The organism is Ornithinibacillus gellani (genome assembly GCF_003730295.1).
GTDB classification, from domain to species: domain Bacteria; phylum Bacillota; class Bacilli; order Bacillales; family Amphibacillaceae; genus Ornithinibacillus_A; species Ornithinibacillus_A gellani.
Window position 1 is genome coordinate 1 of sequence record NZ_QTSZ01000015.1, and the last position, 57,671, is coordinate 57,671.

At 40.5% G+C, this 57,671-nt stretch carries 30 protein-coding genes (1 of these 30 running past the window's edge); 8 read left to right on the top strand and 22 right to left on the bottom strand.

Annotated features, from left to right (window positions below; genetic code table 11):
* Positions 1-155: 155 nt before the first annotated feature.
* From DX933_RS03715 to DX933_RS03725, 3 genes are all read right to left on the bottom strand, one after another.
* Entirely contained in the window at positions 156-2,282 is a 2,127-nt protein-coding gene (locus tag DX933_RS03715) for a bifunctional glycosyltransferase/CDP-glycerol:glycerophosphate glycerophosphotransferase (RefSeq protein ID WP_223805863.1), read from the bottom strand.
* A gap of 267 nt (positions 2,283-2,549) precedes the next feature.
* Positions 2,550-3,353 carry a teichoic acids export ABC transporter ATP-binding subunit TagH gene (gene tagH, locus DX933_RS03720; RefSeq protein ID WP_123315143.1) on the bottom strand — a complete coding sequence of 268 codons (804 nt, stop codon included), beginning with the start codon at positions 3,351-3,353 and terminating at the stop codon, positions 2,550-2,552.
* Positions 3,354-3,370: 17 nt separating this feature from the next.
* Positions 3,371-4,192 (bottom strand): ABC transporter permease, encoded by an 822-nt coding sequence (locus tag DX933_RS03725; protein WP_123315169.1) that lies wholly within the window; start codon positions 4,190-4,192, stop codon positions 3,371-3,373.
* 464 nt (positions 4,193-4,656) lie between these two features.
* Between DX933_RS03725 and DX933_RS03730 the strand changes: the two genes are divergently transcribed.
* The 6 genes from DX933_RS03730 to DX933_RS03755 all read left to right on the top strand — a co-directional run bounded on the left by DX933_RS03730 (position 4,657) and on the right by DX933_RS03755 (position 15,182).
* Complete coding sequence (locus DX933_RS03730; protein ID WP_190279398.1) at positions 4,657-7,650, top strand: N-acetylglucosaminidase; 2,994 nt, start codon at positions 4,657-4,659, stop codon at positions 7,648-7,650.
* A 118-nt stretch (positions 7,651-7,768) separates the two neighbouring features.
* Positions 7,769-8,224, top strand: coding sequence for a PadR family transcriptional regulator (locus tag DX933_RS03735; protein WP_190279399.1), 456 nt, complete (start codon positions 7,769-7,771; stop codon positions 8,222-8,224).
* Between the two features lie 11 nt (positions 8,225-8,235).
* A complete protein-coding gene (locus DX933_RS03740) occupies positions 8,236-9,978 on the top strand; it encodes an ABC transporter ATP-binding protein (protein WP_123315146.1) in 1,743 nt (580 codons plus the stop codon).
* Entirely contained in the window at positions 9,971-11,809 is a 1,839-nt protein-coding gene (locus tag DX933_RS03745) for an ABC transporter ATP-binding protein (RefSeq protein ID WP_397315810.1), read from the top strand. The genes DX933_RS03740 and DX933_RS03745 overlap by 8 nt, the downstream gene beginning before the upstream one ends.
* 241 nt (positions 11,810-12,050) lie before the next feature.
* The gene (locus DX933_RS03750) at positions 12,051-13,037 is read left to right on the top strand and encodes an LCP family protein (RefSeq protein WP_123315147.1); all 987 of its coding nucleotides are present in this window, start codon (positions 12,051-12,053) and stop codon (positions 13,035-13,037) included.
* 153 nt (positions 13,038-13,190) lie between these two features.
* Complete coding sequence (locus DX933_RS03755) at positions 13,191-15,182, top strand: acyltransferase family protein (protein ID WP_123315148.1); 1,992 nt, start codon at positions 13,191-13,193, stop codon at positions 15,180-15,182.
* A 55-nt stretch (positions 15,183-15,237) separates the two neighbouring features.
* Here DX933_RS03755 and DX933_RS03760 read toward each other — a convergent pair whose 3' ends face one another.
* The 5 genes from DX933_RS03760 to DX933_RS03780 all read right to left on the bottom strand — a co-directional run bounded on the left by DX933_RS03760 (position 15,238) and on the right by DX933_RS03780 (position 32,291).
* A complete protein-coding gene (locus tag DX933_RS03760; RefSeq protein WP_190279400.1) occupies positions 15,238-16,962 on the bottom strand; it encodes a cell wall-binding repeat-containing protein in 1,725 nt (574 codons plus the stop codon).
* Positions 16,963-17,156: 194 nt separating this feature from the next.
* Positions 17,157-21,764: a cell wall-binding repeat-containing protein gene (locus tag DX933_RS03765; protein ID WP_123315171.1), complete on the bottom strand. Its 4,608-nt coding sequence runs from the start codon at positions 21,762-21,764 to the stop codon at positions 17,157-17,159.
* A 437-nt stretch (positions 21,765-22,201) separates the two neighbouring features.
* Positions 22,202-22,738 (bottom strand): BsuPI-related putative proteinase inhibitor, encoded by a 537-nt coding sequence (locus DX933_RS03770; protein ID WP_123315150.1) that lies wholly within the window; start codon positions 22,736-22,738, stop codon positions 22,202-22,204.
* A 166-nt stretch (positions 22,739-22,904) separates the two neighbouring features.
* Positions 22,905-28,052: a S8 family serine peptidase gene (locus DX933_RS03775; protein WP_190279401.1), complete on the bottom strand. Its 5,148-nt coding sequence runs from the start codon at positions 28,050-28,052 to the stop codon at positions 22,905-22,907.
* 270 nt (positions 28,053-28,322) lie between these two features.
* Positions 28,323-32,291: a cell wall-binding repeat-containing protein gene (locus DX933_RS03780; RefSeq protein WP_123315152.1), complete on the bottom strand. Its 3,969-nt coding sequence runs from the start codon at positions 32,289-32,291 to the stop codon at positions 28,323-28,325.
* A gap of 201 nt (positions 32,292-32,492) precedes the next feature.
* On the opposite strand from DX933_RS03780, the gene DX933_RS03785 reads away from it, so the two are divergent.
* Together DX933_RS03785 and DX933_RS03790 are read left to right on the top strand one after the other, a co-directional pair.
* The gene (locus DX933_RS03785; protein WP_123315153.1) at positions 32,493-32,699 is read left to right on the top strand and encodes a hypothetical protein; all 207 of its coding nucleotides are present in this window, start codon (positions 32,493-32,495) and stop codon (positions 32,697-32,699) included.
* A 21-nt stretch (positions 32,700-32,720) separates the two neighbouring features.
* A complete protein-coding gene (locus tag DX933_RS03790; protein ID WP_123315154.1) occupies positions 32,721-33,470 on the top strand; it encodes a phosphotransferase in 750 nt (249 codons plus the stop codon).
* A gap of 259 nt (positions 33,471-33,729) precedes the next feature.
* Here the strand turns inward: DX933_RS03790 and DX933_RS03795 are convergent, their stop codons facing one another.
* The 14 genes from DX933_RS03795 to DX933_RS03860 all read right to left on the bottom strand — a co-directional run.
* The gene (locus DX933_RS03795; RefSeq protein ID WP_190279402.1) at positions 33,730-36,129 is read right to left on the bottom strand and encodes a S8 family serine peptidase; all 2,400 of its coding nucleotides are present in this window, start codon (positions 36,127-36,129) and stop codon (positions 33,730-33,732) included.
* Between the two features lie 181 nt (positions 36,130-36,310).
* On the bottom strand, positions 36,311-38,758 hold the full coding sequence (locus DX933_RS03800; protein ID WP_123315156.1) for a cell wall-binding repeat-containing protein: 2,448 nt from the start codon (positions 38,756-38,758) through the stop codon (positions 36,311-36,313).
* Between the two features lie 491 nt (positions 38,759-39,249).
* Complete coding sequence (locus tag DX933_RS03805; protein WP_123315157.1) at positions 39,250-41,643, bottom strand: cell wall-binding repeat-containing protein; 2,394 nt, start codon at positions 41,641-41,643, stop codon at positions 39,250-39,252.
* Between the two features lie 80 nt (positions 41,644-41,723).
* Positions 41,724-42,929, bottom strand: a complete 1,206-nt coding sequence (locus tag DX933_RS03810) for a DHHW family protein (protein WP_123315158.1) — start codon at positions 42,927-42,929, stop codon at positions 41,724-41,726.
* Between the two features lie 12 nt (positions 42,930-42,941).
* The gene (locus DX933_RS03815; protein WP_123315159.1) at positions 42,942-44,366 is read right to left on the bottom strand and encodes an MBOAT family O-acyltransferase; all 1,425 of its coding nucleotides are present in this window, start codon (positions 44,364-44,366) and stop codon (positions 42,942-42,944) included.
* 53 nt (positions 44,367-44,419) lie between these two features.
* Entirely contained in the window at positions 44,420-46,201 is a 1,782-nt protein-coding gene (locus DX933_RS03820; RefSeq protein ID WP_190279403.1) for a heparinase II/III domain-containing protein, read from the bottom strand.
* Between the two features lie 93 nt (positions 46,202-46,294).
* Complete coding sequence (locus tag DX933_RS03825) at positions 46,295-48,955, bottom strand: glycosyltransferase (RefSeq protein ID WP_123315161.1); 2,661 nt, start codon at positions 48,953-48,955, stop codon at positions 46,295-46,297.
* Positions 48,955-49,908, bottom strand: coding sequence for a class I SAM-dependent methyltransferase (locus tag DX933_RS03830; RefSeq protein WP_123315162.1), 954 nt, complete (start codon positions 49,906-49,908; stop codon positions 48,955-48,957). Before DX933_RS03830 ends, DX933_RS03825 begins: the two co-directional genes overlap by 1 nt.
* 13 nt (positions 49,909-49,921) lie before the next feature.
* Positions 49,922-50,830 (bottom strand): ABC transporter ATP-binding protein, encoded by a 909-nt coding sequence (locus DX933_RS03835; RefSeq protein WP_123315163.1) that lies wholly within the window; start codon positions 50,828-50,830, stop codon positions 49,922-49,924.
* A gap of 10 nt (positions 50,831-50,840) precedes the next feature.
* Positions 50,841-51,656 carry an ABC transporter permease gene (locus tag DX933_RS03840; protein WP_123315164.1) on the bottom strand — a complete coding sequence of 272 codons (816 nt, stop codon included), beginning with the start codon at positions 51,654-51,656 and terminating at the stop codon, positions 50,841-50,843.
* Positions 51,657-51,682: 26 nt separating this feature from the next.
* Entirely contained in the window at positions 51,683-52,939 is a 1,257-nt protein-coding gene (locus tag DX933_RS03845; RefSeq protein WP_123315165.1) for a nucleotide sugar dehydrogenase, read from the bottom strand.
* Positions 52,940-52,969: 30 nt separating this feature from the next.
* On the bottom strand, positions 52,970-54,256 hold the full coding sequence (locus tag DX933_RS03850) for a glycosyltransferase (protein ID WP_223805864.1): 1,287 nt from the start codon (positions 54,254-54,256) through the stop codon (positions 52,970-52,972).
* Between the two features lie 18 nt (positions 54,257-54,274).
* Positions 54,275-55,468, bottom strand: a complete 1,194-nt coding sequence (locus DX933_RS03855; RefSeq protein WP_123315166.1) for a glycosyltransferase family 4 protein — start codon at positions 55,466-55,468, stop codon at positions 54,275-54,277.
* A 253-nt stretch (positions 55,469-55,721) separates the two neighbouring features.
* On the bottom strand, positions 55,722-57,671 hold the 3' portion of the coding sequence (locus DX933_RS03860; protein WP_190279404.1) for a glycosyltransferase family 4 protein. The gene runs 75 nt beyond the window's last position; the window shows 1,950 of its 2,025 coding nt (coding positions 76-2,025); its start codon lies off the right edge, out of view; it ends in the stop codon at positions 55,722-55,724.

Here is a 57,671-nt window from a genome sequence, read left to right on the forward strand (position 1 = left end):
TTTGCCGCTGACTTCCTTCAGATTCCATCTCACGATGGACACCCTTGTCTTGAGCTAACCGTTACTACTGCCTTCACGGCTCAGGACTTTAACCTTATAGAATATGTGCATGCCTCGCACACAAAAAAACCACTAGTGAGTACTAGTGGTTCAGCTTATTTCGGCTCCCCAAATACATGTTCCACTGTCCGTTTCGTTGCCTGACCGTTATCCCAGTGACAGAAACGGTTGTAAAATGCGCTGTAATTTGCTGCATAGCTGCTTGTCATGGTCTCGATGTTTTCAATTGCCTGCACAACTTCTTCAGAGGTCATGAGCAGCGGACCTGGGCCTTCTTTTTCCAGATACATATAAAACCCACGTAATGTGTCACGATATTTATCCAAATCATAGGTGAAAAATAATATGGGTCGTTTCAGATTGGCATAGTCGAAAAAGACAGAGGAATAATCCGTCATTAATATATCGGACACCAAATACAGCTCAGCGATGTCATCATAGGTGGAAAAATCGTATACAAAGCCCTCAAATCCGGATATATCCAATTGATTGGCGATAAAATAATGCATGCGCAACACAATAATATATTCTTTGCCAAGCCGCTCCTGTAATAATTCTAAATCAAGCTGAAGATTAAACTTGTATTTCCCGCGCGAAAAGAACTCATCATCACGCCAGGTCGGTGCATATAGCACGATTTTTTTATCCAATGGCAAATTCATTTTTGTTTTAAAGGCTTGAATGTCTGTTGGGTTATTTTGTTGATATAAAATATCATTCCGTGGATAGCCATATTCAAGCATTTCCTTTTCAAATTGGAAAGCCCGTCGAAAGATATCACTGGAATATTGATTCGGTGAACTTAAATAGTCCCAGCGACGAGATTGTTCATAAAAGCTTTTCTTATAATTGGGGTCTGCTGAATGAATATCTTCCATGTCAAAAACGAGTGTTTTCAATGGGGTGCCATGCCAGTTTTGGACATAGATGTTCCCCTCACGCTTTGTTAAATATTTTGGGAGTCTTGAATTACTAATCCAATATTTTGCCCGTGCCAGATAATAGAAGTAGCGCAGGCTAAATCGCTTCACTTGCTTGGCGTTGCCGGGAATATTTCTTTTTTCCGTGAAGCTCCAGACGTAACGATAATTTGGATAATGCTCCTGCATATACGCATACATATATTTTGGGCTGCAGGAATAATTCTTTCCTAAAAAACTTTCCAGGAAAATAACATTCTCTTTGATGGAGAGTTTAGAGAATACATGCTGATAAAGAAAAATATATAATTTCCGTCTCGATTTCATGCCATTACGCATATCACGTAATAAATGATGCTGTTTGCTTACCTTTTTATAGGCTGTTACGTGTCGCTGGATCGCTTTCATTTCCCGCTTAAAAAACCAGCCTTGTACTTCATCAGGATGGACGCGCTTCAATGCAACTCGCAATGGTTCATACACTCCGTCAATATGGTCATTCACCTTAAAATACATCACCATCTCTTTACGGTAATAATTCAACAGTTGGGTATCCAAATAATGCTGTGTTTCCTCATCTGGAAATTGATCCTTCAAGGCATGGTATACAGAAAGAAAATCCGTTATTTTTTCTGCCTCATCTGCTTGGGACAAGGATGGCTCTGTAATGGGGTCATTTCGCTTACGTTTAAAGTAAACGGCCTCTTTTACATATGGCACAGATATCGTTTCAGCTAATGCCGGTACTAAGAAAGCGAGGTCTGATTCATGCTGTACATCCTCCCGGAAGGATAATCCATGCGTTCTAATATATTCCGTCCGAAACAAAGTATTCAATACGGACCTATTTTTAAATAAGTGATACCTTTTTTCCGTGTGCTGCTTTACCTTAAATAGTCCATCCAGCACGATGGCCATCCCGCTTCCAAATCCTGTTGACTTCACTCGCCCATGAATCATTGGCTGGCCTTTCACATGCTCGATTAAAATGGCCAAGGTTCTTTCCGGTAAGTAATCATCACTGTCGATAAAATAAATATAATCCCCTGTTGCATGCTTTAGCCCGAGGTTTCGCGCTGCCCCAACCGTTTTACCCTTTTCCAAATCATGGACAGTAATCCGTTCATCCTCCCTTTTCAACGATTGGATGATTTCTGTGCAAGCTTCACTGGAGTGATCATCGATTAGAATAAGTTCAAGTATTTCATGTGTTTGATGCATGATGGATTGTACCGCCTGCTTCACATATCTCTCTGTTTGGTGAACAGGCATGATCACACTAATTTTCCCCTTTGTACCCAATGTGACATCCCCTTTTTCCATATCTTTATCAATTGTGATAACGATTTCATTATAGCATATAGATAGGCCATTCCTATCACAATTTCTTCTTGCGGTTTCTCGTTTGACTTGAAGCTAAAACCCAAAAACAAAAAGACAAGTTGCGGATGACAACAAAACTCGAAAAGAAGCTGAAGTTAATCCATATAAGCAAAAGACACCACTGCTTTCCACCTTTAGGAAAAACGAGTCGTGTCTTTTTGGAAAATCATAATCACCAATCAAAGCCTATTTCTTTAACAATATTTCTTTTTGTTTTGCGGTTACTTGTTCGCGATAGGCGTCTTTTTCTTCTTTTGTCTTCTTCTTCCATTCCTTAATAAATGCTTCGTAATTTGGAATCACTTCTTTTACTGTACCGAATTCACGTACCATACCAAATTCAAGCCAAAGAATTTTATCGCAAAAATCCTTCATTTGTCGAATGGAGTGACTGACAAAAATCATCGTTTTGCCTTGTGCTTTAAATTCACGCATTTTGTCCAAGCATTTTTCAGCAAAAGCTTTGTCACCGACAGACAATGCCTCATCAATAATGAGGATATCCGGGTTAACCGTAATGGAAATGGCAAAACCCAGGCGGGACTTCATACCACTGGAATATGATTTTACCGGCTGGTCAATAAATTTCCCCAGCTCCGAGAAGGAAATGATATCGTCTTCCATCGCAATGATTTCCTTTTTGGAAAAGCCAAGCATTAAGCATTTAAGCTCAATATTCTCCCTGCCAGTTAAATCATTTTTTAACCCTGCAGCAACCGCAATCAATGCCGTATCACCTTTCACATTCACTTCACCAGTTGTTTGCGGCACAACGCCTGCGATAATGTTGGATAGTGTCGACTTTCCGGAACCATTTGTCCCAATGAATCCGACAATATCCCCTTTTTCTACTGTTAAGCTCACATCATGCAATGCATAGAAGTCCTCACCATATTCCTTCGGTGTGATTAAATCAAGCAGGCGTTCCTTCGCATTATGATATAAGCGATATCTTTTACTTACATGTTCTACTTTTATTGCTTTTTCCACTTCATGCACATCCCTTATTATAGGAAATCAATAAAATGTCTTCTGAATTTCACATGCAGTGTCGAGCCAATCACAAACAGGACGATAATCAATGCCCAAAAGTATAGGCTATATTGCCAATGCGTAATGAAGTACCAGTCCACTCCAAAAAAGGCGGATCGATATCCTTCAACTAGGTAGAGCACTGGATTCAGCTTTAGGATAGTGACCAATTTCGGATGGTCACTCAGCAGGGTTAATGGCCAGAGCACCCCTGATACATATAGCATCATACGCAAAATGGAATTCAATAACATATGAATATCACGAATGATTGTAGACAGTGTCGACGTGATTAATGACAAGGAAAACATCAGACAATATGCAGCAAAAATAAAGTAAATGAGCTGCAAATAATACATATTAATCGGATACCCCATCAGCTGGAAAGCAATGACTGTAAATCCAAGCATGAATAGGTGAATATAAAACTGAGAGAAAATGATATAACTCGGAATCACACTCATTGGAAAATTCATCTTCGACAACATTCTCAGCTTGGTGTAAATGGATTTCGAACCAAGAATAGTAGACTGAAAAAAGAATGTCCATAAAAAGAATGCTGCTAACAACCAACTAAAGAATGGAATTTCCACACCAGCAACCTCTACCGGTGCTCTTCCTCGCAAGGTACCAAATACAAACCAATAGATTAAAATTTGGATGGCTGGATTTAAGAATTCCCACAGGATGCCAAGGTAATTATTTTTATTTTTACTTTTTAATTCATAAATCGATAGTCTACGAATGAGATAAAAATGTTCAATTTGTTCCTTTAATATAATCCATGCAGATTTCATATAAATACCCTTTCGGATGGTATTGGCCATACATCGGCTGTCACCATCAATACTTAACATGCCCATAAATTATACTAGGTCTATCTTAAAAAAACAACACGGAGGAAGTTCCATCGAATTCGATACGATTCCTTCCATATAATCTTTCTATCTGTTCGTGCTTTGCTAAACGGTTTCACTTTTTATAAGGAAACATCTTAGCAAAAACAACTATGGAAGCACAAGCCAAACAAAAAAAATTGTCATAATTTGTACATGAAGTTTTTCACTGATAGCTTTTCCTTCTACCATCATGTTTATCAAAATCAAAACGCATGATACGAAACAATTTCCAGACATTTCCCAACATAATTCCCAAAAAATAGTTTAACTTTTCACCTGTTACAGGCGATAATAGATTCATAGATGAAGAAAGGAGGATTATGTATAAATATTCATTATTATGGAGAGGAGTAACAAGCAATTTGAAAAAGAGCATACAATTTAATAGTGCTGCACTTATCTTTCTAGCTGCCATTCTATTAAGCGTGATTGTCCCTCCTGTTCAATCATCGGTACTTGCCGCTGATGCTCAATATGGCATCGCCCTAAAAAATCCAACCAATATATATAGTAAAAAATCTAGAGGTGCGTCAGTAATCCGTACATACGAAAAAGGGACGATATTAAAATATCGCCAAGGCTCAGGAGATTGGCATCAGGCAGTTGTCTATGTCAATGGAAAATGGCAGGATGGTTTCATTTACAAGCATGATGTAGAAACCAGTACAGCTAGTCCAGTAACGAAAAAAGGGGTCGCACTCCAGTCAGCCACAAAGGTCTTTTCGAGTGCTTCAACCAGCGCTTCAAGCTGGAAATCCTACCCTGCTGGTTCGATTTTGAAATATCGAACATTTACTGCCAACTGGTATGAGGCAACCGTTTATGTCAAGGGTAAGAAAAAGACGGGGTACATTTACAGAACCCATGTGGAAAATGCTGTGGAAAAGCCGGATACGCATACAGGGGTTGCATTGAAAAATCCAACAGCTGTCTATTCGAATGCTTCTACAACAGGTAAGTCACTGAAAACCTATGCGAAGGGATCGATATTAAAATATCGGACTTTTACATCCAACTGGTATGAAGCAACAGTATATGTAAAAGGGAAAAAGCATACGGGCTATATTCGTTCAACAGATGTTGATAATGCCGTAAGTGATCAGACTCGATTAGAAGGAATCGGACTGCAGAATCCAACAACCGTTTATGCTGCAGCATCCACCAGCTCCAAGAAATTAAAATCCTATGCTGCTGGAACTGTCCTTATCTATCAAACCTTTGCTAGTGATTGGTATCAAGCTAAGGTTTACGTTAGTGGAAAGGCAACGACTGGGTATATTCATGCAAGTCATGTAGAAGGAATTTATGAAACCCAGAAACGCCTAAATGGACGGGCTTTAAAGAAGCCAACCAATGTATATGCGAATGCTTCTCGACAAGCGAAAGTGCTGAAGAGCTATGCCCAGCATAGCAATCTCATTTTCAAAACCTTGTCACCAACTTGGTTTGAGGCAACGGTTTATATTAAAGGTGTTGCTACAAAGGGATATATTCATGTGAATGATGTGACAACTGGTGATGTCGTTCATACTAATAAATATTCCTATGATTTAAAGCATATGGTAGATTCACAGATGAAGGTATCACCACAAACTGATTTGACAGGTGGCAAAGGCTGGCAGCATGCTTCACGGAATCAGGTTGAATATTATACGAATCCAACCAACTTTAAAAAAGGAAGCCGGGAATATTTTCAATTTCTCGTACTCTCGCATTTAGCTGGTTTGGATGCAAAAGAAACGAATCAGAAATTCCTATCCAATAAAGGTGTGCTAACCAATAAAGCATCTGTTTTCATAGACGGGGCTAAAAAGCATAATGTCAATGAAGTTTATCTGATTGCTCATTCCCTTTTAGAAACTGGTAATGGTACATCTGCATTGGCAAAAGGAATTAGTTCCTGGACCAAGCGTGATGCAAGAGGAAATATTGTGAAGGATAAAAATGGCAAGCCAATCACCATGAATATTGCACCACAAAAGGTGTATAACGTATATGGTATCGGTGCCTTTGATAAATGCGCACGCGATTGTGGTGCACAGCGTGCCTATGATAATGGCTGGTTCTCCGTAGATACAGCCATTCGTGAAGGTGCAGCATTTGTATCTACTGGCTATTTGGATCGTGGTCAGGATACGATTTATAAAATGCGCTGGAACCCAGACCATTTGCGCAACGCAAGCACTGGTTACCATCAATATGCAACTGATGTTGGCTGGGCTGTAAAACAGACCAAGACCATTTACAATATGTACCAATCCTTAAGCGGTAATTATACACTTGTTTTTGATGTTCCACAGTATGTGAACCAAAATAACGCTCCTAAAGGCAGCAAGGATTGGCAAGGTGTTGCTCCTGCTATCTTCATTCCTGGTCTCCTGCAAGATATGGAAGACGAACAACAGGATGAGATGCTGGAAGAGAGCAAGGATACAAACCATGTGGACGATGATATGCAAAACGATGCAAAAGAAGAAAACAATACACCATCAGATGTGACCGAAGACGATTCAGCAACTGAAACAGATCAAGAAACAGAGGAAGATGCAGATCAAGATGAAGTAGATTCTGATGTAGATCAAGAGACAGAAGCTGATACGGATGAGGATCAAGCAGACGAAGAAGACGCTGAGGCGGATACCGAGCAAGAAGCAGATGATGAATTGGACACGGATGAAGAAGCAGACGTGGACGATGAACAAGATGTGAATGATGAAGTAGATACCGATGACGAGCAAAATGCAGATGAGGAAGCAGACACGGAGAATGATCAGAACGTAGACGGCGAGACAGACAAAGAGGGCGATCAGGATGCGGAGGAAGAAGCAAATTCTGATACACCAGATGAAGACGTCGACGTAGATGAAGAGGATGTGTCTTCCCCGGATACAACAGAAGAGATCATGTATCCAGATTATGTTTCTGGAATCGTTCACGGTGAAGAAGCGATCACGATGGTTGATTCAGCGGATATCGATACTGCAAAAAGACTGACAGAAATTCCAAGTGAAGCAGTGCTCGATATTATCGGCGAAATTCGAAACACGGAGGATGAACCGGAAACATTACGGTATCTCGTATCCTTTGAGGATAAAACAGGATATGTTGATCGTAAAGACATCCAGGTTACCAATCTATTAGAATTCGAAACAGAACAATTGCTCATATATGCAGAGCCAGACCGTAACGCTGATGTCGTCGTTCACTTACAAACGGAAGAAAAAACACAGTTTGTTGCAGCTGTAGCCGATGAGGAAAATCAATGGATTACCTCAGATGATTGGATTCAAGTGTATATCGATGAAGATCACACAGGCTGGGTTAATCGCAACGATCATTTAATAGAAATAGAATAATACCAATGGTTTCAAGCATTTGCTTGAAACCATTTTTTTATGCACCCCTTTTATGTCGGTTGATAATAACCGATATATCGTTTAGTATTATCGATATAGTGAAGAAGGAGGTTTTATGTTGAGAAAACGAAGAGGGTTTATTCGTTTTGCCATTTTGCATTTATTGAATGAAGAACCAATGCATGGCTATCAAATCATGAAGGAATTAGAAGCACGCTCCAATCATACCTATTCCGCAAGTGCTGGCACCATTTATCCAGCATTACAAGAATTACTAGATCAACAACTCATTACATTAGACACATCTACCGATAAAAAAATATATACCATCGACACGAACGGAAAAAAACAGCTACAATCCAGCAAACACGCAAATGCAGACTTTTGGACAGAATGGCAGGAAAGAATGACCTGGAGAACCTCCAAGGAAGCGACACAGCTGCGAGACGCACTAGACCATTGGGAGATAGCACTTCGAAAAGCAATGAAACAAACGCGAGGTAATCGCGCACGGTCAAAGGAACTCATTGCACTTATTGAAGAAATGACCAATCGGCTGAAGAATAATCATTAAGGGGACAAATCATGCACGCAATCAAGAAATTATTTCAATATATGAAGCCATATACTTTATTTATCCTGTTAGGTCCACTTTTCATGTGTGTGGAAGTAATCATGGATCTATTACAGCCAACATTCATGCAAAAAATGATTGATGTCGGGATTGCTAACCATGACAATGGCTATGTAATCAAGCTAGGACTCATTATGTTACTTAGTGCAGTCATCGGATTAATTGGGGGAATGGGAAGCTCTGTCTATGCGGCAAAAGCAGCGGCACATATTTCAACAGACGTGCGACGGGATGTATTCCGAAAAACAGAGAGATTTTCCAATCAAAATGTGGATTCCTTTGGGACAGGAAAATTAATTACCATTTTAACGAATGATATTACCACGCTACAGCAAGCTGTCATCATGACCTTACGCATATTCGTCCGTGGGCCACTCTTATTTATTGGATCCATCGTTATTGTTTGGCTAACAGCCCGACAACTGTTTCCCATTTTACTTATTTCGATTCCTATTTTAGCTGCATTCATCTATTTCTTCTCCGTAAAATCTGGAAAGTTATTTGGCAAAGTGCAGCAAGCAATGGACCAAGTAAATACGAAGCTACAAGAAATGCTTGCTGGCATTCGCGTCATCAAAGCCTTTAATCGTCATGATTATGAAAAAAAGCGCTTTAAGACGGTAAATGATCTATTAACGAAGCGCAACATGACTGCCGAGCAGCTCATTCTAACCTTAATGCCCGTCATGATGTTCGTCGTCAATTTAGGAATAATCGCTGGATTATGGCTTGGGGTCATTAAAATAAATGAAGGTACACTGCAGGTTGGGGTCATTTTAGCATTTATCAATTATTTAAACATTATGATGAACGGCCTAATCAGCAGCAGCCATGTATTAATGCAAATTGCTCGTGCCTTTCCTTCTGCAAATCGTATTGTTCACGTATTGGAAACAAATATCGCGATTACAGACCCAGTTCAGCCTCGTACCCATCACACTATTCATGGGGAAGTCACCTTTAATCAGGTTAACTTCAGCTACAGTAAAAATGGGGAGCATGTACTAAAGGATATCACTTTCCATGCTAAAGCCGGGGATGTCATTGGTATTATCGGCTCGACAGGCAGTGGGAAATCAACGTTATTAAAGCTGATCCCGCGCCTGTATGATCCAGATTCCGGGGAAGTACTACTAGACGGTGTTAACATGAAAGCTTTATCAATGGAGCAAATTCGTTCTGCAATTGGATTTGTCCCTCAGAAGGCAACCCTATTTTCCGGAACGATTCAAGATAATCTTCGCTTTGGGAAGGATTTGGCAACGATTGAAGAGATGGACGTGGCTGCACAAGCTGCGGCTGCCAGTGAATTTATCGATCGCTTCGAACAACGCTATGAACATCAGCTCACGCAAGGTGCCACCAATCTATCTGGCGGACAAAAACAGCGGCTTTCCATTGCCCGTGCCTTTGTGAAGCAGCCAAGTATCTTAATATTGGATGACTCCACTTCTGCGATTGATGCACTGTCCGAATTAGCAGTACAGCGGGCTTTAAAAAAAGATTTTACCGATACAACCGTATTTATTGTTTCTTCCAAGATTTCATCCATTATTCATGCCGATCAAATACTTGTCATGGAGGATGGTCAGCTTGAGGCGAAAGGTACACATGAGGAATTATTGCGACATAGTAAGGCATACCAGAAAATCTATCATTCACAAGCTGGAAAGGAGGTAGAAGCATATGGGTAAAACTACTCCACAACCAGCTCCTAACATCATGAGGCGTGGGCGCGGTCCGGGAAGATTTGGTCCCGTCGTGAAGGCGAAGGATCCAATGGGTACAATCAAACGAATCTGGCGTTATATGGAAAAACAAAAAATAGCTTTGATTGCAACAATTGTTTTTGTAGTCATTACAACCGCACTCGGACTTCTTGCCCCTTATATGATTGGTGTGATCGTCGATGATTATATTATTCCAATTGATATTCCAGGTACGATTCGGTATGCTGGCTTGCTTGCAGCCGTATATATTGCAACTACTGTGTTTACGTGGTTGCAAAACTTTACGATGATTCAGGTTTCCCTCCAGACCATTCGGAAATTACGGCAAGAATTATTTAATAAATTTCAAACCTTGTCCCTCCGATTTTTTGATAAGCGAACAACAGGGGATTTGATGAGTCGCGTAACCAATGATATCGATAATTTAAATCAAGCACTTGGGCAAAGTGTCGTACAAATCTTCTCCTCTGTTTTAATGGTATTTGGTGTTGGTATTGCCATGTTTTCTTTAAACTGGGTGCTAGCGATTGTAACCCTGCTTGTCATCCCAATCATGATGTATACAACCAAGAAGTTAATCAAATATAGCAGCAGTTTTTTCATTCAACGGCAAAGAGATCTAGGTGAATTAAACGGATTTATTGAGGAATCTATTTCAGGAAATGAAGTCATTACGTTATTTGGCAAGGAAGAACAAATTGACGAGCAATTTTCTTCAATTAATGAGCGCTTGCGTCATTCTGCCATGTCAGCAGATACCGTGTCAGGCTTTCTTGGGCCAGTGAACAACTTTATTAATAATATGGGGTTAGGCTTTGTGATTGCAATTGGTGCAGTACTTACGGTCAATGATTTAGCAACGGTTGGGATTATTGCTGCTTTCGTAACGTACTCCAGACAATTCTTCCGTCCCATCAATCAGCTATCCAATTTATTAAATACCTTTCAATCTGCCATCGCTGGTGCGGAGCGGGTTTTTGAAATTATGGATGAAACACCTGATTTAGCAGATAAGTCGAATCCTATTCAGGTAGATTCATTCCAGGGTGAAGTGGAGTTCTCGCATGTTAACTTTTCCTATGAGGCTGGGCAATCCACCTTAAAGGACATACATTTTCACGTACAAGCAGGAGAAAAGATTGCATTGGTTGGTCCTACCGGGTCAGGGAAAACAACGATGATTAACTTGCTCATGCGCTTTTATGATGTTAATGAAGGTCAATTGAAAATTGATGGACATGATATCCGCGATTATCAATTAAGTCAGCTGCGCAAAAAAATTGGCGTTGTTTTACAGGATACCTTCCTCTTTTCCGGAACGATTATGGAGAATATCCGCTACGGACAATTGGAAGCAACCGATGAAGCAGTAATCTCCGCTGCAAAAATGGCGTCTGCCCATCATTTCATCAAACATTTACCAGCAGGCTATCATACAGAAATCACGTCAGGCGGCTCCAATTTAAGTCAAGGACAACGGCAATTATTAGCTATTGCACGAGCCATTTTAGCAGATTCAGATATATTAATTTTGGATGAAGCAACGTCTAGTATTGATACGAATACAGAAATGGAAATTCAAGAAGGTATCAACCGATTAACGGAAGGACGAACCAGTTTCGTTATCGCCCACCGTTTAAAAACGATTGAAAATGCAGATCGAATATTGGTCATTCATCATGGGGAGATTATAGAATCAGGTACACATCAAGCATTGCTCCAGCAGAATGGTTTTTATAAACAAATGTATGAGAGCCAATTTAACATGCAAGGGGATTCCGCTAGCGTATCATAGGATTGCAATGGGCTGGCTGTGGTCATATACAGGAATGCACACGGCCAACCCTTGATTCAAAACGAGCAAAACAGAAAACATATGCTACAATATACATATATCGTATTTCTGTGTAAAATATTTCATTTTCCCTTTTATTATTGCAGTCTGATTTCATTTTTTTGCACGTCTTAAATGTCATTGAAAATCTTGTCGGATATCATTATAATAGGAAAGACTCCATTCCAAAGGGGAAAACAACATGGCACAACGTGTAGTACGTACAGTTAAAAAGAAAAAAATTAGAAAAACAGTCCTTCTCATCCTGATTGCGATTATTGCAATTGTCAGTTACGGGATTTATATGGCTGTTACAACATATATGGCTGCAAGCAATTCGTATGATGACCTTGGCAGAGAAAAGTCTGCCCTTCGCGACGAAGCTGTTTCGATTCGTAAGGACCCCGTCTCCATTCTCATTATGGGTGTTGAGGATTATTCCAGCGATGGCGATCACGGCAGAACAGATACACTAATGCTCGCAACATTTAGTCCCAATGACGAACGATTGAAGTTGCTTAGTATCCCACGTGATACACTCGTGGATATCGTTGGTCGTGATCAAAAAAGTAAAATCAACCATGCCTATGCTTTTGGCGGAAAAAAGATGACGATTGAAACGGTTGAGCAATTACTTGATATTCCGATTGATTATTATGCAACGGTTAATTTCGATGCATTTAAAAATATTGTTGATATTCTAGGTGGTATTACGGTAGATGTACCCTTTTCATTTGAACAAAATAGTGATGATCGCAAAGCAGAAAAACTGCAGTTTACGGAAGGTCAAATGGATTTAGATGGTCGCCATGCTTTAGCTTTTGCCAGAATGCGGATGTCTGATCCACGTGGAGATATCGGTCGAAACGAAAGACAGCAAACTGTTATCAAAGCGATTATCGAAAAAGCTGTATCACCGAGCTCCATCACGAAAATTGATGATATTGTAGAAGTTATCGGTGACAATGTCGAAACGAATATGCGTATTCGGGAAGGCTTGGCTTTCTATAAAACCTATTCTGATTTTAAAACGAGTCAGATCGACCAGATTACCTTTCAAACCATGCCAGAACGAATCAATGGTATTAGCTATCAAGTAGCAGATGAAGCATCTTTAGAGGAAGCAAAAACAATCCTAAAGCAGCACTTGGAAATTGATGGCTATTCACCAGACCAAGCAGCACCATAATTTAACGGAAAAACGGGTTTTCTGTCCTTTCTGGATAGAGAACCCGTTTATTTTATGTATGGGAAATAGGCGAAGCTGATGGTATTCACAAGCTGGGACATTTCCGATATGATAGAGTTTATATGATGCGCAATTTTTTAGAGGATGATACATATGACAAACAAACTACCGAAAAAAAGATTCCGAACAGAAATTGAAGGCTTACGGGCTGTAGCTGCTTTACTCGTAGCGATCTACCATATTTGGATGGGAACTGTTTCCGGAGGAGTAGATGTTTTTTTCGTTGTCTCTGGATTTTTAATCACCACGTCTTTACTATCACGGTTTGAGCGAAACCATGCTGTGGATTTCTTCGGCTTTATTTTAAGACTGGCGAAGCGATTATTCCCCATCGGATTCCTAGTTTTATTCGTCATAACCGTAGCCAATATGCTATGGCTGCCGCATATTCAATGGGAACATTCCGTCAAAGAGGCATTCGCTTCTGCGCTTTATTTTGAAAATTGGCAGCTCGCAACAAATGCTATCGATTATTTGGCCCAGCATAATGAAGCGAGTCCATATCAGCATTATTGGGCCATGTCTGTACAGGGACAATTTTATCTCCTTTGGCCACTGTTATTGGCACTCGCTATTCTATTAGCTAAATACATATTTAAACGGTCTGTTCGCCAAACATTTTTATACGTCATCATTGGTGCATCCGTGCTCTCCTTCGGTTATTCCATCTATATTACAGCTGTTAATCAACCATGGGCATATTTTGATACGTTTGCAAGGGTATGGGAATTTGGTGTAGGCGGTATTGCTGCCTTGCTCTTATCTCAGGTCAAATTGGGTAAGGCTCCTTCCTTTCTATTAGGTTGGATTGGTCTTTTCGCTATTGTATCCTGTGGCATTATTTTTCAGGTCTCATCTGTTTTTCCGGGATATGCAGCCATGTGGCCAATTTTAAGTGCCATCTGCATCATCGTCGCTGGGAATCATGGTGGAAAATTTGGTGTACATTCCTTTTTAGGTGCAAAACCATTGGTAAAGCTGGGTTCCATTTCCTATGGGCTTTATTTATGGCACTGGCCAGTATTAATCTTTTATCTCATTTTTACTGGCAAGGAAAACGTACCTATTTTGGATGGTATTCTATTAATATTGCTATCGATATTGCTAGCCTTTGTATCTACGAGATTAATAGAAAAGCCCATTCGTGGCAGAGATTTTTCTCCTGCTAACTGGAAATCATGGGGCACCATAGCAACCTTGCTTATTCCTGTATTACTTACTGCTGGCATCTGGAATGGAATGGTTGAGAAATCGAATGCCGAGCTTGCTGTTTCCCTGCCTCAGGACACTTATCCGGGCGCAATGGCTTTTGCCATGGGACAGGGGGAAGAAGCTTATACAGGCGAGGTACCAATTATGCCATCACCGCTTCAATCCAGGAGTGACTTACCAAAGATATATGACGATGGCTGCCATCAACGTGCAGGAGATGCGGATGTGATTGAATGTGAATATGGCGTGACAGATCAGCCTGCCTACACGATTGCGCTCGTCGGTGGTTCTCATTCAGCCCATTGGCTACCAGCACTAGAGGCCATTGCAGCGAAGGAAAATATTCATATCCTGTCATACACGAAAAGTGGCTGCAGATTTTCAACAAGTGAAGATGCCGAGGAAGATTGTCAGGAATGGAATCAAAATCTATTGGATATTCTAGTCAAGCAAAAACTTGATTTAGTCTTTACAACGGCTACACTTCCAAATAATAAATATGTTCCAGAAGATTATGTCGCCCAATGGCAAATACTAGACGATGCGGGCATAGATGTATTCGCAATTCGAGATACACCGTGGTTTTCATTCGATATTGCGGCATGTGTAGATGAATACGGACCAAATGCGAGTAAATGCAGTGTGCCACGCGAGGAAGTCATACCAGTTGAAAATCCATGGGAGGAGTTGGAGCAACCACCAAAAAACGTTACCTATTTAGATTTAACAGACTACTTTTGTGGTGAAACAGAATGTAAACCAGTCGTTGGTAATATGTTGATTTACCGGGATCATAGTCATATTACGGCGACCTACGCAGAAACATTGGCTCCAATGCTATTTGAGGACTTCATGACGGCATTAAAAAATTAATCATAAAAAAGTGCAATCTGTCGGCTTGGACAAATTGCACTTTTTTCATGTCGTATTATTTAATAAGCTTGCTTAAGTCTAATTCGATCTCTCCACTAACCGATTTAAGCCCACCTACAATAGTTAACCCATTCGGAGATTTTTGTTTGAAATAGGATTCAACTGCTTTTGGTACCTTGCTTCCAACAAGTAGGACACCCGTTTTTTCTTTTGATGCAAGTGCTGCACTTGTTAATGCATCAGGAAATTCCAAGCCTGTCGTTACAAAGTATTCCTTACTCTTGTCATGGAAAGCCTCTGTGACCTTGACTGCAGTCGCAAATCGGTCTTTTCCTTCAATCCGTGTTGGATTTGGCAGTTGCTTGTACACTTTGTCTGAAACGGCCAATGGTCCCCCAACCACCGTTGTTTTTCGAACGCCATTGGCTATAACCGCTTCTTTCGTTGCTTTAGAGTATTTATTCGGTTGTACAAGAAGGACTGGCATCCCCTTCTGTGCCGCGTATGGTGCAATGGACAGGGCATCCGGGTACATGTAGCCATTCACAATCGCGGCTTCCTTCGTGTCCTTTCCCTTCCAAACATCTTTGGCAATTTCGACAGCTGTTTCCTCTCTTGTTCTGCCTGCAAGTCTTCGTGTATATAAGCCCATATCATGTAGCTTCTTTTCAACATCACTGTTCACCGCTTGATTGCCACCTAAAATATAAACGTTTTTGGCACCAAGCCGTTTAATTTCTTTTTCAGTTACAGCTGTTAATTTATGAGATTGTGTTAGCAGTAGTGGTGCCTTATATTTTTGTGCAAAGCTTACACCTGCCAGTGCATCTGCATAATCATCACCACGTGCTAACACGATATTGGTTGCTTTATTCCAACCAGCTTTACTCACTTCGACAGCCGTTGAATATCGACTATCTCCAGCCAAGCGTTCTAGACTTAACGCCTGGTATTTCTCTTTGACTAATTTAACGAAATCTGAATACTTATAACCATATTTAGCAAAATAACCATGTGGGTCTACGTGTGTCGTTCCACCAAGCCATTTGGAAACAGCCCGATGTGACCACAGGCTTCCTTTCCCACTGTCTTCAGCACTTGTTACACCTAGATCATATTTAACAAGTACACTAGCAATATAACTGGTGTAATTTTGAATCGAGCGAGCAAATTGATCAAACGTTTTAACCTCGACTAACTCCACATGGACAAATCGTTGGTTGGCTACCGGACCTGCACCCCATGCTGCATAATCAGTTGGATGGACTTCGATAATATGATTGTGATCAACAAATGCATGAACAAACGCATTTTTATAGTTTCGTGACATCCAAGATATTTCTTGCTCAATGGTTGAATTGGGGTTTGCTGTCTCATGCGCAACGACACCCTCTACTCCACCTAAGCCATTACGATATGTAAACTTAGGTAAAAAGCTCAGATGTCGATCTTCTTGTTTTGCGATTGGTAGTTTATTTTGCTTAATATAGTTATTTACATCCGGATAACTGCTATTCAACTGAACTTTCTCTTCTGGATCAGCATGTGGATGTTCACTTTCTATTTTTCCATCACGCCATCCCTCAGGAACATATTGTAGCTGTTCTTCATTGAACTTACTTATATCAATTCCATATACCTCTGTTCCATATTTTATCCCAAATTCATTATAGTCTTCCTTGTCCTTTTCCGGACCTGCCATAGTGGACGCTGGAGCGGTCCAAATTAAAGTGGATGCCATGGCAGTTGCAATGAACATTGTTGTGAAACGATTTCTCATGATGACCTCCTGTAAATAATAGTAATCTTCCATACCCCATCTATCATCGGCATTCTACTAATCTTTATGTAGCTGGTATGAATTATTTCTATTGAAACATGGTTGTATTATATCAAAAAAAGTAAAGTAATTGGAAAAAAGAAGAAAAAGGGTTGTCTCAACTACGTGACAACCCTTTTCTTTTGTTCATCTTCTTACTTTAGTAAGTCATTTAGAGCTTTCTGGATTTTCTCACTAACTGCTAATGGTCCTCCAATTACAGTCAATGTATCCACATTGCTGTCTGTAACGAACTTACTTACAGAGGCTGGCAGCTTATCCCATACGAGTAGGATGCCAGTATCCTCTTTTGCTGCAAGAGCGGCACTGGATAGTGCATCAGCAAATTCCATGCCTGTAGCTACATAGAAGTGATTTGAATCTACTCCGAAATGCTTTGCAATTTCAACTGCGGTTGCAAAACGGTCACTTCCTGCTATGCGATATGCATTTGGAACTTGCTTATCGATTGATTTGTCAATGGCAACTTCTCCACCAATAACCAATGTCTTCGAAGCACCAAGGTCTTTAATTGCTTGCTTGGTTGCAGCGGATAGCTTCTTATCTTGTGTAACAAGAATTGGCAAGCCCTGGTCTGCTGCATAAGATGCGACAGATAATGCATCTGGGAAGTTATAGCCGTTTACAAGGACAACTTCTTTGGCTTTACCATTTTTCGTAACCTCATTGGCAATCTTAACAGCTGTTTCTGCACGGTTGTCACCTGCAATACGTTTGACATTTACTCCGAGCTTCGCCAGCTCTTTTTCAACATCTTTATTGATAGCAACTTCTCCGCCAAGCAGATAAACTGTTTTTGCGCCAAGGCGAGTGATTTCATCTTTCGTAACTTGAGTAAACTTATCAGATTGTGTCAACAATAGTGGTGCATCATGCTTCTTCGCTAATGGCACACCTGTCAACGCATCTGCATACTCATCTCCGCGAGCAAGAACGACTACTTCGGATTTTTCCCAGCCCTTCTTACTTACTTCGACTGCGGTCTTATATCGACTGCTGCCTTCGATACGATCAACACGATCTTCACCTAAGGTTGCGCGATAGATATTTACTGTTTTGGTTGTTTTATTGTCTGCTAAGTCATAAAGCTCTAGTTCAAATACATTATTACCAGGCTTTAGGTCAACCTTTGTTTTTACTGTCTTCTGATATGGTTTCATATCATAGCCAGGCATTTCATTGGCAAACACTTCATCACCATTCACAAGTAGACGCAATTCCTCCGCATTATCAGAAACATGTGCTGTAATTTCTGCTTGCTTCGTACCGAATTCTACATATGTTGGTGCTTCGACATCTAACTCTGGTGCTGTTGTGTCAATGAAAATCGTACGGCTATTCGCCAATGTTGTTGTATTTCCAGCCGCATCCTTCGCTTCAACTTGAATAGGATGTGCGCCATCCTTCTTGAAGGATACTTTGGAATCAAAGCTGTACTTGCCTGCTTCTGAATCCCACTTCAATGGAACGTCTTTGCCTTCGATTTGGAAGCTGACAATCTCAGAACCATCTGTTACTGTACCGGAAACTTGAATGTCCTTTGTATTGTGAATAGAAAATGCATCTGGACTTTTTACAGCAATGACTGGTCCATCTTTATCTTCTTTTGCACTAATTACTTTACGGTTACTGTTACCTGCATAGTCCGTTGCAATAACTGTAATAGAAGCATTCTTATCTACACCATCCAATTTAACGGACTTGGCAGTACCAGGTACAACACCTTCAGATTTTCCATCAATTAACACTTCAAAATACGCCAGGCCAGATCCATCATCAGAAGCCTTGAAGAATAAATCTGTTCCTAACATAAACGGATCTAGTTTTGGAGCAACCGTATCAACGATGACAGGAATCTTCACAGATTGAGCTTCCTTATTATCAAAATCAATGGTTGTCTTCACTTCTACGTAATACTGTCCATCTTTTACTACTTTACCTTCTACTGTTCCATCCCATTTGACAGCTGGATTAAGTCGATACATTTGAGCACCGCCTGATCCACCATCATAATAATTCTTCCGTACCTCTTGCTCTGTTAAAAATGTTCTTAATTTCTTATTATCGGCATCCAAAACATTGTACTCCACTGTTTTGGCATTTCTCAAATACGATAATACTGGAATAATATGTCCTTGATCACTCGCTGTATTTGGAGAAATAGCAATGAGTGAGGACTTCTTCTCACCAGTTAAAGGATCATTCCCTAGATAGTAATAACCACCATCATGGGAAAATACTGCTGCACCTTGCTCATAGAAAGAATCGGCACCGTCATATACTAGCTCATCCAATACAGGAGGTGTATTCCAATCACCCTTAAAGCCTACATATGGAACGGATAGTTCAGGGTTTGTGTCATCTGAACTTGTTAATGTAACAAAACCTTCTACAAAATAACCATTCTCAAAGATTTCTTCCGGTGCAACCAAGCCATTTCCCTCTTCGTTATACACCTTCGCATCAGATAGATCTACTTCTACTGTAAAGGAGACACTACCATTAGCTGGAACAGATAATGTTTCTGTACCGTTATTTACAGAAACCTTTGCATCTACTAATGTCTGGGCATTTAGATTATCCAATTCACCAGTTAGATATGCATCACCTATGATTCCCCGCAATGCAAAATCTGTTTGCACATTGGCAGCCACATCATAGGATACAGCTTTGTCTGTTTTGTTTTCTGCAACTAATGTAAAGCTGAATTTGTCGTCAACTTCCTTCAAAGCAACTTTACCTAGTCCACTGTCTTTTTCTGTAACAATGACTGGTGTAGTTAATGCGGCATGCAGCTGCATTAAGCCAGCACCCTGTCTTCTAGGTGAATAAGGAATATCTTGGTCTAAATTTCCACTAGAGCTTTGATCTACTGCTGCTTTTGCAGTATTCATCATAATATTTTTAGCAGTAATCGTACGATCTCTACCTTCTAAATCATACAAATCATCCACACGATCCAATACCAATGCAGATCCACCAGCAACATGTGGTGCTGCCATGGACGTTCCACTCATGACACCGTATTTATCATTTTGTAACGTGGATAGGATATTTCCACCTGGTGCGGTAATTTCTGGTTTAAAATCTAAGTTTGGCATAATACCCCAAGAGGTGAAGCCAGACATTTGACCAGATGTTGGATTTGCCGTTTTCGTTTCATCCCCTAGGAAGGAAATCGTAACGTTCACACCATCTTGCAACTGTTCTGCAAGTAAATCACCATCGTTTTTCAGCATAAACAACTGTGGGATAACAATTGTATCCTCTGTCGCCATGTTAATAAGCCCGTCTGTGTTGTTATAAATAATAACTCCAACAGCACCTGCAGCTTGCGCATTTAACGCTTTGTCTGTAAATGCATGCTCACCACGTTGAACAAGTGCATATTTACCAGTAAAATCTTTCCCTTCAAAATCCTCTGGTCCACCTAATGCAGCATATTCAATTTCAAATGTTTTTTGTTCAACATCATTTGGATGAACACTGCTCGCAGACATAAATGCTGCTTTTCCTTCTACATCACCATAGCTATACGTCACTGCATCCAAATCAATGAAACTATTTTCAAAGGATGCCACTTGTAAAGAATCTGTAGATAGTCCCGGTGCTCCTACCACCCCAATATCTGGGTTGGAAGTATACGGGTTAAAGAATCCATTCCCTAAATGTGCAGAGTTACCAGCTGAAACAGATACAATCACACCGTTTTCAGTTGCACGTGTAATTGCTTCTGATTCTGGATTCCCATCATTAGAGAAAGATGCTGGTGATCCAAGGCTCATATTCAGTACATCTGCACCAAGGATAATTGCATCATCAATTGCTTTGATATAAATATCACCATAAGTGGAGCCCATTTCCGGATCATTACCGAATACTTTTAAGGCAAGCAACTGTGCTTCTGGTGCTACCCCTTTTAAGCCACCGTTATCTTCGTCGCCATTAGCAACTACTGTTCCGGATACGTGCATACCATGTTCAGATGCACCTGGTCCAAGGTCACGCACTTCTTGGTTTTCATCCATGTAGTTATAACCATAAGGCACTTTTTCATTGAAATACTTTCCTGACAGACCATGCTTCGCAACATCTGATTCGACATCTTTCTTCGTCAATGCTGCTTTGTCTGCATCTGTTAATACAAAGTCCTTATGATCCGGATCGGCACCAGAGTCAATTACTCCTACTACCATTCCTTCTCCATCATAGCCGAACTCCCAAGCTTCTTGTGCTTCTACTAGTTCTTTACTATATTTCATATCCGGCTTTTCAGACGGGCGTTCGTATTCATTTGCAATCGTTACGTTCGCAACACCAGATAGTTTGGCAATGCTTTCAATTTTACCGAATTCAACGAGACCACTGAAGCCGTTAAAAACGGTTGTAAAGCTTTGCTTATATTCCATTTTAATGGCTTGCTTTGAAAGCTGCTGTTGAACATTTTTCTGCGCTTTTAAAGCTTTGTCATGTAATTCTGCTTGCTTACTTTGATCCAAATCACTGAATTTTTTCCCCTGCTTTGTTGCGTATGTAATCGCAGGTTCACCTTTTACTTCTACAACGACTCGAACCTTATCTGTGTCTTTATATCCTTTTTCTTCTTTAGCATTTTTCAATTCTTCCTTCAGTTCAACCTTAGGCTTTTCTACATCTTGAACCTTAAGCGGAGCTGCGGATACCATAAAGCCTTGTGAAAACACAAGTAAAAATGCCAAAAAGAGTACGATACCTTTTTTCATTTTTTTCAATCAACTTTCCTCCCTTTTTTAATAGCTTTGTTTGTGTGTCTGTAAGACTTGGGTGCATGATGCTTGTCTATTACAGGCGTTCTAATATACAATGATTGCAGTTTTCCAAAGATGGTACGCCTTGTCCTGCTAGCGGATTGTTATCGATTGAGATAAGTAACCCCCTATTAAAATAGGATTTAATAGACTTACATCTATTGCAAAAGTCCTCCCTCACCTCCAAAAAATTGTCGTGACATAGAAAATATCACTCACTATTAATAATATATGAAATAGACTGAAAATTCTAAGGGCTAAAGTCCTATTCACGTATGAGTATTTTTGCCTATTATTTGTCGAATCATCTGAATATATGGAACTATTTTATTTTACACCCATGAAAAAACCTGTCCTGGAGGTCCCAGACAGGTTTTCATTACTATCTCTTATTATTCTATTGTAAATTCTTTAGAAATTGTTTTTTCACTAAAACCTTTTGCTGCTAAGAACACGGTTATAGTATATGTTCCTTTTTCCAATTCGGGCAACTCTAATTCAAAAGTTTCTTCATCTCCGGGTTTTAATTCCATTTCCTGAATGACTTGCATAAATGCGCGGCCTTTAGAATAACGATGTACTTCTTCACCGGCTTCATTGGTTATGATAAATTCATATTTCTGACTGGAGCCAAATTGAAAGACGACACTATCTTCACTATTATTTTTCACGGTATAGTTAAATGTTTTCTCTGCACTTTGCATATCTGCAGGCACAAGTGTAAATTCAACGCCTTCTGTATCTACATCATCTCCATCACCGGGATCAAATGGGTCCTTCATATCATCCTTATCCTTCAACTCGCCGCCTCCGTCATCTGTTTGATCTTTATTATTGTCATCATCTGACTTTTGATTGTTCATGATTACGAATGCCAATACAATTCCTATGATTACAATTGCCACGATTCCGAAAATTGTTTTTTTCATTTGACACACCTCTTTCACCTTTGCGACTTTAGTATACCATACCCTAAAATACGACTAAATTAAACGCGTCAGGACGGTCTACTCTACTATTAAGCTTATGAGATAAGTCAATCAACATATGCAAGGAGTTAAGGAAGAAGGGGCTCGAAAATCAGCCCCCATCCTTTTACTGTAATAACTCTTTCAATGCTGCAAACACTTCTTTGGATACGGCTACTTCACCACCGAAGACAGATAGGAATTTTACTTGTTCTTCCTGTATATATGGTGCAGTGTCCTTTGGTACCCTATGGTGTACCAGGATTATGCCGCTGTCTTGCTTCGCTGCGAGTACCGCTCCTGTTAAGGCATCCGCATATTCTTTACCAGTTGCGACATATTGATGCTTGTTCTCCACACCGAAATGCTTGGCGATGGCAATGTTGGTACCATAACGATCATGGCCATGCAGACGCTTTACAGCTGGCAGCTGGTTCGCAATCTTTTCATGAACCACCTGTGGACCACCAACAACAATGGTTTCCCTTAATCCAAGTTTCTTAATCGCTGCTTCCGTGCCTTTTGGCAACACATCCGGACGTGTTAACAGGATCGGAAGCCCTTCCTTTGCCGCATGTGCTGCAACGGAAAGTGCATCTGGAAAATCCATACCATTCGCTACAACTGCTTGTTTCGTACCGTTTGGTGCCAATTCATCCGCAATGTAAGCGGCTGTTTCAAAGCGGGTATCTCCAGCGATACGTTTAACAGATAGTCCTTGTTTTTTCAAATCCGCTTCAATCTGGTTGCTAACCGCTTTTTCCCCACCTAGAATGATGACATTCTTTGCTTGAAGTCGCTTGATTTCATCTTTTGTTGTGCTCCACATCTTATCTGACGGCGTTAATAAAATTGGTGCGTCTAACGCATGTCCCAGTGGAACACCTGCCAGGCTATCCGCAAATTCATCCCCTCTTGCTAAAATGACTGTATCTGCCTTTGCCCAACCAGTCTTACTGATTTCAACCGCTGTATCGTAACGGATATCGCCAGCGATGCGATTGATTGATTCTTTTGCGACGTGTAATTTACCTTCTGCAATTGCTTGAAGCTTCAAACCATCCTGGTCCTTCAGTTCCACTTCTATCATCGCATCTTGTATATTCGTATTGGCTGGAACAACCCAGGTTCCTTCATATTTTCCTGATTTAACTTCCTTCATGTTTGTAGAATCCGCTTCTAATTTGTTTGCCTGTCCAGTTGGCAACTTGATTAGGAAGTTCGCTTCTCCACCCTCTACCGTGCTTTCGAATGAGATTTTCACTTCATCTCCAGCCAACAAATATTGATCCTTCTTAGGTTGGACATTGGTAATTTCCGGTACAATATCCTGATAAATAACCATAACTGTTTTAGATTGTTCATTTCCTGCAAGATCCTTTGCCACGACAACGATTTGGTTTTCACCTTCTGTTAATGCAACAGGAGTAGAATAATGTTCTTCTTGCACATTGACCTCTTTGTCATTTACCGTTACAATCTTTAAATTTTCGTCCGTTACTTTTCCTTCTACTACTATTTCACTATTCTTTGTGGTCGTTCCATCCTTTGGACTCTCTATTGTTAGTTTAGGTTTGATGGAATCCAATACAACATCAATCGTCTTTGAAACATTTACAGGAGACCCTTTATAGAACGAAACGACTGATAGTTTGTTATTCCCTTCCTCTAGCTTTGATTGATAAGAAAATGCACCTGATTCATCAGCTTGGAAGGTTCCTATTTGCTTTCCATTGTTTAATAAACGTAAAGTAGCAGAAGGTTCCGCTTCCCCCGCTATGTTCAGTTCAGCTTCATTCGTATATATACCAGTAGATGGCGATGAAATGACTGGTGTTTTCATATTTGGAGCATCTTCGCTATATGCCACACTTGCACGAATCATATAATTACCTAGACTATCCTCTGCCTGATACCAATTGCCGCCCAGGTAATCCCAGCTTCTTCCTGCAGCTTGATTCGCATCCCCATCTGATACAAATCCAGGGACATATGGAAAATCATCCACCTGTAAATAGACAATATAGAAATCTCCATCAAGTAGTAATCCCAAGTCGGATAAATCGACTTCTGTCCATTGGTTTAAATCACGTTTTGCTTTAGCTTTAACTGGACCAGCTAGCTTTGTTCCGGGCGAGCCATCCTCACCATCTGCATCATAGATTGCAATTTCAATTGCTTCTCCACCTGGAACCGGAACATGAGCTGCCCAGAATTGCAGCTTTGCACCAGTCAGCATCGCGGCACCTTTCTCCTCATCCAAAGACATTCGAACTGCAAAGCCGTTCCCCTTTTTACCCATTGCAAGGTTTTTACCATAGCTCCCATTATCATAAGAGATTTCTTTATCCTCACCACGGAAATAGGAATCCATATTGATATCAAGTGCGATATCTTCTCCTGCTTCAACAGTAATTTGCTTACTAACAGACTGGTACCCCGGCGCTCGAACGATTACTGTATGATCACCTTCTAATGCGGACAACTCATAGATGCCTGCGTTATCCGAAGAGGCATTTGCTGCCAGTTCGTCATCAGAAAGCTGGATAACAGCATTTGCTATTGGGTTACCAAAAGAGTCTGTCACTGTTCCAGATATCTTCTGTGATGATAAAGGTTCTAGCTGAAAAACAGGTGTTGCTTCACCTTTACTTTCAATCGAAATTTGTTTTGTTGTATGTTTATAGCCATAGGCTTCAATAGATAGTGTGTATGTTCCCGGCTCATGATAAATTGCAAATGAACCATCTTGTGGATTTGTGGTTGTTGTCCATCCGGTTTCTACGACTTCAATATTTGCATTTACCGGTAGCGTCCCTTTTGATTTTTGTATTTTATGGGATTGTTCGATTGGATACTGGATTGCAGAATCAGCCAGTTTTTGCGTATTGTTTCTGTCTTCAGGCTGTACTGCTCCATTACCTCCACCTTCCCGGACTAGTTTGACATCATCAATGTACCAACCAGGGAATTCATTATCACGTGTTAAGAGGTTAAATGCAATATATACTTTTTTTCCGGCATAATCTGAAAGATCAATACCTGCTTCATGCCAGTTTTCATTATCCTTTGATATTTGATACAGCTGCGTCCAATTTTCTCCGTCCTCCGATAAGAAAACAGTTCCAACATCTTCACCAAACCAGCTTAAACTATACCATTGCTTAAACCTTAACACCGTATCTTCCTCAACAAGGACTGGTGGCATCATTAAGGACATATCTGCATCCATTTTGTAATTGCCACGTAAATGGGTCCCCATTACCTTATCACCAGACGCTGCTTGATCAGGACCAAAAAGTGGCGCACCCCATTCCCAGGAATTATAGCGCCCAAAAGCATACCAGCCATCTGGATACAATTCAAAATCCTCTGTATACCCGGCAGAAATCCCTTCCTCAATCGAAACATCATACGTATCGGTTATCGTTTCATTTCCATAAAAGTCCTTTATGGTCCACCAATAGGATAAGTCATCTCCAACTACCCGTTCCCCTGGAATGATAGCTTCATAAATTCCTTCTTGATGGTCTCCATCCACACGATTAGTACGGAAGGTCTCTTCTTTTCCTTGATCAATTGTTAGATGTAACGTTACTTCCTCCACACTCACATCATCTGCTGCAGTAATGGAAAAATGCGCATCCTCATTTGTAAATACAACCCTACGTTCATGATGTTCATATTGAGGCGGTTTGTTATCCTCTTGCTCCGAAATGATTTGACCATGGATGGAACCAACACCATTTGCAGCTGCTTCAACTGCGGCTGGTGCATTGACAATACCAAATCCGTACCCATTATTTGGTGTTTCCGTATATGTTTCATCTGTTTTTTCATCTGCAGTCCATTTCAGAATGGAATCAATTTGATCCACAGTGAGACTAGGATCTGCCTGTAGCATCAACAATGCTATCCCTGACACAAGTGGTGCTGCCATAGATGTACCGTTAAAAAAGTCATATTCAAATTGATCCCATGTTTCCCCTGGGACAGATGAGCGAATCCCTACCCCAGGTGCGGCTAAATCTGGTTTTACATCGCCATTTTCAGACGGTCCTCTTAAAGAGAAGCTTGCTAGTTGGTTCTCCTGATCAGTCGCACCAACAGCGATAGATTCTGGATAATTTCCTGGTGCGGAAGCCGAGCCAGGGGTAGCTTTTGAAAATAACCCAGCATTTCCGACTGAAAATATTGGAACAATTCCAGCATCCCTCCAAGCTTGTACCATAGGGCGGAACCAATCATTATCATACGGATTTCCACCCCAGGAATTATTAACGATATCAGGAGCTTTTTCCGGATGTGGTACCCCTTCATTATCTGTCGGGGCTAGCACCCATTCTCCCGCTTCCAAAATATCAGAATCATAACCAGTATCTCCCCAGAATGCGCGAACTGCGATCCATTTTGCACCTGGAGCTGCACCAATTTTATTCGTACCGTCAGCTTCCTGACCGACCATTGTTCCCATCGTATGGGTTCCATGCCCATCAGAATCCATAGGGCTTTGTCTATCCATTACCGCATCATGCCAATTAAATTCATGATCTGCATTATCTGGATCATCTGGATTATAGCCGCGATACTGCCGTTTTACTGCTGGATGAAGCCAGTCAACGCCACTATCAATATTGGCAACAACCATTCCTTCACCATCATAGCCCTGTTCCCATACTTCAGGTATTCCGACCTGCGAAACATTCCATTCTATTTCATCATCAGCAAGTTGTTTGTCCTTCTTATTTTCTACCTTTTCTGGTGGAGAAAGCTCCCGTTGCTCGTCTAAAACTACTTCTTTTACTTCCGGCATTGCTATCAATGCTTCAGCAGCTTTTTTTGTTCCTTCCACTGCAATTGCATTCAGAATATAAAACGAACGTAACTTGTCAATATCACCAGACTTTTGCTGTTTTGATATTTGTTTTAGCACATCTTTTTGCGTTTCAGTTGCATTTTTTTGTAGTGCAGCGGTAATCGCCTTTCCCTTTTCCATTTTTAATTCCGTAGGTTTTAGCTTCTGGGTTGCAGCTTTCATTTCCACTTGTTTAGAAATGTTTTCTGTCTGCAGTTGCTTTTCTAAAATGACAATAAATCGTACCTTATCCTTTTCTTTAAATGCTTCCACTAATTCTTGCTGCAGTTTACCGATTTGATTGGTAGTAGATGCTTGTGGCTTTGCCATTGCACCTGCAGGAAATACTAAGCTTAAAAGCAACAATACTATCATAAATATCGACATGCATTTTGAATGTCTGCCATTCCGCATTCCCATATACATCCTCCTAAAGTATGATTGGATTATTCATTTTCTATTTCCCCTATACTATATGGATAGATATCTATTCACTATGAACTATAGCAAAAACCGACATATTAAAACATGAAATTAAACAAATATTTTAAAAATAGCGAAAAGTAACTAGCTATCCACCCTATCCTAATGGAAAAGAACTAGTCCAAAGCAACCAGATGGTGCATTCCCAGGCATGGAATGTAAAAAAAGAGCATCCTTTTCCAAGTTGGAAAAAGACGCCCTTTACTATTACTGTAATAACTCTTTCAATGCTGCAAACACTTCTTTGGATACGGCTACTTCGCCACCGAAGACAGATAAGAATTTCACTTGTTCTTCCTGAATATATGGTGCGGTATCCTTTGGCACCCTGTGGTGTACCAGGATTATGCCGCTGTTTTGCTTCGCTGCGAGTACCGCTCCTGTTAACGCATCCGCATATTCTTTACCAGTTGCGACATATTGATGCTTGTTCTCCACACCGAAATGCTTGGCGATGGCAATGTTGGTACCATAACGATCATGGCCATGCAGACGTTTTACAGACGGAAGCTGGTTCGCAATTTTGTCATGAACCGCCTGTGGACCACCAACAACAATGGTTTCTTTTAATCCAAGTTTCTTAATCGCTGCTTCCGTTCCTTTCGGCAACACATCTGGACGTGTCAGCAGGATGGGAAGTCCTTCCTTTGCCGCATGTGCTGCAACGGAAAGTGCATCTGGAAAATCCATACCATTCGCTACAACTGCTTGTTTCGTACCGTTTGGTGCCAATTCATCTGCAATGTTGGCAGCTGTTTCAAAGCGGGTATCTCCAGCGATACGTTTAACAGATAGTCCTTGTTTTTTCAAATCCGCTTCAATCTGGTTGCTGATCGCTTTTTCTCCACCTAGAATCACAACTTGTTTAGCTTGAAGCCGTTTGATTTCATCTTTTGTTGTATTCCACAGCTTATCTGATGGCGTTAATAAAATTGGTGCGTCTAACGCATGCCCGAGTGGAACACCTGCCAGGCTATCCGCAAATTCATCCCCTCTTGCTAGAATGACTGTATCTGCCTTAGCCCAGCCAGTCTTGCTAATTTCAATCGCTGTATCGTAACGGATATCGCCAGCGATACGATTGATTGTTTCTTTTGCGACGTGAAGTTTGCCTGGTGCTTGTTCGGTCACTGAATATCCGTCTTCTGTCACCAATTCAACCTCTATCACCGCATCTGTAAAGGAAACATCCTGAGGTACCTGCCAGATTGCCTCAAAAGAACCTGGTAGCTTTTCAATCATTTCTACCCGTTCTGCATACTTTTGGGCCCCTTTTGTTGGGAGCTTTATCGTATAATATGCTTTTGCATGTGGATCGTTTCCTAGAAAAGCTATCCTTACCTCGTCACCAGGCTGTACATATTGATCAACTGCTGGCTTCAAGTATTTGATTGTTGGCTCTTCTCTCGTAATGGTTACCGGATGTGATGTCCCAGCTTCTCTTCCATTCACTAAGGAAATAGCCACAAATTTATTTTCCCCTACTTCTAATTGTGCATCGATGGCAAATGAACCACTTTCGCCCACCTCGACTGTGTCTATCTTTTTACCATTCTGCTTTAATTCAATCATTGTCGTAGGAGAAGCTGATCCTTCCACCGTTATCAATCGTTCTATTGTTGAATGTCCCTCATCAGGTGAAGTGATTACAGGAGTATCCACTTCATAATCGACTATCGCACGAATCATTTTATTGCCTGTTAGAAAATCTTTTTCCAATTGGTACCAATGGCCGCGATACATTTCCCAGCTGCGTTTCGTAAAGGTACCACTTTTATCATTTTGCAGCTTTGGTGCTTCTCTACTATCTTTGGTTTGAATATAGACGAGATAGAAATCACCATCCACCACAATTCCTTGATCCTCTAAGTCTATAAATGTCCATTCGCCATCCTTTCGTGCTTCTGCATCGATTGGGCCGGCAATTTTGGTACCAGGCGCACCATTTGGACCATCTGCAGCTAACACCTCAATATGGAAATGGTCACCACCAACGTCGGCATTAAACTTGGAGAATAAGAACTTACCACCTGTAAGTGTAGCCCGGTCTTTCCCCTCTGCTAGTGACATTTTAACTGACCACGCGTTACCGGCATCATGGAACCAGCTGCCACCTTCACCTGTACCATCATCGTAAATTAACTCTTCACCCGGATAGCTAAAAAATGGTTCCAATTCGACTGAAATCGATTCGCCAGCCTGTGAAATCTCGACTTGCTTCTCGGTCATTTCATAGTCTTTAGCCGCAATTTGCAAGGTATAGGTACCCTCGTAACCGGTTAGGTTAAAGGTTCCTTTACCATCTGTTCTGACCGGCTTCACATTTGCGTCTTCCTTCAATTGGATCAGCGCATGTTCAACTGGTGTACCTGTTGTAGCATCCACAATCGTTCCAGATAGTTCTGCCTGTTGCAATGCTTGTAGCTCAAAGTTTTCTGTTACGGCTGTTTCACCTAGGGTAATATCACGTTCGATTGCTTGATAACCATAGGATTCTGCAACTAATGTATAGTCGCCGCCAGCATAGGTTAATGCATATGCCCCGTCCGTTGCACTTGTATAGGCCAAACGCTCTGTTCCAAGTAAGCTGACTGTTGCTTGAAGTGCGCTACCATCCTGTTTTTTCGTTACATTCCCTTCAACCGTTCCTATCCCTTGGTCAATGGCTTGTAAAGCATGATGCACATCTAATAAACCATAGCCATAGCCATGATTTGGTGTAGTCGGATATGCTTCGTCTGTTAGTGGTTTTGCAGTCTCTTGCAATAATGCTTCCAATTCATCAACAGATATCATTGGATTTTCGGCACGCAATATGGCGGCCGCTCCGCCAACCTGTGCCGCAGCAAGCCCCGTACTATTGCCAACCGCATAGCCACCGCCGACGTAGGAAGATTTCACTGCCTGGCCAGGTGCAACCATATTTGGTTTTATTTCATCATATGGTGATGGACCTAGTAAAGATATGGTGGATAGGACATCCCCAATATCGGTAGCGCCAACTGCAAACGACTCTGGATAGTTGGCTGGTGCTTCTACTGAGCCTTCTCCCCCTTTATTGGAAGAGCTTCTATTTCCAGTTGGAAAAATTGGCAGTATACCTGCATGTCTCCATTCCTGTACGGCCTGACGAAACCATTCATTTTCACCTGGCCCCATACTCCAAGCGTTTACTACGATATCTGGAGCCATATCAACCCTCGTATTTCCTTCTGCATCCACCGGCGCAAGGACCCATTCCGCTGCAGCAAGTAAGTCTGCATCTGTTGTTGCCCCGTCATGAAATGCTTTCACACCAATAAACTTTGCATCAGGAGCTACACCAATTTGATTGTCTGCATCTCCCCCGACAACCAAACCAGTCATCATGGTGCCGCTGCCGTTATCATCCACTGGTTCAGCACTTTCTCCTGATGTATCGAACCAGCTGAATGTATGATCTACGGTATCCGTTTCAGCCTGATATCCGCGATATTTTGTTTTTAATGCAGCATGCGCCCACTCGATACCTGTATCAATGAGGGCCACAACTGCGCCATCACCTTTTGCCTCTTTTTCCCATGCTGCTGGTGCCTTAATGCGGTCTATATTCCATTCAGCCACAGATTCTTCCAAAGTTTTTTCTTCCAGCTTAGGCAGCTGATGGCTTTGATTCAATTGAATGGCTTCCACCTCAGGATATGCGGCCAGCTCTGTGGCAACCTCCTCTGTCACCGTCGCTGAAATAGCATTAACAATATAATAGTCGTTCACTGCTTTCACTTGTCCTTGCTTTTTCTGCTCCGCAAGGTATTCCTTCACGTCCTGCTGTGAAGACCATGCTGTATTTTTCAATGTTGTAACGACAGCTGACCGTTGCTGCTGCAATTGCTTATATGCACTCATTCCTTCTTGCTTAGCAGCTTGCTTGTTCTGTTTCACTGCAGCCTTTGTGTCTGCCCGCTGCTGGAACATAACCAAAACATCGACTACTTCATCTGCTGCAAAAGCATCCCATACAGCTTGTTCCACCTTTTGTTCAGCTGTTGATTGAAATTGAACCTTAGCTCCTTTTTTTCCTGCAGCTTGTGTCACCATTCCTGGTAATACCATCGATAATACAAGTAAAAGACTTGTCATGATGATAAACAGCTTTCTTTCTACATGTGACACGCTACGTACATGCTTATTTTTCAAGACCTTTTTCCTCCCTCTTTATATGTATGATTAGAACTATTCCTCCCCTAAATCATACATGAAGGATAAGAAAAACTCGTCACATTTTCGGGAATTTTGCAAAAATAGTAGGAAGGTCCTGTGTGATTTGGTATATAGTAAGAAAGAGCTTGAAATAAAAAGGTTTTGAACTTGGATTAGATTTTGAAGGGGTTGTTGTGAATGGAACAAATTACAGATTCGCATATACTTGATGATATATGTCATTCCATCCGAGCTATTTTCGGTTGGAACATCCATCATACGATGGCCATACCGCTTGGTTATAAGAACCTGAAATGGCGTATATTTACCGATCATGGCAGTTATTTTGTCAAACAGTACAATCGGACCCGCTATCCGTCATCTTCCAACGCAGGACTTGAATAATCTCTTCGGTTACAGGATTCTCTGTTTCAAAACGGAATACCATGCCCCAGACTTTATCCATCTCAACAACATTATGTATTAACGAGTAAACTTGGTCAGCGATTTGTCGTAATGGAGGATTTAGACGGATCGCTGATAGAACCTGGTACCATTCATCCTTCACAAGCCTACTCACTTGGACTAACCATTGGTCAAATGCATCAGCTTCTATTTGAAACAGCCCCCGTTAGGCAAACTTTACATTGGAATTTACCGACTAAAACAGAGATGCTGCAAAACTGGCGTAAAAGATGGGAAGAAGCCAAGTCATTGGCATGCGATCAAACGATGAAGCAATTAGAAGTTCAACAAAAAATAATCGATGGGCTGGAATGGGACTTGTTTTCCTCCTGTGAAAAAGGGTGGGCCCACTGGGATTTATTTGTTGATAATATACTGTTTCATTCAGATTCTGTCGCAGCTTTACTGGATTTTGACCGTATGCACTACGTATATCCTGAATTTGATATTTCACGTGCCGTTTTATCTTGTTGTTTATTGAATAATAAATTGGATATGACTTGTACCACAGCTTTTATTTCAGGTTATCGTCAGTACCGCAACTTATCGCATTCCAAGCTTGTCAGGTCCATGAAACTTACATGGTGGAAGGAATCCTCCTGGCTACAGGTTGCGAAAACGACGGATTCCAGACCAATGATTCGCTTTCGTGAAGAAATGATTTGGTTAGCAAATCAATGGGATGTATTAGAGGACGTATTCGATGTTTAAAAAAATAGAAGGCTATTCCTTTAAACATGGAAAGGAATAGCCTCGTTGGTTTCTATATTAAAGATACAGATTAACTGGCTGTAAGCCCCCACACCGAGAATGTTTGTAGATAACAAGTATTGTTAGTGGGGAATCAACAGCCAGTAAAAGCCTGATTGGTTCAACTAACAATCAGTGGGGAAAGTGCGAAATCCCCACTGATTGAAGTTTCACTTTATCATTTATTAACTGGCTGTAAGAACCCCACTGAAGTTTCACTTTATTTCTTTAGTAAATCAAGTAATCCAGCTTCTACGGTTTCACTAATGGCGACTGGTCCACCTAATAATGTTAAACGTTCCAGCGCATGATCTGTGATGTATTTGCTTGTTACTGCTGGAATCTTTCGATGTACGAAAAGAATCGCACTATCCTGCTTTGCCGCTAAAACAGCTCCTGTTAACGCATCGGCAAAATTCATGCCGGTCGTCACATATAAGTGCTTTGATTTCGGCTGATAGTGATTCATAATTTGTATATTGGTTTCAAAGCGATCGGACCCTTCCAATCTTGTCGGCTTCGGTAATTGTTTCATTACCGTATTATTGACAACCTTATCCCCACCAACAACTACAGCTTGCTCTGCTCCAAGCTTGGAGAGGGCTGATTTTGTAGCTTTCGTTAATTTATGATCTGTTACCAATAAAATCGGATGTCCTACCTTTGCTGCATGAGAAGCTACGGACAATGCGTCCGGAAAATCCATACCATTTGCGACAACTACTTGCTTACTCCCATTCGGGCTTAATTCATTTGCAATCTTTGCTGCCGTCTCAAAGCGGGCATCGCCAGCAATTCTTCTAACCGAAAGCTTTTCGTTCACAAGTTGGGTGACAATCGAATCCGAAATTGCTTTCGGACCACCAAGTACAATCACCTGTTTGGCACGCAAACGTTTGATTTCACGTAACGCAGGGCCGTACAGTTTATTCGATGATGTTAAGATAATTGGCGCATCCAATTGATAGGCGAGTGGAACACCTGCCAATGCATCCGCAAATTCATCCCCACGGGCAAGAATTACCGTATCCGCTTTATCCCAGCCTTTTTGACTAATTTGAATAGCTGTATCATAGCGTAGGTAACCAGCTATACGCTGAATAGAGCTATTTTCCTTCGCAGTAGCTTGTTCAACTGCTTTAGGTGCTTGGATCAAGCCATAGCCAAAACCATTATTCGGTGATTGTGTAAAGGTTTTATTGGTTAATGGCAGGGCTGTATCTGTTATCACATCTCGTATTTGGTCGATTGAAAGTCCCGGGGCTGCCTGCTTGACTAGAGCTACCATACCAGCAACGGTTGGAGTAGCCATCGAGGAACCCGACATATTCTTGTAGCCACCCTTTGCATTTGCTGATCGCACGCTTACACCTTGTGCAACAACATCTGGTTTAATTTCCCCATATGGAGACGGTCCCCAATAAGAGCTATTTGCTAACGCGTTATTTTTATTAATAGATCCTACAGCAAATGATTCTGGATAGTTGGCTGGATTTTTAACTGTTCCTGGTCCGTTTGGATGAGTGGCTGATGCATTTCCAACTGCAAATACTGGAAATATACCAGCAGCAACCCATGCTTTCACCACATCTCGATACCATTCATCATATTCGGCTGTTTGACTCCAAGAATTGTTGACAATATCCGGTGATAGATCCGGGCGTTCATTCCCATCTGCATCACGCGGTGCTAAAATCCATTCAGCCGCGCGAAGCAAGGCTGGATCAGAAGCGGTGTCACCTGAAAATGCCTTGACGGCAATCCACTTCGCCCCCGGTGCAACACCGATTTGATTCGAGCCGTCTGGTTCACTTCCAACCATCGTTCCCGTAACATGGGTTCCATGTCCGACAGAATCACGTGGTTCGGCATAACCATCACTGGTTGCATCGTACCAATTAAAAGTATGAGATACTTTACCTGTTTCTTTATTGTAACCACGGTACTTTTCTTTCAATGCTGGATGATCCCATATTACCCCTGAGTCAATCGTAGCAATTACGATGCCGCTACCGTCAATACCTTGTTCCCAAACTGTGGGAGCACCGATTTTTTCAATATTAGCACCCACTTTTGCTGCTGAAATTCTTGATTCAGGTTGTGGTTCCATTTCTGGTATTTCATATGTACCACTTGGTTGAATTGATGCTACTTCTGGAAACTTACTGATTTCCTCTGCCACTTTCTTTGTTGCTTGTACGTAGACACTATTTACAATATGAAATGATTCTATATGAGTGGCTTCTCCAGTCTCAGCAGCTTCCTCCAAGTATGTTAATACATCTGTTTGCGCAGCTTTACTCGTTTCCTTTAAGGCTGCAATAACAGCTTTTCGTTGTTCCAACTCAGCTGTTTTTGGGTCTGTATGTACACCAGATAGAGCAGCATGATTTTCCGCAATCTTTTCTACTGCTGCTGTAGCTTTAAACCGTATCATAAAGCCTACTTGATTTTCATGATCAAATTGAACAATTAATTCGTTTGACAGCTTATTTGATTGTTGTTCTATGTTCTTATTTCCTTGCGCTGCTGCTACCGTATTCATTGGTATCACCAATACAAATACAAGAAGCAACATAAGTATCATATGAGGCCAGTTCGTTTTTCTTATTTGCTGCATCAAGCATATTCCTTTCTGTTGCATGGTTTATTAATGCATCTGCTATTCTATGATTCTAACATTAGTAGTCTAGCTTTACCATTCTTTTTCCATATCATCCATACAACAAAAAACTGTCTCGCGGAATCATCCGACGAGACAGTTTCTTTATTATTCATCCATTGATGAAAGCTATGGTCGATTACTGATTCAAGAAATCTTCCAAGCCTTTAACAATGCTGTCGCTAACTGCGTTGGAACCACCGAATACAGATAGATCAGAAGCACCTTGTTCTGTTAAGAACTCAGTAATTCTATCGTATTTCATAGTCGTTTCGTTAACAAGGATTACTGCAGTGTTTTCCTTCGCTGCCAAAACAGCTCCAGTCAATGCATCTGCGTATTCCATGCCAGTAGCAACATACAGGTGATCAGCATCAACGTTGTAATCTCTTAGGATTTCGAAGTTTGTATCAAAACGGTCTTTACCAGCCAAGCGGTTTGCACCTGGAAGCTGACCAAATACATCTTCAGAAACAACTGCTGGTCCACCAATAACAACTGTAGACTCAACATTCAAGCTTTCCAATGCGCCTTGAGTTGCATCAGGAATCTTGTTTGCTTGTGTCAATAGAATTGGAGTTCCAGACTGAGCAGCAGATGCAGCAATAGACAATGCATCCGGGAAGTCCAGTCCGTTTGCTAATGCAACTTCATTAGCAGAGAATCCTTCTACATTTTCAACTAACCATTCAGCAATTTCAACCGCTGTATCAAAGCGAGTTTCACCTGCTAAACGTTCTGTATCAATATTTTCATTGTTCAACTGGTTATCAACATCTGGGTTAACCGCAATTTCTCCACCTAGCAAGATTGCATCGGTAGCACCTAGACGTTCAACCTCTGCCATTGTACGATCTAATATTTTCTGTAATCCACCTTCTGTAGTAGACGGGACCAATAGAATTGGAGAATTCAATGCATGTGCCAAAGGTACACCAGCTAGAGCATCAGCGAAATCATCACCGCGCGCAAGTACGACTTGCTTCCCTTCCAATGCGCCATCTTCCCAACCTTTTTGGCTGATTTCAATTGCTGTTGCATAACGATCCTTACCTTCAATACGATCAATTTCAACTGCTGGCTCTTCTGGCTCTTCCGGTTCTTCCGGCTCTTCAGCCAATTCTTCAGCAGCTGCTGATACATTAATCAAACCATGGCCAAAGCCATCATTTGGAGATTGTGGATATTCAGCGTCAGTCAATGCTTCAGCTGTATCAAGTAATGCTTGTTCAATATCTGCAATTTCTGCATCTGGAGCAGCTTGTAGCAATAATGCAATCGCACCAGCTACTGCAGGAGCAGCCATAGACGTACCTGGCATTGCTACGTAACCATCACCTGGGTAAGCAGAAACAACATCTACACCCTGCGCAACAACCTCAGGCTTTGTCTCATCATAAGGAGACGGTCCTCTTAGAGAAAACTCTGCAAGATCTTTATTATTGTAGATTGCACCTACTGCGAATGCTTCTGGATATGCTGCTGGTGCAGATACGGAACCAGGAACTGCTTCAACAACACCTGGAACTTCATTACCTGCTGCAAATGAAGCAGCAATACCTGCCGCATTCCAGCTTACAATTACATCACGGAAAAACTCTCCAAGGTCTTCAATTGGATCTACTCCAGGGAAACCCCATGAGTTATTAATAACGTCTGGTGCCAAAGAAGCATCGCCACCTGGCGCCATCATCCACTCTGCTGCTTCTAGAAGATCATTTGTGTTACCATTTCCAGCTGCATCTAGAATTTTACCTGAAATCCATTGTGCACCTGGTGCTACACCAATAATGGTATCTTCATCAGCAACATAACCTGTCATTGTTCCAATGGTATGTGTGCCATGACCATCGTCATCATAAGCTTCTTCAATTCCGTCAATTGGATCAAAGAAGTTTCCTTCGTGGTTAACAGTTCCATCTGCTGCATTGTATCCACGATATGATTCTTTAAGAGCTGGGTGATCCCATTGTGCACCGGAGTCAAGACTTCCGATTACAATACCTTCCCCAGTAATTCCTTCTTCCCAAAGTGGAATTGGATTTACTAAATCAACGTTTTCCAATACACTGGAAGCTAATTTTGCATCAGTAGGCTCTGCTACTGGCTCAATAGCCTGAATTTGCAAGTTAGGAATAACTTTTTTTACTTCTGTTAGTGCTGCTAATTCTTTAGCAACATCTTCTGTAGCAGTTACAACAACTGCGTTTGTAATATGATGTGTTGTGAATTCAACGTTTTTATTTTCCAAGAACTTCACAACATTTTTCTGTGTACTTTTTGCTGTTGCTTTTAATTCACTGATTACAGCTTCACGCTGTGCGAGCTTCACTTGCTCAGAAGAAAGGCTTGCTTTCTCTGCTTTTTCTCTTGCTTGTTTTGCAACCTTTACAGAATCAGCTTTCTCATTCAAAGTAACGATAAAAGTAGCTTTATCATTCGACTTGAATTCCTGTACCAGGTCTGCAGATAGTTTAGATGTAGTATTGCTCTTTGCTGATTGCGCACTTACTGCCGGCGCAAATAATGATACAATCATCAAAAGCGCTGCAAGCATACTAAATGCTCTAGTTTGTAATTTCGACAATTAATTTCCTCCTCTATCCTAGATAAAAATTAAACCCTTGGAACGTGAAGCCCAATGCACAGCCCCCGCTCTTCTGAGTTCACCTCCTTCAATAAACAAGGTATATTTTTTTATTGAATTTCCTAGTCTATTCGTCTATGTAACTTATAAACTAGGAAAAACTGCTACAAAATAAAATAAACAAAATTCCGACTTCGATGCTTCTTCTGTTGTGCGATAAATGAAAAATTTACCAAAATACGTATTACCTATTACGAATAATCATTATAGTCGAAGAAAAGTTTTCCATCAATTGGAATTATTATAAATGATTCGTATTAACTATATATCCATGTTACTAAAGTAATAAACCTATTTTCTGAATTGTTTATATTGGAACTAAAGTCCTGTTCTTGATTTCGCACATAAACACCTGCTCAAAAATACGATTTTGCTCCATAGAAAAACCCAAACACATTTTTGAGTCAAATATGTTTGGGCTTTTATCACTACTATCTTATTATCTGCAAAAATTGATTACGCACTTTTGTTTGGATTGCTTTTTCCCCACCTAAAAAGTAAAGATTCTGTTTTGCTTTCACACGGTTTTTTAACCATGTGTTTATATCAGTTGGTATTTTATGTGGCAAGGTCAAAATGATTGGAGCATTTAACTTAGCAGCAAACGGCGCTGCAGCTAATGCATCTGCCGTTTCCAACCCTTGGGCAATGAAGAATTTGCCAGGTGTCAATGTCTTATTTACATAATAGGTATCGGCAATCGCAATACTTGTGGCAAAGCGATCCGTACCACTAATTCTTTTCACATTGCTTGCTCCTAAAAGCTTATTTAATTCTTTTTCCACGGTAGGTGTAATCACTTTATCGCCACCGATAATCGTTGCCTTCTTGACGCCATGCTTGGAAATAAAATTAGAAACATTCTTGTTTAGCTTCGTAGCACCTGTCAATAAAATAGGAATATTCTTGCTGCCTGCATATGGTGCGATAGCTAAAGCATCAGATGATTTATCGTCCCCCGTTGTCACAAATATTTCCGGAGCAGAACCATTGCCAATCACTTCTTCCGCAATTTGGGACGCTGTTTCATAGCGGGTATCGCCTTCAATTCGTTTGACATGTTTAAAGGACTTCTTGATTTCATTTTCAACAGTGGTTGAAATAGCTGTTTTGTTTCCACCAAGAATATACACAGTCGTCGGGTTTAGTCGCTTTAATTCTTTAGCTACAGACGGTGTCAGTTTATTTATTTGCGTTAACAACAAGGGGCCTCCTGTTTTAGCAGCGAGTACACTTCCTGTCAAAGCATCAATTGGTAAATCTCCCCGACCAATCACGACTGTATCTGGTCGCTCCATATGCCAACCATGATTTGCTATACTTACACCAGTTTCGTAACGGGTATCCCCCTGTAAATGAAATGCATCGATATAATCATTGGTCGGTGACAAATAACTAGAGGCAACCCATCCCTTGACATTGCCTGCCTGAACTGGAACCCACACATAATGTTCATAAAAGGAATTCGTTCCAGCATACTTTCCGGTTACGGTAACTTTTGTACCTTTATTCAATTTGCCGATAACGGAACCACCGGCAGTGCCACGAACATTCAGGCCATTCACCGTAACATAAGCCGTATCCCCTGATTTCAGGGATTGACTCGAATAATGTACTGGGCCATCGATTGTTACATTCTTATTATCAAACCGCATTAAGCTGCCGTCTGCATACGGATTTAATTTATGCGTTGGAAATGGATTTAAATCTAATAAACTATAATCTGCAATACGCTCCAGCACTTTCTCCTGGTAAGCAGCATAAGCATTATCAATCGGATTATTTCTTTGTAATAGGCCGTTGTACGCTAAAATGGCGAAATACCAGTTTTCAATTACCATTGGATCATTATTATTGACCGTTGGAATGAGACCTGAACGATGGTAGTTCCATTTATCTTTTAAAATAGCAATTCCTTCTTGAATGTTAAAACGAAGATCATTTTTCAGCCGATCAATATATGCTTCCTTTTCTGCTCCTTCTTTCATATACATATGATTGGACACTTGCATGACCCCGATACCAATACAGTCATAGCCAAGTTTTACGTTTGTACCATCATATGGTAATGTTTTATCACTTTTTTTACATTTTTTAATACTGGTCGGTACTGACGTCCAATATTGCTGCCAGCCACTTTCCTGATAAGCAATCGCCTTTAGTATTTCCGGCGCAATACCAGCCTTTAAGGCTTCTTCCGTTAAGATTTTATTCATTTCTGCTGCGGATGGATTTTTACCACTGGCTAATAAATTGCTTTTGGATTGTTTTTCTTCAATTACTTCTACTTGTTTCTCCTCCGCCTTGACACTTCCAGCTGTTAAAATAAAGCTTTGTGTCACTAACTTACTCGGATCAGTCATGACATCATCTGTTTCATATGATGGGTAGGTTAAGGTCATTCGGCCGTCTTCCCACTCCAGTTGTGCTCGTTCAAAGGTGTCTGATTGATAGATGGATTGTAAGTTTCCGTTATGGACATGTAAAACCTCAAACATTACTGCATTGGATGAACCGATATAACGATAGACTACCGTTGCATATGTTTCCCCATCTACTTGTTGAACCTTTATTTCCGAAGTATGCACGAGCTCTGCTTTATACGCATAAGCGCTGTTTCCATTCAGCATGAGTTCGATGCTTGTCCGCTCCTGCCCATTGTTCACATGCGCGGTCAATTGTTTTTCCAAATGTACCGTTTGTTTACCTGCTTCAAAAAAGACGGTTGCTTCATCTTCTGCCCCTGCCATACTAGGAATCATGAATACCAAGAAACCAGTAATTAGTACAGCATAAACAAGCCCCTTTGTTTTACTATGTTGCATGTAGCGCCCTCCTTATTTTGTTACCTCATAGAATAGCATGTCTTGCGTTTAGGTTCTAGGTGCTTGATAACTTTCCCAACCTATTTAGGCAATGTATCAAAATGATAGTTAGAACCATAGAGATGTGCACTATTATAAATAACGGCAACCTCATCAAAATCATTTGCTTCTATATATTCTTCAATGGTACGGTCCTGATTGTACCTTGGATCATAAAAGGTTGTCTGATAATAATGTTGTGCAATAAAATAGGCTAACGGATTCGCATAGGAATCTTTAATCACCAATATTTTATTACCAACGTCTTTCTTCGCGGGATTAATGATTTCCAGTTCACGTAAATTGTAGCCAAATATGTCACTATAATTAATAGACGTTTTGGATGTACCAAATTCCCTCGCATAAATCGTTGCCGGATCTACGGATTTACCATCGACAGCTACCTCATAATTTTCAAAGGAACCGTCTGCTGCAACCATAAAGCATAGATTCTCATCATCTGCTTGAACCGTATAATAAATTTGTTTATTATAGCTACCCTCAAATTGCTTCTGTTTAAAGCATTGCTGCTGCACATCCTCTTGTTTTAAAGGCTGCATATTAAAACGAGAATGGGCTTGCAAGGATTTCATGATTTCTTGGTAACCTTCCCAAATCCCATTCATATTCCAATGATGATCTGTTTTAAAATACATGTCCTTGATCTGATCCTCCGAGAAACGGGCCATGAAATCATGGGTAAGATCAAGTGTAACGATCTGTTCCTGATCCAAATGCTCCATGAGATAATCTATACGGTCGATATAGCTGCCAGGCTTAATATAAGCTGGCAATAAAAATTGCATGACACTTACCTTATGTGGAACGGAAAAGTAGTACAAATCCACATCCTTTTTCGCCAGATTCGCTGCAAAAGCATTTAGCTCTTGTGCTGCCTGTGAAAGTCTTTCTTTCGGTATTCCATATTCGGGCTCAGCTAGCATCCAATTATCATCCCCAATATAATAATCATAAATATAGGTTTGATTGGTAAGTCTTTGATAGTCGATATACGCCTTTAACCATCTATTTCTTCCTGGAAATTGGTCCGTGACATAGGAATTAAAATCATCCATAAACGTTCCATTTTTAACGGTGTCCAAGGAGAGTTTTGGTTTCTGTGCCAGTTCACGATTTTCTATTGCCGATACATCCCGATCAGCCGTTATGAACATGTACAGCCCAAATATAAACAGAAAGACAATAAATAATCCTGTTAACAGCGCATTACCCCAACGATTGAGCACGGTCACCCCTCCTTAGAAACGAAAATAAATAAATGGATTATACGTTGAATTCACAAGTAATATCATAGAAAAAACCATAAGCAGCATATAAACGACTGGCATTACCAATGATAGAATTGGAACGATACGTTGTTCATATTGGTTCATTGTTTTCAGCTTTTGGGTGATCCACGGCATGATTGGCAGCGATGCAATGAACCCGATGATGAACAGCAGACCGTAGTCATTTAAATAAATAAATGCTGTACCATCGATTAGGCTATTTCCTGAGAAGCCAAACATGACACGAAGCAGGCTAAATGCATATCCGAAATCATCAGCACGGAAAAACACCCAACCAATCATCACGACAAGAAATGCATACAAATGTCCGACTGGTTTGCCTAATTTTTCGATCCATTTTCCAAGGCCGATGCGCTCCAATACGATAAACACGCCAAAGTAAAAGCCCCAAACGACAAATGTCCAGCTGGCACCATGCCAAAAACCGGTGATTGTCCACACAATAAGCAAATTCAGCAAAGTACGGTAATAGCCCTTTCGGTTCCCGCCCAATGGAATATAGACATAATCCTTAAACCAGGTTGCCAGTGAGATATGCCATCTTCGCCAAAATTCAGCGACAGAACGAGCAATATATGGATAATGAAAGTTTTCAAGAAAATCAAAACCAAACATTTTCCCTAACCCGATAGCCATATCACTATAGCCGGAAAAGTCAAAGTAAATTTGCAAGCCATATGCAGCTACACCAATCCAAACAGATGCAACCGATAATTCAGCAGCTGGTGTCGTATAGACGGCATCAGCTACTTCAGCAAAAGCATTCGCTAAAATTACTTTCTTCGCTAAACCGATGACAAAGCGTTTAATACCTTCTGCAAATTTATCTAAATGAACGGTACGCTTTTTAATTTGTTCTGCAATGGTGTTATAGCGGACAATAGGTCCCGCTACCAGCTGTGGGAAAAGAGATATGTATAATGCAAGCGAAATAATATTGCGCTGTACTTCTGTATCTTTTCGGTACACATCAATAATATAACTCATTGCTTGGAAGGTAAAAAATGAAATTCCAATCGGAAGAGGGATAGGTTCCATCTCAATGGATAGACCAAATAACTGATTCAGGTTATCCACGACAAAACCTGCATACTTGAAATATCCGAGAATAAGTAAGTTACCTATTACAGCTAAGGATAAATACATTTTCCTTAACGGCAGTCGATCCCGGGCATGATTGATTAACAGCCCAAATGTAAAATTCATCGCAATGGAAAAAAGCATGAGAAAAACGTAGGTCGGTTCTCCCCATGCATAAAATATTAAACTAGCAATTAATAGAATTGTGTTTTTCATCCATTTTCCAAACAGGAAATAACAGAGCAGTACAATGGGTAAAAACACGAATAAAAATACAAGGTTACTAAAAACCACCTGCGTCACCTACATGTGTTGAGATTTTTCCAATGGGGATTGCTGATTATTTATTAGACATGTACCTCTAGTCGTTCCCCATTCTCATAGTCTATCGTAAGCTTTTGTTGCTTTCGTTCAAATGACATCGTTTCGATGCTTGGCCCTGCGTCACCAAGTAAAAGTGCGGTAACAAATGCATCATTTTCTGTTGTTTTTTCAAATACGATTTGATTGGTGTCTGTCAGCTCCCCGAATCTTTCGGAAATAACAGCCCGTGGTATGTCACGATTTGCCTTCACACGTTTTCCTTTATCCATCGGTGTAAATTGTCGAATATCCATTTTTCCAGCCTTCGTTTGCCCTATTGCACCTTCTGCTTGAACCGTTTTAGGCTGAACTGCTGGTCCAAGATTAAAAATTTGTTGAATGACAGCGGGATTGTCACTAACTACCTGATCGATAAAAATAACGATATCTGGTTTGATAAATAAAACAGCCCGTGAAAGCTTAACGCCTGTAAATGCATGGTTGATTCCCTTCACTAAATCATATACAGGTGTTGAAATAAATCCTGTTGTTTTAATTTTATCCGCATGAGCAAGCGGCTGATGAACTGGATATCTCTTACCTTTCACAGTCAAAGTCGAATGTGCTGCCGGAGAGACTAAATATTTTCGAATGTCACTATTTCGATCATAATTATATCTACCGGAGTCAGAAAGAATATCTTCTCCTCGCCAGTACAGTGAAACGGATAAATCATCCTGATGTTTATGCGTTTTGCGCTCGTAGCCACAAATGAATGAGAGCCACGTCGCTTTTTCCGGTGTTAATGCCTGGTGCTGAAAAATAGTCACACCAGCTTGCGGGTCATGAAAAGAACCATCCTTTTTCACCAGTTTTGTGAGTGTACCAAATTGGGAATCCCCGATGATTGGTAGTGTTTTATTGGGTTTATATATATAGCTAATGTACGTTTTTGCTTTTGTTAATTTTTCTTTCATATCCTGGCCTAAGGTCAATTCCTCGTGTTCTAAGAAGTTCTCAACCTTCAAATAAATGTTTCGCGTCATCGTATGATAGGCAGGTGAATTTTCTAAATGCACGCCTTGATAGCTAAAGTCACGATAAAATGCATTTTTTATCCGCAGCTTTGCTTTTTCAAACCATTCCGATGCCATTGGATCATCCTTTAGAAAAACAGACAAAACAATCAGCGAACGATCAACCATGATTCCGTGGTTGTTCTCTACATAATGTTTATCATCGGCTAAAAAGCGGCCATGCTTTAGTAGTAGATCGAATATAATCGAATCATCCAACGAGATAACATCTTTTGCAGATAAATAGAAGTACAGGATGTTCAACGTCCGATTCGCTACCGAATGGTCAATCCATTTATACAGATTTTCTTCTTCATCTGTATAAACAAAATACGTCCAATCTAATAAAATTTGGTGGGCCTTGTACAGATATTTTAATTCATTTGTTTCGTGATAAGCATCTGTAAGTGTACTGATGACATTCAAGCAATGCAAATATAATTGATAGGTATTACTGGAATTGGGATGCTGAAAGCGCCAGTTGATTTCCGCTTCAAAAGAAACAATCTCCAAATTATTCATAATGAAAAAATCATTTTTCAAAATACCCTCTGCATTTTCCAAAGTCTTGCCATTAAAGGAAGTCGTTCTAATTAATCGATCGATTGCGATTGGATTGGAAACTTCCTCCAGTGACCCTTTACTTTTTTCAATCAAAGGTTTTAATTGTTTTTGCAGCTGCTTAATTTCTTTTCGAAAACTCGAAGCCTGCTTATATTGACTCATTTTTTTCATCAATTGTTTCACCATCAATCGCTCCTTTTTGTCGGTCCAGCACATGCCAATTGCCGGAAGGCTCCGAGCTTATCCATAGCTGCTGCTTTTGATCGAATCAACAATAAATTATATGGTAACTTTTTCAAGCTGTTTCATTCGATCCTTTATCTCTGCATCAATTTTATTCGGTCTTGCCGATTGATACATCTGATAAATTTCCACTAAAATTGCTTCAGCAGCTGTAGCATCAGCAGGTTCTACTGCATCTAATTTCTTGAAGTACCAATTTTTGAAGTAGTAATTAAATCGCTTGTCCATATAGACGTCCAGCAATTGATTCTCCTCCAAAAATTGAATTCTTGCTTTTTCCATTACCAAATACTTTTGGAATGTTTTTTCCGTAATGTGATTCACGGTGGAACCCTGTACCCCTGCATAATAAATATGGATGATATCGGAAATCACCTTGAACCGATGCGCATGAATAAGCAGCTCATGGAAATACAAGGTATCTTGACCGACAGCACCTTGTACCATGCGCAGGTCATGATTTAGGATAACATCTTTTTTGACCATTAATGCTTGAATACTTTGTGCTTTAAAGTGCGTGGCATCCAAAAATGCCTTTGTATCGATATGATCAAATTCCGTTGTTGCCATATAATAATTAACATCTTTATAATAATTGAATTCATGTTCCGCTGTATCCAGCTTTAACATATTGCCAACGACCATATCATGTGAACCTGCTTCAAGCTCCTGATATAATTTAGCAAACCCATCATTCACTGCTTCATTATCCGGATCAAGAAAGGTGATATAATCTGTTGTTGCCATTTCAATTCCTTTATTTCTTGGTCTGGAGGCACTGCCGCTGCCACCATCATCATAGAAATAGGTGTGAATATTATCGTATTGTCGCTTTAAGCGATCGATGATCAATCGCGTTTCATGATCTGTAGATCCATCATCCACGATGATAATCTCCATATCATCAAACATACTGGAACGTCTTAGACTCAGGAAACACTTCCCATATAAATGCAGCCCATTATTATACGTTGGAATAATAACCGTAAACTTCTTATCTGGTGACGTGTGGTACACCGAAGCTTCTCCAATGTTATATTCCAAGCTGTCCGCACTATAGCCATTTTCCATCGCAATGTCCAGTTCGTCCACTAATAGCTGATCTAGTGCATAGGCATCCAAGGAGAATACGGTTCTATATTTATTATCCATATGAGAAATATAGTTATTTTCAATGCCTGGATGTTTTTCACTTCCATTCCAATAACTATCTTTTGTAACATAATCAGCCGCTGTATACTTAAACGCTTGTATCATGTCTTCTAAATAATACTCCCCGTACGTACTCGCTTCATCAAAAAACGCGACATAATCAAACGTTTGATCTATTCGTATTGCTTCATCTACCGTCAGCAATGTCTTTTCCTGAAAGGATTGACGATCAAACATCTGTTTTATTGCTGCTGTTTTTTCTGCAACGATAACTGCTACAGTGCGCTTCGGTATGGTAACACCGGTCCAGCCAATTTGTTCCAGCATATACGTAATCCGGTGATATGTTGTGTGTTGACGAAGTACTTGTCTTACTCCAAACATCCGTAAACGATATAATTCCTCTTCCGAATATTGCTGTAGAATAGCTTGAATTTCCGACTTATCTGTTGCAAGGAAAATATTAGGAAATAAGTTATTAATTCCGAGGCTGTAATTGGAAATGAGCAAGCTTCCCATCGCCTGAATTTCGTATACCCGATTAGCAAACATCGTCTGACTGTATTTAACAGAATTCAGATTTATAATCCATTCATATAGCTTCAAAAGCGATTGAAGACTTTCATGATCAATGCTTGGTGAAATATAAGATAAATATTCAGAAGGGTAAAAATGCCGATCCAGGTTTAAATGGAAATTGCGGTCAATTATTTTTAACGGTTTCCCAGCATCCAGCACACCATCAAACAGCATACGCGAATCTTTTTGACGATGTGGATATTTTTTATACCAGGAACCTGCAAACATCGCACCCGCTAACTCGCTTTTGGGTTGTACACCTATTGGATTATTGTAGTTTGGATTCACTCCAAATTCCAAAACAAATACGTTATCATGACCACAATCCCGTTGATAATCCGGGACCTTTTCAGCGGCAGTCGTAAATACATAATCACATTTTTTCGCTAAATCAACGAAAAAGTCATAATTGGTTGGGTCTTCCTTGGAATAGAATACAATCTTAACCCCATCATTGCGGAAAAAATCAATGGTTTTTGAAATAGATCTACGGATTTTACCAATATTCGGATTTCCCAGCCCTTTCCAATCTCCGTGGAGCCCTTTCCAGGCACTTGCTACAATCAATACATCGAGCTTGCCAGCCAAATGAGTATAATTATCCCGCTCTACATAATGGAAATTCGCAACATCCTTAAAGGAATTGTATAAGAATTCATCTGCAATAATCCCGATATTGGCATCAATTTTTTGGAAGTAACTGGAGCCATTACTAACTGGTACTTGATCGAGCAGTGGACGTACGTTTTCCAGAAAGCTTTGGTCAGCCATTTCATCCCGCAGCTTTAAGTATTGGGAAACATTACCGTTGAGTGTGTTATCACTATAACGCAATTGGTTCATATTAATGTCCACTTGGATTTGATGGTCATTTAATATTTTTACCTCTTTGCCAATTTCTCCAACGAGTTGGTTTTTCCGTTGCTGTATACGTGCCAACAATTGGTTTAGTTGATTCAAACTCATTATTTATTTCCCCTTTTTCTTCTGCGTAGCTGCCAGTACTTCGTCGTCAGCTTACCGAGCTTTGAGTTTTTAAGGTTGTGATACCTTGTTAATAATCCCTCATACTCCCGATGTAATGCACGATATTTCTTAATGGTTGCCTCATGTTCACTGTATGTATCATACAATTCCTTTTGAAGAAGCACCTTTTCTTTCTTCTCTCGCAAATAATCTTGTTTCACATGATCATTTGCGGACTGCATGCTGTTATTTGCAATCAGTTTTTGTTCCAGTTGAGCTGTAATTTCCTGCTGGATTTCCAAGCGATGTAATAAATCTTTATTAACTTGTGCATACCGCGCTTCCTTATCCATAAAAGCAAGTTCTAATTTCTGCTGCAGATCTGCACTCCATTCCATTCGTTGGTCAAGGCCTCGTTCATAAATAACCCCAATCCAGCCATGAAAGAATTCAAGCTGTGACATGGCAACTTCATCCGTTTGCAGGTCTAACAGCTCCTGCAGGAAAAAGGTCCGTTTGGCAGCTGTTTTTCCAAATGGAATGGCAATAACGATTTTTCCTGTTTCAGAAACTAGCGATGCAGCCTTCGTGAAAAAGGTATCTATATCAGCAACGTGTTCTAATACATGTTGCAGCATAACCGTATCATAGGTGGAATTGAATTCCTTTAAAAAGAAATTGGCTTGTTCAAATGTGACAAATTGCTGGATTTCTTTTTCTTCCGATTTCAGGTGTTGATTTGCAGCTTTGATCTGGTCTGTGTCTGCATCAATACCTAGAACGAATTTCCCTTCTCGACCGAGGTAAATGGACTTTAGGCCATTTCCACAACCAATATCCAGCACGTGATTTCCTGAAATTTGTTGAACCATCCAATTTGCTTGTTCCAGTTTTTCTTCATCTGTCAGCACCTGCTGATGATACATTGGCTTGGCGCCTTTCCCCATTTCCATTTCCTCACATCCTTCAATATCCTAAAACAATTAAAGCTCCGAGCACGAGCAATGGAATAAACATTGCTAGATGACCGAATGCTGTCCATTTATTTTTTTTATCTGCTTGCTTTCGTTTTGTTTTTTCCTGCACTGTATACTGTTTGCGCAGCATATTTTGTTTATATTTCTTTTTCTCTTCTTCCGATAATTGATCAAACCACTCGGTAAACTCCACATAATTTCCAAGTACCCGTTTTTTTGCACCAAAATTTTTTAATCTGCCATAATGCACCCACAACACACGATCACAAAAGGTTTTCATCTGCTTTGCGGAATGGCTGATGAAAAAGATTGTTTTACCCTGCTGTTTAAACTCTTCCATTTTTAAGAGACATTTATTAGCAAATGTGGAATCGCCGACAGATAATGCTTCATCAATGATGAGTATATCTGGATCGGTATGAACAGCAATTGCAAAGCCGAGGCGTGAACGCATACCACTGGAATAGTTTTTTACCGGTTGGTTAATATGTTCACCAATGTCTGCAAAATCAATGATAGACGGCTTGACAGCTTCAATTTCCTCCACTGTTAAGCCGTGCATCATACATTTGAGATCAATATTTTCATATCCATTTAAATTATTGTTCAATCCTGCCGATATAGCAATAAGGGAAGTAACACCGTTGATTGTTACTTCACCAGAGCTGGGTTGAATGACTTGCGCTAATATATTTGAAATGGTTGATTTCCCGGAGCCATTTAAACCGACGATTCCAATTGTTTCACCGTCATTCACTTCAAAGGAAATATCACGCAGTGCCCAAAATTGCTTCGTGCTTTTTTTAGACCGAATAGACAACAAATCAAGGAGCTTGTCAGACTGTTTTGCGTACATATCATAAACTTTGGATACATTTTTAAACTCAACTTTTGCCATGACAATCCTCCTATAAATAGTCTACGAAATCTTTTCGGAATCTAAAGTGCATGCGGGAGCCGAAATATAGCATGATAAATGTAAGTGTCCAAAAGTATAACAAATAAATCGGGTCTTCAAAGAACCAGTCGCCACCAAGAAAGGAGCTGCGAATCCCTTCGATGATGTAATAGAACGGATTTAGCTTCAGAATGTTACCAAGCCAATCTGGCACACGGTCGCCCATTGGATCCCACAGAATCGGTGATAAATATAAAATCATTCGCATCATGGACTGGAGTAAATTTTGATAATCTCGAATCAATGTGGCAATCGTTGAACTCCAGATGGTAAAGGCAAATAAAAACATATACATAGACAATAAATAATATGGTAGCTGCAGCAATTGAACGCTTGGGAAGATACCATATAGCAAGGTAATAATAAATAATACAACCAGTAAGGCGAGAAACTGAAAGCTGTTCCCGACAATCCGTATCGTTGGCAATAAGCTGACCGGAAAATTCATTTTCGATACGAGATTTACTTTTTGATAAATACTATTAGACCCTTGCACCATGGTTGGACTGATGAAGAACCAAGGAATAAGCCCCATCAACAACCAAAGTAAGAACGGGATGTCTCCGTCAATTGGTCTACCACCACGTAAACCAATTCCGAATACGACAAAATATATTCCAACTTGGATAATCGGATTAATAAATTGCCAAATAGATCCCAAATAATGTATTTGGTACATGCCTTTTACTTCAAACTTTGCCATACGGAAAATCAAGTTGTGGTGTTCCCATTGTTCCTTGAATAGTTCCTTCATGTCTTTAAGCATTCTTCATTTGCATCCTTCTCCATCATTTACAGAAAGGCATATAGGTTGCCGTAATTGATATAAGTTAATGTTTCATTGTATTCTTCCACGATATTCTTCGTATCGAATACTTGAGCGGTTCGCATTTTTTCAAAGGAAGCCCCTTTTAAATATTTGAATTGGCTATGGTCACTTAATACCAATACCAAGTCAGCATTTTCCAATGCAGCGTCCAGGTTTTTCTCTACAAAGCTCAGGTTCACATGGGGATCATACGCGACCACATCAAGTGCATCATCTGTGCGCAATTTTTCGTAGATTTCCATCGCTGGACTCTCACGAATATCGTCCACATCCCCTTTATAGGTTAAGCCAAAGACAGTCACCTTTTTGCCGTTATGTTTCGCCAACAGCTTTTTCGTGGATTCCACAACATAATCCGGCATCGCATTATTCGTTTCCCGAGCCAATTGGATTATTGGTGAGTTTTCTGGTGACTTCGCAATAATGAAGTACGGGTCTACTGCCAAGCAATGACCGCCAACACCAGGTCCGGGCGTATGCAGGTTCACGCGTGGATGTTTATTCGCCATCCGAATAACCTCTAACACATTAATGCTGAGATCATTACAAACCTTAGTCAGTTCATTTGCTAAAGCAATATTCACATCACGGAAGGTATTTTCCATTAGCTTCGACATTTCTGCTGTACGGGCATCCGTCTTGATGATTTCACCTTTAACAAACGTTTCATAGACTTCGGCGCCCTTTTCCGTACATTGCGGAGTAACGCCGCCAACGATTCGGTTGTTCTCTACAAGTTCTTGCATGATTTTACCTGGTAATACACGCTCTGGGCAGTGGACCAGATAAATATCCTCGCCAATAATGAAACCTGCTTCCTCTAACTGTGGCTTCACATGATCATCCATGGTACGTGGTGCAATTGTTGATTCAATGATGACCACATTGCCTTTTTCTAAATACGGAATAATGCTATCCGTTGCTTGTTTCACATACGTTAAATCACAGGAGAGGTATTCATCCTGTTTATTCGGAGTTGGTACAGATAAAATGAATACATCTGCTTTTTCCGGTTTGCTGGCAGCGCGGAATTTCTCAACGTATAAAACGGATTCCAATGCATCCTGCAGTCCCGGCTCCTCAATATGAATCGTTCCATGATTTAATTTATCGATTACTTCCTGATTGACGTCGACTCCTACAACATCGACATCATGGCTGGCAAACATAATCGATGTTGGAAGTCCAATATAGCCTAGTCCTATCGTACAAAGTTTCAAAGCTAAACCTTCTTTCCTCTGGTTTTGATGTTAAGATGCATATAATCGATATACATCGAGCAATTTCTCTTGTTCTGTTTCCCAATTATACTTTTTTCGTGCTTTTTTGCAATTTTCCTGGAAGCGTGCACGTTTTTCCGGCTGTTGCAGTAATTCATTAACCCCTTTGGCAATTTCAACTGGGTCATGTGGATCAATAACGACTCCAACCTCGCTTTCCAATACCGCGCGTTTGATTTCCGGGAAATTACAGGCGACGATGGGCACTTCATTCATCATGTACTCAAATAGTTTATTCGAGGAGGCTGACCAATGATTAAAATTAATATTATTCAATACTTGAAAGCCTAAGTAAGCATTTTTCGTATACTTTGGCAAATCACGAACCGGCACTTTTGGGATAAAGCGAATGCCTTTTTCCAAATTCCGTTCCTTAACCATTTGTTCCAGCTCTGGTTTGATTCTTCCATCACCGATAAATACGAGGGTGCCCTCTTGAAAGTGCGGATAGGCTTCAATAAGTTTGTCCAATCCTCTTCCGGCTTGAATACCGCCCTGATACAGGAGGATCTTTTCATCCACTGGCAGTCCGAGCATCCCATGTAAATCCACCTTCTCCTCCACCTGTTGAATCACAAGTGATGGATAGTTATGTAAAACATGTGGATAGAATCCATACAAATCCTCGTTATATTTAGCCCGTGTATCATTTTCCACAATCATACTGTCCATGCGCTTAATGAAGAAGTGCTCGAATCGTTTATACCATGGACTGTCATAGCCTGTTCGACTCGTTTGCACCTCATGAGAATCATAAATGAGCGGTTTTTTACGAAAGCGCCATTTCGAGCTGACATAAGCCTGTGGCATCGTATTTAAGTCATTGGCATGATAAATATCGTAATTGCCACGATGACCCTTCCACATCATTCGTAAAATTAATGCCCCGCGAATCCAGATTACCCGTGCTTTTGTTTTCAATAAAAGCCCTAAAATCAAAGTGAGCGGGATGATCACCCATGGTATAAAATAAGCAAGTACTAACCATATTGCGCCCAGTGGCAGTAATGGCCACTTTCGCCCGACAGCAAATCGATACAGCCTTTGCAGCCATACCAATGTGGTTGGATAGCGTTTCATACGAAAAACACGAAAATGTGGGTTCACTTCTTCAAAGGATGAAATGGTCGAATCTGCTGGATCATCAATACAGATGAGTTCCACATCAAAGCCATTTTCCGATAGAGTCGTACATTCCCGCAGCACGCGCGCGTCATTCGTAAAATGATTCCATACAAACATTCCTACACGTTTCATGCATCTTTACCTCTTCAATTATGATAAAATCCCAACCAGCTTGGAAATATTGCTTTCCCATAGAAATTCATTCGTAATGGTCTTTGTACAATTATCCTCGAGCTTACTTAATAAGGATGGGTTGTTTTTCAGTTCTACTATTTTCTCAATCATGTCATCTACTTCATTGCCTGCAAAAGCATAACCAACACCATTATCCTCAATAATATTGGCTGCGATGCCTTTCACACCTGCAATGATTGGCGTCTTACATGTCATATAATCGACAATCTTCCCGGGTAATACCGTTGAAAAAACTTCATCATCATTTAAAAATGCGAGTGCGACATTGCTATTCTCTATCATTTTTAAGCTTTCCTTCCTCGTGGTCGGATTATGCACATGGATATTCACAAGCTGATGCTCCTTTAAATAAGCAATCAACTCCCCCGTACGCATGCCATATCCGATAATGTCCATACGAATCCCTTTTTCCGACAGGAGCTTTGCAACTTGTTTCAGTCGATCAACATCCTGTGCGAGACCAAGATTTCCTGTATAAACCACACGAAATTCACCTTGATAGGACTTGCGGTAAATAATTTCTTGTTGACGGGGACCATTAGGTAGATAAAGCAGTGAGGTTTGCTTCTTCTTCAGGTTTTCTTTAATATGACTTTCAAAGCCATTACTATTAATAATGATGTGATCTGCTTTTTGGTACATCTTTCTTTCTAAGTAATGGAAAAACTTGATGATCCATTTATTATCAAATGCCTTCACGCCAACCAGGCTATCCGGCCATAAATCTCTAACCTCTAAAATAAGCTTCGATTTCAATATCTTTCGAGCGAAAAGCGCAGAAAAAACGATAAAAATCGGTGGTGTGCTAACAAGTATGTAATCATAGTTTTCCTTCCGCTGCTTCCACAGGGTAATGAAAAATCGATACATGATTTCCAAATAGAAAAAAAGCCTGCTAAAAACATGCTTAGAAAAATGCCTGTTTTTTATGGAGACACGTGTAATATTTTCTGCTTGGTTCATTTCTTCGTCATCCCAAAACAGATTATTCTTGTACATGTTTTTATTGGGATAGGCAGGCTCTGTCGTTAATACATCGACCTGAATGTCATTTTCATTCAATAGCTGATAAATATTTTTCATACGATTTCCTGCACTGCCAATAACGGGATAAAAATTCTGTGTCATGATTAATACTTTCTTCGTCATTTCGTTTCCGCTCCCAAAATTAGCAAATCAATTCATTATCTATACTACCATATTATCTTTTATTACAAAAAATAAGTTTTCTTTACAAAAGAACGTAGAAACATGTCCTTTTGTAAAGAAACGTTAACATTTACCACAGATTAACTGGCTGTAAAACCCCTATTTCAAAAATTTTTGTTCATAACAAGGGTTGTAAGTGGGAATCAACAGCCAGTGTAGGCCTGATTCGTTCAACAACAATCAGTGGGGGAGTCTACTCCTCTGCTTCGGATAAAAGAACTTGATCCAAGGCATGCGCGATTTGGTCTGGCTCATATCTCTTCGCTATTTGCATCCATGCTTCCGCTTCAATGAAAGGACCTTTTTCATGAATGGTCCATATCTTTTCTACCGCTGCATCGACCGTATCAACGATGTGTTCGGCAGGATATATGAGTTCTGCTCCCGGCCAATTAAATAGGATTGGCTGGGCGCCGCTTGCCATCCCTTCCATTGGTGCCAGGTGGAACCCTTCCACATCACTCGTAGAGAGCATATAGCCGATTTGCTGCATCCATTCGGCAACATCTGGTCCGAACGATTCAAATATAACTTGATCCTTCCATGGGGCTTCCTCTATCCGTTCAAATTGCGTTTTATAAAATTGCATTTCTTTCTTTCGGTATTTCATCCAGCTTAATTCCTCTGGTCTTCTCCCTTTTATGTATAGCTTAAAACGCTCATCCCGCTCCCACAGCTTTTCAAATACATCCAGGGCACGATCAAGCCGCTTCAATTGCGGCAGCATACCGAGCAAGCCAAGATGAAATTTACTTTCTTCCGTTTTCGGCAGTATATATTGCTGTGTATCGACCATATTTGGAATGATTTTTACCTTGTGGCGCGGCATACGCTTCAAGCGAATAAATTCCTCCATCACATATGGGCCAACCGCTATAAAAGCATCTACTTTTTGAAAATCAACTTCCTGTAAATAAGCAGTTTCCAATTCCTGACGATGTACACGCACATATAATTTCTGATGTGGCAGTTTATGCTGTGCATAAAACACTGCATTTCCCAGACCCCATTCACAAAAAATAATATCCGCTTGTTTCAATAGCATGTGACTCACTGTTTCATCATGTGCCTCATGCCCACGCCATAAATCAATGAATAACGCACATTTCTGCTGTGCTTGTAGTCTTTCCATATACCAGGAAATAAATTTAAAATCATGCCCAGCAAATAATACCGTTTTCGGCACTGGATTAAACCGCCAGAGTGCTTGCATCAATTCCGGCTCTACTACCGATTGCCGGTAGTTTTTTGCTGCCTGCCAGCAAGCCTTGGCAGTTGTTTCATATATTGTTTTTGATTGAAGGACCGTTTGAAGTTTTTCCTTCATTTTCACTGTCGTACCGGCAAATAGCGGATAATCTCGTCCAAGTAAATCCATATGTTCCTTTGTTCGTTGCAGTACAACGGGTGTGCCATTGATCCCATAGGATAGTAATAATTCTCTTGCCGTTTCCTTACTCGTTCCTGGCAGAATACAGGCAATGTCTGCCCGATATGCATCAGGATTATGCCAATTTAACCCGGCATGCTGCTTCAGTTTTTCAGTTAGTTCGTCTGTATGCCCTTCATGCTTTGCCAACACCCAGCTCACAGCAGGCTCTTCTTTCGTAAAGAAGGTCTGCAGCTCCAGCAGTTGACCAACCGCTCTCGTATGTCCCTCTGGGCAAAAGGCGGAAATTACGAATCGCTCATTTTCCCACACGGGGGGAGCCACATCATCCTTCACATATTCTGTAGAAATAATTGGTTTCCCAGCAGGTGGAAGCATGCCTTGTAATTTTTTACGTACGTGATCATTTGGAACAAATAATAAAGGAAAGGCTGCATATACCTTTCGATAAAACTTTCGCATCCCTAGCTTCACTTCATGTGGTAAGCAGGCTATTGTCTTATGCGCATATTTCTGGCCAACTGCTTGTTCCATCCAAGACCTTCCTGCCATCAGGATGACATGAAAATCATATTGATTATCTAATTCCTGTATGTTTTTGCCAATCATTTCCGTATCCGACGTTCCTGCGTGCTGGTCAGTTGATAGCCAGTATACCCGTTCTGCTTCAAGCTTTATTCGCAGGTCGTTGTTGTGCGCTGCCATCATCCAGATATCAATCCGTGGATTACGGTTCATGATGGTGATGAGTGA

Excerpts from the sequence above, each read along its gene's own strand:
- DX933_RS03795 (WP_190279402.1), bottom strand. The coding sequence starts at position 36,129 with ATGCAGCAAATAAGAAAAACGAACTGGCCTCATATGATACTTATGTTG.
- DX933_RS03755 (WP_123315148.1), top strand. The coding sequence starts at position 13,191 with ATGACAAACAAACTACCGAAAAAAAGATTCCGAACAGAAATTGAAGGC.
- DX933_RS03775 (WP_190279401.1), bottom strand. The coding sequence starts at position 28,052 with ATGGGAATGCGGAATGGCAGACATTCAAAATGCATGTCGATATTTATG.
- DX933_RS03855 (WP_123315166.1), bottom strand. The coding sequence starts at position 55,468 with ATGACGAAGAAAGTATTAATCATGACACAGAATTTTTATCCCGTTATT.
- DX933_RS03820 (WP_190279403.1), bottom strand. The coding sequence starts at position 46,201 with ATGGTGAAACAATTGATGAAAAAAATGAGTCAATATAAGCAGGCTTCG.
- DX933_RS03830 (WP_123315162.1), bottom strand. The coding sequence starts at position 49,908 with ATGGAAATGGGGAAAGGCGCCAAGCCAATGTATCATCAGCAGGTGCTG.
- DX933_RS03805 (WP_123315157.1), bottom strand. The coding sequence starts at position 41,643 with ATGCAACATAGTAAAACAAAGGGGCTTGTTTATGCTGTACTAATTACT.
- DX933_RS03825 (WP_123315161.1), bottom strand. The coding sequence starts at position 48,955 with ATGAGTTTGAATCAACTAAACCAATTGTTGGCACGTATACAGCAACGG.
- DX933_RS03840 (WP_123315164.1), bottom strand. The coding sequence starts at position 51,656 with ATGCTTAAAGACATGAAGGAACTATTCAAGGAACAATGGGAACACCAC.
- DX933_RS03770 (WP_123315150.1), bottom strand. The coding sequence starts at position 22,738 with ATGAAAAAAACAATTTTCGGAATCGTGGCAATTGTAATCATAGGAATT.
- DX933_RS03850 (WP_223805864.1), bottom strand. The coding sequence starts at position 54,256 with ATGAAACGTGTAGGAATGTTTGTATGGAATCATTTTACGAATGACGCG.
- DX933_RS03785 (WP_123315153.1), top strand. The coding sequence starts at position 32,493 with ATGGAACAAATTACAGATTCGCATATACTTGATGATATATGTCATTCC.
- DX933_RS03725 (WP_123315169.1), bottom strand. The coding sequence starts at position 4,192 with ATGAAATCTGCATGGATTATATTAAAGGAACAAATTGAACATTTTTAT.
- DX933_RS03835 (WP_123315163.1), bottom strand. The coding sequence starts at position 50,830 with ATGGCAAAAGTTGAGTTTAAAAATGTATCCAAAGTTTATGATATGTAC.
- DX933_RS03760 (WP_190279400.1), bottom strand. The coding sequence starts at position 16,962 with ATGAGAAATCGTTTCACAACAATGTTCATTGCAACTGCCATGGCATCC.
- DX933_RS03740 (WP_123315146.1), top strand. The coding sequence starts at position 8,236 with ATGCACGCAATCAAGAAATTATTTCAATATATGAAGCCATATACTTTA.
- DX933_RS03745 (WP_397315810.1), top strand. The coding sequence starts at position 9,971 with ATGGGTAAAACTACTCCACAACCAGCTCCTAACATCATGAGGCGTGGG.
- DX933_RS03750 (WP_123315147.1), top strand. The coding sequence starts at position 12,051 with ATGGCACAACGTGTAGTACGTACAGTTAAAAAGAAAAAAATTAGAAAA.
- DX933_RS03765 (WP_123315171.1), bottom strand. The coding sequence starts at position 21,764 with ATGAAAAAAGGTATCGTACTCTTTTTGGCATTTTTACTTGTGTTTTCA.